The sequence below is a fragment of the Halopseudomonas oceani genome (assembly GCF_963677335.1).
GTDB classification, from domain to species: domain Bacteria; phylum Pseudomonadota; class Gammaproteobacteria; order Pseudomonadales; family Pseudomonadaceae; genus Halopseudomonas; species Halopseudomonas oceani.
This window is the reverse complement of record NZ_OY781932.1, coordinates 3,969,954-4,024,424: the sequence shown is the minus strand read 5'-3', so window position 1 is coordinate 4,024,424 and position 54,471 is coordinate 3,969,954. Positions and strand designations below refer to the sequence as shown.

Below are 54,471 nucleotides of genomic sequence, written 5' to 3'. Positions count from 1 at the left end.
TGACCTTGTTATCAAGGTTAAGGAGCCGCAGGCCGAGGAACGTCTGCGCCTGCGACCGGGGCAGACCCTGTTTACCTATCTGCATCTGGCTCCGGACCCCGCGCAAACCCATGATTTGCTTGCATCCGGGGCCACCTGCATTGCCTATGAAACCGTAACGGATGCGGCTGGGCGCTTGCCGTTGCTGGCGCCGATGTCGGAGGTCGCTGGGCGGATGGCGATTCAGGCTGGTGCCAGCTGCCTGGAAAAGGCCCATGGCGGACGCGGCGTTCTGCTGGGTGGGGTGCCTGGAGTGCCGCAAGGACGGGTGGTCATCCTTGGCGGTGGTGTGGTCGGCAGCAATGCGCTGGCGATGGCCGTCGGACTGGGGGCGCAAGTTCAGGTGCTCGACAAGAGTGCCGACGTGCTACGTCGGCTTGACGCTCAGTATGGTAATCGGATTCAAACCCTGTATGCGACTAACAGTGCCGTAGAGGACGTACTGTTGCAGGCGGACCTGGTGGTGGGAGCCGTGCTGGTGCCGGGGGCCTCCGCACCCCGCCTGATCAGTGCCGAGATGGTCAGCCGAATGCCGTCGGGTAGCGTGCTGGTGGATGTTGCCATCGATCAGGGAGGGTGCGCCGAGACCTCACATGCAACGACCCACGACGATCCAACCTATATTGTCGATGGGGTGGTGCACTACTGTGTTGCCAACATGCCGGGGGCCGTCGCCCGTACCGCGACCCAGGCGCTGAACAACGCCACCTTGCCTTTTGTGCTGGCGCTGGCGAACCAAGGAGTGGCCGCGGCCTTGCGGGCTGATCCGCATTTGGCCAACGGACTGAATGTCAGCCGGGGCGCGCTATGCAACCGTGAAGTCGGGGCGTCACTGGACTTGCCGGTGCAGTCACTCGACGAAGCGCTATCAGCGATGGCATGAATGGTCGCAGGTGCGTCGATTTAAACGCAAGTAATCTGATGGGGGCAAACTATCGTGGACAACCAGACCGCCGCAGTGAATTTACGGACCCTGTACGACGAGTATGCACAGCGTCTGGATGCGCTGGAACGTGATCTGCGCAGCAGCCATTCAGCGGACTCTGCAGAGCAGGCGCAGGAGCGTGAAAACGACGATGTGATGCGGGCGCTCAGGCTGGAAGCAGAAGCTGGACTGCGTGACGTGGAGGCGGCGCTGCAACGGCTGCGCGAAGGGCATTATGGGCGTTGCCAGCGCTGCGGTGGCGAGATAGCTCCGGCGCGCCTGCGTGCCTTACCGGCGACGCCCTGGTGCGCGGGCTGCGCAGATCAGGCCTGATTGGCCTCGTCGCGCAACTGGTCGATACGCGCATCCTTGCGCAGCCAGAGATCAGAGACCCAGCGCTGGAAGCGTTCCCGGTAGTGCGGGTCGCCAGTATAGTCGCCCTGCAATAGCGCCTCGGGCAGCTCGCATTCGTGGATGTCGACGATCACGTGTGCGACCTGACCGCTGACCAGGGCCCAGAAGCCGGGAGGGCGTGCGCCGGGATACACTATGGTGACGTCCAGAACGGTCCGCATCTGTTTGCCAAGTGCGGCAAGAACAAAGGCAATGCCGCCGGATTTAGGTTTCAGCAGGTTGCGGTAGGGGGACTGCTGCTGTGCGTGCTTGGCCGGGGTAAAACGCGTGCCTTCCAGATAGTTGACCACTGTAACCGGCAGCCCCTGGAACTTCTCGCAGGCGCGCTGGGTGATCTCCAGATCCTTGCCTTGATCTTCGGGGTGTTTTGCCAGGTGCGCCTTGCTGTAGCGTTTCATAAAGGGGTAGTCGAGCGCCCAGAAGGCGAGTCCGAGAAACGGCACCCAGATCAGCTCGCGTTTGAGGAAAAACTTGAAGTAGGGCGTCTTGCGGTTGAACGCCTTGACCAGTGCCGGGATATCGACCCAGGACTGATGGTTGCTGATGACCAGATAGGAATGTTGCTGGCTGAGGTTGGCATCACAGCGGATATCCCAGTGGGTGGGCGTCAGCAGTGCGAAGATTGCCTTGTTGCCCTCTGCCCAGGTTTCCGCGATCCACATGACGGCGGCGGAGCAGAGCCGCTGTAGCGGCGGCCATGGCAGCAACTTGACGATGCCGATTAACAGCATCGGGCCGATGCCTATCAGCGTATTAAGCAGTATCAGCAGGCAGGTCAGGATGCCTGTCACCCAGTGCGGCATAGCGATTCCTTCGCGTAAAACAGAGGCTAGCATAGCGAGTTTTTTGCCCCCGCGGCCAGTCTGTGTTCACCCGTAAGGGTGATGTGCAGCCGGGTGGGGCGCTTCTATCGTCGGGACCTGACGGGTTCGCGTTGCAGCCTTTGGAGTGGGCATGGGTTCTGCCGGCAAGCTTGATATCTGTTTCCTCTATCGTCGTGCGGCGGGTTTGCCGATAGTGCGTCGGCGGGGGCAGCAATTGCTGCTGGCGTTGCTGTCCGGTGCGCTGCTGTGCCTGCCCTGGGTCGATGGCAGCCTTTACTGGACGGCCTGGTTTGGCTGGTTGCCGCTGCTCTTCGCGCTACAGGGCGTGTCGTTGGCCAGAGCGGCGCTGCTGGGGTGGCTGGCGGGGAGCGTGTTCTATCTGGGCACAGCCTACTGGATGGTCCACTTCGCGGTGTATCTCAAGGGGTTGTCGCTACCTGTCAGCGTTCTGCTGGCAGCGTTGTTCTGGCTCTATTGTGGTGCCGCTATCGGGCTCGGCTGCCTGGTTTATCGCTGGCTGGCCCGGCGTCTTCCCCAACTGGTATTACTCAGTTTTCCGCTGTCTATCGTGGGTGTCTGTGCCTTGTTCCCCGGGCTCTTCGATATTCGTTTCAGCGAGACGCAAGTGGCCTTCCTGATCGCGATTCAGGGCGCTGATATGGTTGGCGCCAAGGGGATGGATCTGCTGATCCTGCTGGTCAACGGGTTGATTTTTCAGTTGTTGGTGGGGCTGCGCGGGCGCGTGGCGTCAGCATTGGCCGGGGCTGGTGCAGTGCTGGTGCTGGGTTGGTTCGGCTACGGCTGGCTGGCGCTGGCGCATTGGGATGCGCAGGTCGCCGACTGGCAGCATATGCGGGTTGGTCTGGTGCAGCCCAACGATGCGCCTACCCGCCGTATTCCCGCTCCGCCTGAAGGCTACTCCAGGCAGTATCCCGAAGAGATGGAGGCCACCAGCCGCCTGGCGGCAGCCGGTGCGCGTTGGGTTGCCTGGCCTGAGGCTCGTTACAAGGGCTACTTCGATCATCAGAGTGTCCGTCAGGCCTACACCGATCAGGTTCTCGCGATGGGCACCGATCTGCTGTTCCATGATGTGGAAACCCGCAATCGCCATGCCGAGCCGATCAGTTACAACACGGTAGGCTGGCTGCGCCGCGATGGCGAGCTGGCAGGACAATACCGCAAGATGCAGCGCGTACCCTTTGGTGAGTATCTGCCGGCGTTCTGGCAACTGCCCGGCATCAGTGCCCTTGCACACGCCGTGCTGGGTGACTACCTTCGGCCGGTCGGGGCAGGGGATATGCACACCAGCTTTGCCATCGACGGGATGCAGGTGGTGCCGAAAATCTGCTATGAGACCGCCTTTCCTGCGTTTATTGCCGACGCGGTCGGGGAAAACGTCAATGGCAAGGTGCTGCTGTTTGTCTCCCAGGACAACTGGTTTGGTGAGACCTCGCAGCCCTTTCAGCACCGGGCCATCTCGATCATGCGTGCGGTGGAGAATCGGGTACCGATGCTTCATCTGATCAACAACGGCCCGTCGGTTGCGGCGGCGCCGAGTGGGCGTCCGCTGGCGGGTACGCCAGCCTTTTCGCGAGCCGAGTTGCTGGTTGATTTGCCCTACTCGGTCAGTGCGCAGCCCAGTTTTTATGGCCGTCATGCCGGTCTGCTAGGCCAGCTTTGGCTGGTAATGCTGGCGGCACTGATACTGCTGGCGTTGCTGACGCCCCGTCGGCAGGTGGGGCTTACCCCGTGCAATTGCGAGTCGTCGTAATTGAAGCCAATCAACAGGTTCATCTCGCGTGCCTCGGGGTGGGCAGCGAGGTGCTCACGCAGTGCCGTTTGCAAGTCGGCAATCGAGCTGCCCGGACCGTCGGGCGGTGGCAGGAGGTTGGCGGAGATGGCCTGCAAGCCAACCATGCTGAAGTGGCTGTGCGCATCGAAGAACGCAGGCAGCAACGCATGCCCCTGCAGGTCACGCATCGTGGTATGCGCCGCACGGTGGGTGCGTTCGATCTCGGCACGCGAGCCGACACCGATGATTCTGCCCGCGGCAATGGCAACCGCCTCGGCGCGCGCTTGTTGGTCATCCATGGTCAGGATTGGGCCGCCCAGGTAAATGCTGTCGGCTATTTGCCCGGTGGCAGCGGTTGCCGGGATGCTGGCGAAAAGCACCAGGGCCAGTAGTGTGCTGCGTACAGTCATGGCGCATCTTGCTCCGTTTGGCCAGCCGCCGGAATGGGGCGAAGCCGAGGCTCCTCAGCTGGAGTGTAGACGGCACTGCAGCAACGACACGGAAACCAACCGTCTTTGCTGTTGCTCGGTAGGTATTGCCCGACTCAGGCGAACTGGCCTGCGGTGTAGCCTGATGACCAGGCCCACTGGAAGTTGAAGCCGCCGAGATGGCCGCTGACGTCTAGCACTTCGCCGATGAAGAACAGGCCGGGACACTGTTTGGCTTCCATCGTCTTGGAGCTGACGTCGTCGGTGCTGACACCTCCCAGGGTAACCTCGGCGGTGCGGTAGCCTTCTGTGCCGGAGGGCTTGAGCTGCCAGCTGTTGAGCTTCGCCCCGATCTCGCGCAGCTGTCGATCCGGCATTTCGGCCAGCGCAGTATCGTCGTCGGCTGGCCACCAGAGCGCCTGCAATTCGGCTACCAGCGACTTGGCCAGATGGATGGCCAGGCGGGTTTTCAGTCGGCTGCGCGGTTGTTGCTGTTTTTCCTCCAACAGCCATGCGGTGGCATCGAGGCCGGGGAGCAGGTCGACGCTGAGGGCGTCGCCCGCCTGCCAGTAGTTGGATATCTGCAGCATGGCCGGGCCGCTCAGGCCCCGATGGGTAAACAGCATGGCCTCACTGAAGTGCTGGCCGTTGCAGCTGACCTCCACATCCAATGCCAGTCCGGCCAGCCGCTCGCAGATTGGCTTGAGCTGGTCGCTGAAGGTGAAGGGCACCAGCCCGGCGTGTCGCGGAACCAGTTTGAGGCCGAACTGCTCGGCCAACTGATAGCCAATGCCGCTACCGCCGAGCGTCGGGATCGACAAACCGCCGGCTGCCACCACCAGCGACTGGCAATACAGCGTGCCGGGGCGGCCCTGCTGTTCGACGCTGAGGACGAAGCCACCATTATCGGTCCGGGTAACGGTGCTCAACTCACAGTGGGTACGAATTTCCACGCCGGCCTGCAGGCATTCGTTCTCCAGCATGTCGAGAATCGGCTTGGCCGAGTCACGGCAGAACAACTGCTGGTGTTTGCGCTCTTCATAGTCGATGGCGTAGCGGCCGACCATGGAGATGAAGTCCCACTGGTTGTAGCGCTTGAGAGCCGACTTGCAGAAGTGCGGGTTGGCGGAGATGAAGTTGTCTGCCTCGACGCTGTAGTTGGTGAAATTGCAGCGCCCGCCACCAGACATCAGGATTTTCTTGCCGATACGGTTGGCGCGCTCGATCACTAGTACTCGGCGTCCGCGCTGGGCTCCGGTGGCAGCGCACATCAGGCCCGAGGCGCCGGCGCCGAGTACGATCACGTCAAAGTCGGAGGCGGGCTGGGGCACGTTGAACTATCCGCGAGTGGCAGGGTGGCTGGAAACGGCGAATTCTAGCATTTTTGGGGTGTCAGCGCGGGGCTGGCGTAGAATGGTGGTTTATCCCGTTATCGAGGCTTGTCGCATGTCTTCCACCGCTCCGCCGGACCACAGTAATGCTGATCCGCTGCACGGTATCACCCTCAAGGTGCTGCTGCAGTGGCTGGTTGATCGCTATGGCTGGGACGAGTTGGGGCGGCGGGTGCCGATCAACTGCTTTTTGCACGAGCCCAGTCTCAACTCCAGCCTGAAGTTTCTGCGTCGCACACCCTGGGCGAGGGTCAAGGTGGAAGCGCTGTATATTGCTAGTTTGCCAGCCAGCCGAGGGTGACTGCTGCCAACACCAGGTAACGTCCGCCCTTGGCTATCAGCACGATCAGGGTGAAGCGCCAGAGCGGTTCGCGCATGACGCCGGCGACGATGGTTAGCGGATCGCCGATGAACGGTGTCCAGCTCAGCAGCAGTGACCAGAAACCCCAGCGGTGATAGGCCTGCTGGGTGCGGTGCAGGCGTTCGGGCGTCAGCGGGAACCAGCGCCGTTGCTGGAAGTGTTCGATATAGCGGCCCAGCCACCAGTTGATCATGGCGCCCAGCAGATTGCCGGCGGTCGCCACCAGCAGCGTCAGAGTCAGGTCGTAGCGCTCCGTCAGCAGCATGCCGACCAGCACCACCTCGGACTGCAATGGCAGCAGGGTAGCGGCACCCAGTGCAGCGAAGAACAAACCGATATATCCAGCCAGCAAGGCGCTTATCACCCGATTACGGCCCCATCGCAGGTAATTGCATGAGCGGGGATGATAGCGCGACAGGCAGTGGATATCGCCTCGGGGATGTTACTAAAGAACAAATCATTCTTAATTTCCAGAAAAGTCGAAATACCGGTTCACCCCGCAGTCCAAAGCGTGAATAATGCCCCGCTCTTTTTCTTGCTGTGCTGGAGTGTCCATGCCGGAACTGTCCGCTGATCTCACCAAACTCGCTGCTTACTCCACCGGCCGGCGCCTGTCCTGGCTGATTCTGCTGGCGTTGGCTGTTGGCGGATTTGGTATTGGTACCGGTGAGTTTGTAATCATGGGGCTGATGCCGACCATGGCCGCAGACCTCGGCGTAAGTGAGCCGCAGGTGGGGCACGTCATCAGTGCCTATGCGCTGGGTGTGGTGGTTGGCGCGCCGGTTCTGGCGGTGTTTGGCGCTCGCCTGTATCGGCGTCACCTGCTTTTGCTGTTGATGGGGTTCTTTGCCCTTGGTAATGCAGCGACTGCTTTGGCACCCGGCTACCATTCACTGATGTTGGCGCGCTTTGTAACCGGCTTACCTCATGGTGCCTACTTCGGTGTGGCTGCTCTCGTCGCCGCGTCCATGGTACCTCCTCATCGACGCGCCGCTGCCGTCAGCCAGGTGATGCTCGGACTGACCATCGCCATTCTGATTGGCAACCCGCTGGCGACGCTGGTCGGCCAGTCTATGGACTGGCGCTACGCTTTTGTTGCGGTCTCTGTCATTGCGCTTGTGACCATTGGCCTGATCGCCTGGTTTCTGCCGCTGGATCGCAGTGAGCGTCGCAGCAACCCGTTGGCGGAGCTGCAGGCGTTTCGGCGTATTCAGGTCTGGTACGCGTTGGGTATTGGGGCAATCGGCTTTGCCGGCATGTTCTGCGTGTTCAGTTATCTTGCGGTAACCCTGCTGGAGGTCACGCGGGTGTCGCCGCTGGTGGTGCCGGTGGCGGTAGCGACGTTCGGTGCTGGCACTCTGGCCGGCAACCTGCTGGGCGGCTGGCTGTTCGAGCGCCTTCAGTTTGGCGCTGTAGGCGTGGTGCTGATCTGGAGTGTGCTGGTGCTGCTGTTCTTTCCGTTCGCCGTGCAGACCTTGTGGAGTGCGCTGCTGGCGGCCTTTTTGGTCGGCACCATGGTCGCCCTGTCGCCGCCCCTGCAGACCCGCTTGATGGATGTGGCCGCCGATGCCCAGACCCTGGCTGCAGCCTCGCATCATGCGGCGTTTAATGTAGCCAATGCGCTTGGTCCCTGGCTGGGCGGACTGGCGATCAGCGCCGGTCTGGGCTGGACGGTGACCGGTTATGTCGGTGCCGCCACGGCGGCGCTGGGCATGCTGCTGTTTCTGCTTGCCTGGCAGCACCAGCGGCAGCACCCGGAGGACCTGCGTCCCGGGCGCTGAACTCAGGCCTCAGCGATGTTCGCGTCGTTGAACGCGTTGGCACGCTCTGCCGCCGGGCGTTCGAAGGCGGCGGCAATATAGTCGGCAAAGCCGGGGCGTTCGGGCACGATGCCTTCCTGCATCGCCCAGCCCAGCTGGGACGACAGGTACAGGTCGGCAGCGGTGAAGTTGTCGCCACACAGCCAGGGGCCACCGAGCATCGCCTGTTGCAGGGTATCCAGGGTTTCGTCGAAGCTGCCGAAGCCAACCATGCGCGCGCGCTCCGGAGGCACTTCCCAACCCAGTTTGCGGGCGGTAATGGCTTGCTCCAGCGGGCCCGCGGCAAAAAAGAACCAGCGCAGGTAGGCAGCGCGGCGTGGGTCGTCGACTGGCGGTGCCAGTCGATGGCGCGGAAAGCGGTCGGCAAGATAGGCGCAAATGGCCGGGCACTCGGTAATCAGCAGGTCGCCGTGCATCAGTGCCGGCACCTTGCCCATCGGGTTGATCACGCGATAGGCGTCGCTTTTCATGTCGTCGCCGTAGCGAATCCAGATGGTTTCGTAGGAAACCTGCAGCTCCTCCAGCATCCAGTGCACCATCCGGCCGCGTGATTGCGGATTGCTGTACAGGGTGAGTCCATGCATGGGTGATTCTCCATTACTGCTCATTCAGTGTTAAGCAAGCATAGTCGTTGTTTACCGGGTCACCAGTCCAGCAGCACCTTGAGCAAGCCGATACTGCTGACGCTCAGCAGGGTGATTCCGAGCACACGAAAGAAGCGGCTGCTGTCACCTGCCAGCATGCGGTTGTGGAAGCGCAGGCCAATCAAATGTCCGACGGTAACACAGGGTAGCAGCCAGAGATGATGAATCAGTTGCAGGTCCACCCCGGCCCAGACGAAGGCCGCCATCTTGATGGCAACCAGTACGAACCAGAGCACGAACAGCGTGTCGCGCAGCTTTTCCTTGGCAATATGCTGTGCGGCGACGGCAATGATCAGGGGCGCGCCGATCAGCGATGTGCCGCTGATGTAGCCGCCCAGCATGAGAAACAGGGTGTCAACCAGCCGGCTGTTGCTGCGAAACGGCCGGTTGAGAATGTAGGAGACGGCGTAGCCCGAGACGATGACGAAAATGATCATGCTCATGACGTTGGCCGGCAGGGTCAGCAGGCCGAAGACGCCGATAAGTTTGGGTACTATCATCACCGCCAGCATATGGCCGAGATAGCGCCAGTCGACCGTCCCGCCATCAGCCGGACGCGATGCCGCACGGTTGTTGAGAAAGACTGTGAGCGATGAGAACAGCAGCAGGTGGGCGGCAATTAGCGGCAGGAACACCAGCGGGTCGTCGTGCACCAGCAGCAGAAAGGGCAAGGAAAGCACCGCGCCACCGAAGCCCAGTCCGGACCGGACAAAGCCACTCCAGACGAAGATCAGGCCGATCAGCAGATACCGCGTCAGGGTCAGGTCGGTCATGGTTCGCCTCCGGGCAACGTGGGGGCGACAGTGTACTGGAGCGGTCGGGGCGCGTCAGTGCTTCAGACGCTGCGGTCCAGTGCCAGCTCGGTATGGCTATAGAGGCGGAAACTGCGGCTGGTTTCGGCGTAGTCCCAGCGTTCTACTGAACAGCTGTGAAAGGGGCCGTCGGTGCTGTGTTCGATCAGGTTGATCGAATTGGGTACCTCCCCGCGTATGCGTGATGACAGTGCGGTCCCGGCTTGGGCGGTCCAGCCCTGGCGGCTGCCGCTGCCGCTCAATGGTCGTACGTAGGGCAGATGGATGTGCCCGGCCAGCAGCAGGTCCATGCCTGCATCGATCCAGCGCGGAACGACTTGCTCGTGACCCTTTAGCAAATTGGCCTGGTCCGACGCTTCAATCGCGGCAACCGGATGGTGCTGGATGACAATGCGCAGTTGCTGGCTGCGTGCGCTGTGCAGGAGACGACTGACGCGCTCGATCTGACGCTCACCCAGTTCACCGTTCTTGTGTCGCTGGGGTCGGGTGGAGTTAACTCCGATGATTAGTAGACGACTGGTTTGGTAAAGGGGCTCCAGGTCGTTGCTGATATGGCTGCGGTAGTTGCCGTAGGGGTTGAACAGCCGGCTGAACAGGTTGAATAGCGGCAGGTCGTGATTGCCCGGGACCGACAGCACCGGTGCTGGTAGCTGATCAACAAACGCCCGGGCGCGACGGAATTGGTCTGCCCGGGCGCGCTGGGTAATGTCGCCAGTGAGGACAGCCAGGTCGGGGCGCTGCTCTGCCGCGAAGGCGAGCAGTGCAGTCATTACCTCCGGTTGCTCGGTGCCAAAGTGCGGGTCGGAAAGATGCAGCAGGCGGGTCATGCGTCGTGCTCCCGCAGACTCTCGTCACGCGGCACCAAGAGTGGCAGGCATTGATCTGCAACCTGAAACAGCAGCGGTGAGTACATCCAGCTGATTTCGCCGTCCATCGCCACCTTGACCTTGCGGCCGCTCTTGCCCAGGCGCACGCGCATGCGCTGGAAGGCAAAGCTGCTGACCTGTTCGGCGTCGCCGAGTCGGCTGAGCAGGCCACGCAGTACCAGACCATACAGCGCAAGCGTGCCCATCGGTCTGGCCGTCATGGCGACCAGTTGCTTGCTTTGCAGGGCGTCGCGCTCAGCGATACCCAGGTGTTCAAGCTGCAGGGCATTATTGCCGACCACGATGGTCTGGGTGCGCAGGTGACGCAACTGGCCGCTGGTTTCCAGTTGTACCCTGAACTGCCGGTGGGCGCGAAACAAGGTGGCCAGCGCTGACCATAAGGCGACCAGTCGGCTGCGGCCGTAGCGTTGCTTCCAGGCTTCGCGGTCCTCGAGCAGCGTCGGATACAGACCAAGACTGGCGTTGACCAGAAACACCTTGCCGTTGAGCAGGCCGACCTGAACCGGCTCGATCACCGCGTCGAGCAGGCAGCGACAGGCGTGCTCGGTATCCTGCGGAATACCGTAACTGCGGCCGAAATAGTTGAAGGTGCCTTGCGGCAGGATGCCGAAAGGAACTCCGCTACCGAGGACCAGATTGCTGACTGCGTTGAGCGTGCCGTCGCCGCCTGCCGCGATAACGGCTCCATGCTGCTGGCGGGCCTGGGCCAACGCTGCACGTGCCTGATCAGGCAGCTCGCTGCCGTTGATGGCTTCAAAGATGGTGAATCGACGACCAGCGTCGCCGAGGACGCGCTCGATAGTTTGGCGGACCTCTCCACCTTCATGCCTGCCTGAGCTCGCATTCAGCACGATGAATAGAGGTGTTTCGGCGGGCAGTGGCTGTCGGGCGCTCTGGGTCATGCGGTACCTCGCTGCTGCGTGCCTCGAGCTTGCCGGCCCGGCGCGCAGATCCTGACTGGTTTGGGGTTTAGTCAGGGGGGAACTGCGGAAGGTTCAATTTGCAGTTACCCGATGGCGCGTTGGAAGGACTGTCTTAAGGATGGATTAAGACTCAGCGCTTAAGCTCTCTCCATTATCAACCCACGCTCAGGAAGACATTGCCATGCAGGCCTCGAACGAACGTTATCACTCCCTTAATGTGACGCTGCACTGGGTCATGCTGCTGCTGATTGCGGCGGTGTATGCCTGCATCGAGTTGCGTACCAGTTTCCCCCGCGGCAGCGACCCCCGCGAGTTGCTTAAGCACTGGCACTTTGCGCTGGGTATGGCGGTGTTTGTGCTGGTCTGGTTGAGATTGATCGGGCGCCTGCTGTTTCGTGCCCCAGCCATCACGCCGCAGCCGCCAAGCTGGCAGCGTGCTGCCGCCAGTGCCATGCATCTGGCTTTGTATGGCCTGATGATCAGTTTACCGTTGCTGGGCTGGTTGATCCTTAGTGCTGGCGACAAGACGCAGATATTCAGCTGGCTGACATTGCCATCGCTGGTTGCCCCTGATCGCCAGTTGGCTGGTCAGTTGAAAGAGATTCACGAGTGGCTTGGGGTCGCCGGGTACTGGTTAATTGGCTTGCATGCTGCGGCAGGTGTCGCTCATCACTATCTGCTGCGCGACAACACCCTGACGCGGATGCTGCCCGGCCGGTCAGGCAACTGACGGACGGGCCCTGGGCTGAGCACTCCGGTTCAGTCCAGGGCCTTGCACTATCTGCTGCCGGCCTGTGCGTGAGTTATGCCGCTTGTCGGCAGCCGGGCAACTGGCTCAGCAGCAGAGGCAGGGCAAAACCGGTAACCGCACCTGCCAACACGTCGCTGGGCCAGTGCACGCCAAGCGTCATCCGGGACAGGCCGATCAGGACAACCCAGATCAGCGCCGTTGACCACCAGGCAGACTGCCACCGGGGCATGCGCCGCGTCGCAACAATAGCCAGTGCGCCCGCGCAGGCTGCGGTGCCGAGGGTGTGCCCGCTGGGGAAGCTGTAGCTGCTCAGTTCTACGGTACTCCATAGTGCTGGCCTGGGACGGGCAATCAGCGCTTTGCTGACTGTCACCAGCAGGGCGCCGCCAAGCCCGGATAGCGCCAGCAGCAGGGCGTTTGAGATGTCCCTGCGCAGCAGCAGCCAGGTCACGCTGAGGCTAATCAGCAACGTCAGGAATACCGCCGACCCGCTATGTGTGAAGCCTCCCAGCAGAGCGCTCAACAGTGCGGGGGTATGCTGGCCTATCTGGCTGAGCAGAGTGTGGTCCAATGCCTGGCTGAGGCGTGGCACTACCAGCGCCGTAAGCCCTGCTGCGAGCACCAGCAGGCACGCCGGAAGGGTGAGACGACGCGGCGCTGGCCTCTGCCCCTTGCCGGGTGTCAGTGCCGCATACAGTAGCCCCGAGGCGACTGCCGCACTTAGCAGTAACAGGGGCAGGTTCTGCATGGGGCGTAGCTCAGAAGGTGTAGGTGCCGGGTTGAGGGTCCAGCGTGGGCGGCAGTGGCGGCTTGACGGCGGGCTCTGGTGTTGGTTCCGGCGCTGCCGGGGCGGTGGGCTCCGGTTCGCTGGCGGCGACGTGCTCGGCCAGCGTGGCCTTCCAGAGGGTCTCGAACTCGCCTACGAACTGCTTGAAGCTATTGCGCTCGGCCAACTGACGCGCGTTGTCGATGGCAGCCTCGGAGTTCCACATACTGGTGCGCTGTGACTCCCGGGCACTCGATTCGGCTGCGCCGTAAATGAATCCGGTACGTACATCCACCAGTAATGCAGAGGTGGTGGCGCTGACGAAGGCTTCCTTATTGGGCAGGAAGCCCAGGGTCACGGCAGACAGCGGGCCCAGCGACGTGCTCTCGACGTTGAAGCGGGTATCCAGCGTGTAGATCAGCAACAGATCGGCTTTCAGGCGGGCAGCACCGAGGCGCAGATCCCTGATGGTGTTCAGTTCCTGCGGCAGGATCAGGCGGGTAATGGGGGCAACCGCTGCAATGTCGTCCAGTGCCGCGATGCGCTTGAAGTCGTCTTCGCTTTCGACGTCCCGGGTGGTAACCACGCTGAAGCTGCCGGTGCCGTAGCTGTCGGCGGTCAGCGAGCGGTAGCCTGCCGACTGCACGCGAACCACGGCCAGACGGGCCGGAAATTGGGCTGCGGGTTCAAGGGACATCAGTTCAACAATGTCGTCATCACCCAGCGTTGCCATGTTCACCCCGGCGGCTGGGGTGGTGTAGGTGGCGCAGCCTTGCAAAATGGCAAGGCCGAGGGCAAGCAGGGACACAAGAATACGTCGATTCATCGGCGTAGCGGTTCCTCGGGAATGGGGTGGGCGAATCCGCAAGGCTGGTAGCAACGGCGGGTTCTGCGAACGGTAAATGGTATCGCGTTGAGCGCAGGGCAACAATCTGCGACAGAATCTTTCTTGGACTCACTGTGGTGTGCTGCGCGCTACCGGATGGAACACGTACACTGTCATCTTTGCCGACATTCAGGGTGGTAGTCCGTGAGCGAACTTTTCCGAATTGAACATCGTGACCCCGAAACGTTCAGGCGTCAGACCCGGCGCAGCTCTATGATCGTCGTGGCGACCTTCGCTTTGTTTGGCATGGCTATCCCTGCCCTGCTGGTTGGCCTGTTCGGCGGTGCGGGTGAGGGCGGCAACTTTGGCTTGAACCTTGTGGGCGTGCTGCTGGCTGCAGCGATCACCGCGATCCTGGTGCGGACTGTGTTTCTCAAGCAGAGCTGGATGGACGCAGCAGCCTATGGCTGGCGGCTGAAGCGGTCGCTGATGCGGGTTACCAATCAGATGCATCAGGTTAAGGATGGAGTAAAGGCCGGTGATGAGTCTGCCATGCTGCTGCTGCGCTTTTACCATCTTGGTCTGCAGGAGATGCACCACCTTGATGGCAACACCAGCGAGATGCTGGAGTTGGTAGCCGAGCGTGAGCAATTGCGTGAGGCGCTGGCGGCGCGTGGGGTGTCGGAGGAGCAGCTGGCGCTGCGAAGCGAATGGCTGGAGCATGTGGCGGGCAGCGGAAAAAATTAGCGCCCGAGGTCGTCGGGCTACTTTTTGGCTGGCGGCATGACAACCCATTCAGGCTCGTCGAACTCGCCGACAAAGCGGATCTCACAGCAGTGCGCCGCGCCGCGAATAATCTCCTCAACGGCCGGGTTGGGCGTGTCCTCCATCGCATCCCGCGCGGCCTTGCTGTCCCAATGGGCAATCGCGATTAGTTTGTCCGGATCGCGCAGGCTGCGATGCAGCTCGGTGCCGCGTGCGCCGGGAGCCTGCTGGATCAACGTGCTGGCTCGCACCCAGGCGTCGGCATAGTCCTCTGGCTGAAAGCCCGGTTTGATCGTTACCTCGAAGATATATTTCATTGCGAACTCACTGGTTCAGCGTCGCGTGCTTTCGATATCAACCAGGCGCCCGTCGATAAAACGCAGCTCGCGGACCATGCCGTTGCTCGGGCCGTAGATCCAGTGGTCAACGGTGACGCTGCCCTCTGCCGGGTAGCCATCGGGGTCGATATGACGAGGGGTGTGCTGGCGCGAGTCAGGTTCGCCACACTGCTCAAGCACCTCCGCCATAATGGCGCCAGTCGCAATGATGCCGTGGTCACAGCGCATGGTGGCAGCCTGAACCGCGCTGCATGCCACTAGACCAATCAGTGGCAGGGTGATTCGGTAGATATGGCGCATGCAGTTGATCTCCATCTGGTCAGGGGTGGCCCCACAGTGCTTGTTGCAGTGCCAGGGCCAAGGCCGCTTTGGCACTCAGGATCTGCTCTCCGTGATACCAGAATGTGGTCAAGACCGCTACAAAGGCAACGGCCAGCAGTCCCAGACTGAGGTAGCGCTGTGACGCGGTCATTGTCTGACTTGCCTTACCGAAGCGATTTTCGGTGCGTTGTCCCGGCCAGATTAGCAGATAGACGCCGAGCACTGGCCCCAGGGGCGTCAGGCTGATCAGGCTGAGCCAGCCGCTCCGGTTGAGGTCATGCAGGCGACGAATCATCAGGCTGAGGGCCAGCCAGCAGTGGAAAAACAGGATGGAGCCAGCACTCAGTAGCAGCGAGCGCAGCTCATGGCCGAATAGATACCATGCGGCCGCATAGAGCGGCATCGGCAACAGCAAATTGAGCACCGCGTGGTAGAGCCAGTACCACGACAGCGAAAGTCGGCCGTGCATAGCGATGAAGCTGGGTTGCGCAGGGCTCTTGCTGCGACTGCTGCGGTGGGCTGCTGGGCTGACGACCCGCTGGCTCGGTTCGGCGGTTAGCGACGTGTTTCCCAGAACGGGCTCGATGCGATTCATTGCGCTTCCTGCGTAGATATTATTGTTGTGGTGACCATCATGCCGCTTACCCTGGCAGGGGCCAAGATGGCAGGCACAAAAAAGCCCGGCGCGATGGCCGGGCTTTTTGCTGGCTGCGGGTCTTACAGGCCGAACTTGGCCTTGAACTCGCGGCGACGGCGGTGCAGGACCGGCTCGGTGTAGCCGTTCGGCTGCTTGGTACCTTCAACGCACAGTTCAACGGCGGCCTGGAAGGCAACGCTGTCGTCAAAGTTCGGCGCCATCGGCTTGTAGGCCGGGTCGCTTTCGTTCTGACGGTCAACCACTGCAGCCATGCGCTTCATGGTTTCCATGACCTGCTCTTCGGTGCAGATGCCGTGGCGCAGCCAGTTGGCGATGTGCTGGCTGGAGATACGCAGGGTCGCGCGGTCTTCCATCAGGCCAACGTCGTTGATGTCCGGTACCTTGGAGCAGCCGACGCCCTGGTCGATCCAGCGCACAACGTAGCCGAGGATGCCCTGGGCGTTGTTGTCCAGTTCCTGCTGGATTTCTTCGGCAGACCAGTTGGTGTTCGGTGCCAGCGGAATGGTCAGGATGTCGTCAACGGAGGCCGGAGTGCGCTTGGCCAGTTCGTCTTGACGCTCGGCAACGTTCACCTTGTGGTAATGCAGGGCGTGCAGGGTGGCGGCGGTCGGGGACGGAACCCAGGCGGTGTTGGCACCGGCCATCGGGTGACCGATCTTCTGCTCCAGCATGGCAGCCATCAGGTCGGGCATGGCCCACATGCCTTTACCGATTTGCGCACGACCTTTCAGGCCGGTGGCCAGGCCGATGTCGACGTTGTTGTTCTCGTAGGCACCGATCCAGACTGCGCCCTTGATTTCGCCCTTGCGGATGAACGCGCCGGCTTCCATGGAGGTGTGGATCTCGTCGCCGGTACGGTCAAGGAAGCCGGTGTTGATGAACACAACGCGCTCGCTGGCGGCCTTGATGCAGGCCTTCAGGTTGACGGTAGTACGACGCTCTTCGTCCATGATGCCGACTTTCAGGGTGTTGCGCGGCAGGCCCAGCATGTCTTCAACGCGGCCGAACAGTTCAGTGGTGAACGCCACTTCTTCCGGACCGTGCATCTTCGGCTTAACGATGTAGACCGAACCGGTGCGGGTGTTCTTGCGGCTGGTGTTGCCGTTCAGGTTGTGCATGGCGATCAGGCTGGTGACCGCTGCGTCCATGATGCCTTCCGGCACTTCGTTGCCGTCCTGGTCCAGGATCGCGTCGTTGGTCATCAGGTGGCCGACGTTGCGAACGAACAGCAGGGAGCGACCGTGCAGGGTCAGAGTGGTGCCGTCGGCCTTGGTGTATTCGCGGTCCGGGTTCATGGTGCGGGTGAAGCTGCTGCCGCCCTTGTTGACGGACTCAGCCAGGTCACCTTTCATCAGGCCAAGCCAGTTGGCGTAAACCACGGTCTTGTCGTCGGCATCAACGGCTGCGACGGAGTCTTCGCAGTCCATGATGGTGGTCAGCGCGGACTCCATCAGCACGTCTTTTACGCCGGCAGCGTCGGTCTGGCCGATGTTGCTGGTCGGGTCGATCTGGATTTCAAAGTGCAGACCGTTGTGCTTGAGCAGCACGCCAGCCGGTGCCGCAGCGTCGCCCTGAAAGGCGATGAACTGGGCGGCGTCTTTCAGGCCGGTGGTGCTGCCGTCTTTCAGGGCAACGCTCAGCTGGCCGTCCTTGATGGTGTAGCTGGTGGAGTCGACGTGGGAACCATTGGCCAGCGGGGCTGCCTGATCAAGGAAGGCGCGAGCGAAAGCGATAACCTTGTTGCCACGGATTTCGTTGTAACCGGGGCCCTTGGTGGCGCCGCCTTCCTCGGAAATCGCGTCGGTGCCGTACAGGGCATCGTACAGCGAGCCCCAGCGGGCGTTGGCAGCGTTCAGGGCGAAGCGGGCGTTCATGACCGGCACAACCAGCTGAGGGCCGGCCATGGTGGCGATTTCTTCGTCAACGTTCTGGGTGGTGGCCTGGAAGTCAGCGGGTTCGGGCAACAGGTAGCCGATTTCCTGCAGGAAGGCTTTGTATTCGGCGGCGTTGTGGGCTTGACCTGCACGCGCCTGGTGCCATGCATCGATCTGAGCCTGGAAGTCGTCACGCTTGGCCAGCAGGGCCTTGTTCTTGGGTGCCAGATCCTTGATCAGGGCTTCCACACCGCTCCAGAAGCTGGCGGCATCAACGCCGGTGCCGGGGATGGCACGCTCGTTGATGAAGTCGTGGAGAACTTTGGCTACTTGCAAACTGCCAACTTGGACGCGATCTGTCATGTTACACCCTCACTGTGCTGACAACCTGCGCGCTACGCGCATCAGGACGTGGAAATTGGAGACGCGGTATGTTACACGATGATCGGTTGCAAATCATGCCTGACGGGCGTAATTCTGTCGGGCCAGCCGTGGAACAGGGAGTGACCGGCGGGTCTGTTTCTCCTTCTCTCACTGGACACCGAATGGATCACGCTTTCTTTTCTTCTCTCGCTGAACGTCTCCCCGTGCTTGCCCCGGGGCTGGCGACGGATGAGGCTGCGCGCCGTTACGCTGGCTATTACGGTATTGATTTTCGCGATCGGGCCGAACAGCATCTGGGCCGTATTGAGGTCGATGGTTTCAGCGTCGCCACGCAGATCTGGAAACCGCCGGTGGCGCGCGGCACCTTGCTGATCCTGCACGGCTACTACGATCACATGGGGCTTTACCGCCACCTGATTCAGTGGGCGTTGGAGCAGCATTACGCGGTGCTGGCGTTTGATTTGCCCGGGCATGGCCTGTCCAGCGGCGAGCGGGCCAGCATTGACTGTTTTTTGCGTTACCAGAAAGTGCTTGATGGCGTACTGGAGCAGGCGCTGCGCTGGCAGCTGCCGGCCCCGTGGCACATGCTCGGGCAAAGTACCGGTGGGGCGATTCTGATCGACCGTCTGTTGCATGGCCCGTTGCCGGCGGAACTGGGGCAGACCGTGCTGATGGCGCCGCTGGTGCGGCCTAAACAGTGGGTCTTCTCGCAGATGGGGCTAAAGCTGCTGGGTGGCTTTGTTCAGCAGCTCAGCCGCCGGTTTACCGATAACTCCACTGATCAGGCGTTTCTCGACTTTATCCGCAGTCAGGATCCGCTGCAGCCGCAGGTGCTGCCGGTTGCCTGGGTACAGGCTTTGGAGCGCTGGATTCCGCGCATCGAGTCGGCCGCAGCAGTGGCGCATCGGCCGCTGATCATTCAGGGGCAGGAGGACGGTACCGTCGACTGGCAGCACAACATTCAGGTGCTTGAGAGCAAATTTTCCGGGCTCGACACCTTCTACCTGCCAACCGCCCGTCACCACCTTGCCAATGAGCACCAGACGCTGCGTCAGCAGTATCTCGACTGGCTTGCGCCGCGGTTGTTGTCCTGATTTTTGGGCGCGCTGGTCAACGCTGTCAGCGCGCTTGACCAGCCTGGCCTTATCGCGTGGAAGGCAGGCTGAGACGCAGGGTGCTGGGGTGTTCTGCGTCGAAGCAGACACTGCCGCCGAGGTTTTCCACTACCCGACGCACAATGGGCAACCCTAGACCGGTACCGGTGCTGTCCTGTCGTCCCTTGCGAAAGCGCTCGAACATCGCCTCCTGTTGGGCCTTGGGGACACCCTGGCCAGCATCGGCAATGCTGACTTCCACCATCTGCGCGCCGCGCCAGGCGCGCAGATGTACCGGACCCCGGCCGTGTAGCAGCGCATTCTCCAGCAGGTTGACCAGTGCCAAGCGCAGCTCCTCAGCCTGTCCCATGCTTTCCAGCCCATCCTCCACCTGTATCTCCAGTCGCCGCTGCTGTGCTTCGAACAGCGGCAGCAATGAGGCCGCCACTTCGCGCACTAGCCGTGACAGTGCCGTGCTGCTGCGCGGAGCGGCGACGCGCTGTCCATCCTCCTGACGCGCCAGCGCCAGCAGCTGTTCTGCCAGCCGGGTGAGCTGGCGCATTTCCTGTTCCAGTGCCACCCAATCCGGCTTGCCGCTGCGGCGAGCGTCCTGCAGTCGCAGGTCCAGCACCGTCAGCGGCGTACGCAGCTCGTGCGCGGCATCAGCGATGAAGCGCTGCGAGGCATCGTAAGCCCCGGCCAGTCGGTCCAGCGCCTGGTTTGCTGCATTGGCCAGCGGCTGCACTTCTTGCGGAAGGTCGGCCAGCGGAATCCGTTGGTCCGGCGCCTGGGGGCCAATATTGGCGGCCAGCGCGGTCGCGCGGCGTACCGGGCGCAGAGTCCAGTGCAGCAGGGCGAGGATAAGCGCGGTGCTCAGCAGGCCGAGGGGCACGATAAACAGCAGGCTGTGACGCAGCCGATCAAGCAGCAACTGGTTGAGCATGTCGCGCTCTGCCGCATCGTTGCGCGAGACCATCAGCACGGAGCCATCGGGCAGTGCAATGGGCACATTGATCACCTGCCCACCAAAGGGGCTCCAGTGCCACCAGCTGTCGTGATCATCCGGCGTGGGCAGACGCAGGCGACGCGGGCGCGGCATGTAATCGGCGAAGCTGTGAAGGCTGCCGTCTGGATTGTAGAGGGTGTACTCCATTTCGCTGCCGGCGTGGTAGCGCGGCAGTGTGCTGATGGGCTGATCAGCGCTGTAGTGCTCACTGACGGTACGGGCCTGTAGCTGCAGGATGCTGCGCCTCAGGTCGTCCCGCGTTCCATAGGTGAGCACGGCCGACAGGCTGGCGCCGAGGACAAATACCAGTAGCAGTGCAATCAGGATTCGCAGGCGCAGGCTGCGCCGCGATCTCGTCAGCTTGCCGTCAGCAAGCGCTGGCATAGTGTCGCTCGCTAATAATATTGAGAATATTTATCATTTGCATTAATGGTTTCAGGGGAGTCAGCACGCATGCCAGCACAAACCAAACATCTGCACAAGCGATTCAGTCCGGCGCTATTGGCGCTGTCCGTGGCGGCCTCGCCAGCGCTTGCTGAGGACGACGTCAACGGTGATGTTGTCGAACTCAAGGAAATTGTGGTGACGGCGGCCGGTTACGAGCAACAACTGATCGATGCCCCAGCCTCGATCACCGTGATCACTCAGGACGATCTGGAGGGCAAGTATTATCGTGATGTCACTGACGCCCTGCAGGATATTCCGGGTGTATCCATCGAAGGCGGTGCTGGCGGCAAGCTGGAAAGCACCAGCATCAATATTCGTGGCCTGGGTGAGAGCTACACCCTGTTTCTGATCAACGGCAAGCCGTTGGGCGCATCGACCGAGGCCTATTACAACGGCTTCGGCAGTGCCACGCAGGTAGGGTGGTTGCCACCGCTCAACGCCATTGAGCGGATCGAGGTAATTCGCGGCCCGATGTCGTCGCTCTACGGCTCCAGTGCGCTGGCGGGGGTAATCAATATCATCACCAAGGAAGTGGCGGACGAATGGGGTGGGCGCGTCAGCTACGATTACCTGCTGCAACAGGATAGCGATGCTGGTGCCGCGCGCCAGGCCAATTTCTATGTCAGTGGTCCACTGGTGGCTGATCGCCTTGGGCTGACTCTTTACGGCTCCAGCTACCAGCGTGACGAGGATGACATTCAGGGCGGTTACGCTGACAAGGAGCGGACGGACGGCACCGCGACGCTGAACCTGAAAATCAACGATGCCAACAGCCTCGAGCTGGAGGGGGGGCGGGCCGAGCACGACAATGAGCGAACCGGCAGGTCTGGCTCGCAGAGAGAGATGAACAATGTCCGCACGCATTATGGCCTGACCCACACGCTGCGTTGGGGCGAGCGCTTCGAGACCCGCAGTTTCCTGATCGATGAGAAAGTCGAAATCGAGAACGGCAGTGTCGAATCGGCCTACGCCAGCACGCTGGCCAACACCAAGACGGTGCTGCCGCTGGAAAACCAGACCCTGACCCTGGGCGCTGAGTACAAGTGGGAAACCACCGATCATGACGGCAGTCGCTTCTATGGTCGGGCCAACAACCTGTCGCTCGAACGTTGGCAGCGAGCGCTGTTTATCGAAGATGAATACTACCTGACCGAAGATCTGTCACTAACCGGAGGCCTGCGTTACGACGAGAATGAGCACTATGGTGAAGAGCTGATCCCGCGCTTGTATGCCGTTTATCGGATGACTGACGAGTGGGTGCTCAAAGGGGGCGTGAGCGGTGGCTACAAGGCACCAACGCTGAAACAGGCGGACCCGAACATTGTTGAGAACGCGGCGCGTAGCCGCGCCTTCGACATGGGTAACGCAGACCTCAAGCCGGAAAGCAGCGTCAACTATGAAGCCGGCGTGATGTGGGACGCGGCCAACGGTATCAACGCCGGCGCCACGGTCTACTACACCGAGTTTGAAGACCAGATTGGCCGCAAGGTGATCTGCGATACCCGCGACGGCTCGGATCCGATCTGCGAGGTTAACGGGGTGACGCGTGAATACATCAATCAGTACACCAACCACGACTCGGCCGAGCTGCGTGGCGTGGAACTGTTCTTCAATGTGCCGCTTGGTCCGGTTGACCTGAAGACCAACTACACCTACTCCGACAGCGAGATTACCGAGTCCAAGGACTCGCCGGAAAGTGTTGGTCAGCCGTTCAACAACCTGCCCAAGCATATGCTCAATCTGGGCGTGGACTGGGCGGCAACCGAGGCGCTGGGCGTCTGGGCCAAGGCTCGCTACAAGAGCAGCACAGTGGAAGACTCCTCCAGCCAGCTGCCGTCCTACACCCTGGTTGATGTCGGTGCGCTGTATCACCTGAGCGATAACTTTGATGTCTACGGCGGGCTCTACAACCTGTTCGACAAGGAAGTGACCGCTGAGGACTACGGCAAGAGGCTGGATGGTCGTCGCCTGAACCTGGGGCTGGCATTTAACTTCTAGTCCCTGTCGAGCGGGGGCTTCTGATCAGCGGCTCAGGCCGAAGCCTGGGTGAGCCGGTAGCCCAACCCACGCAGGGTTTCGATACTGGCGTCGGCACCCGCCGTCGCCAGCTTGCGACGCAGGCGTGACACCGCGGCTTCAATGGCGTTGGGCGTGACGGCCTCGTCCAGTGCGTACAGGCGCTCTTCCAGATGATCCTTGACGACCACCCGTGGCGCGCTACGCAGCAGCTCCTCGAGCAGGGCCAGCTCACGCTTGGGCAGTAGCAGCGGCCGGGCGTCGACCTCGACGTCGCGATGCTGTTCACAAAAGCTCAGGTTGCCCATTTGCAGGCGACTGCTCTGGCGAGGGCCGCAGCGGCGCAGTACGGCGCGCAGACGGGCCTCCAGTTCAGCCATGTCGAATGGCTTGAGCAGGTAGTCGTCGGCACCGGCATCGAGCCCGGCAATGCGGCTTTGTACGGCATCGCGGGCGGTCAGGATCAGGCAGGGCAATTGCGGGTTGCGGCTGCGGCTACGTTGGGTCAGCAGTTGCAGCCCATCCATATCGGGCAAACCCAGATCAAGGAGCATCGCGTCGTACTGGCTAAGGTCGAGCATGGCCAGAGCGGCCTGACCGTTCTGCGCGAGGTCAACCACAAACCCGCTGCGGCGCAGGTGTTTGCCCAGCAGTTCGCCTAGCGAGGGGTGATCTTCGACGATGAGTAGTTTCATGGCGCGGATGTCCTGCCGGTTGTCAGCATCTGGTCAGCCAAAATTGCGATAGTGATATGCATTCTTATTCAGCGCCTGTGCAGGGCGCAAGTCAGGGACCTTCCCAATGAGCAATCTTTCTCCGCCGACGCTCTGGCTGTCGGCATTGGCGCTGCGGCGCTTGGATGTAACTGTGCGCTGCCTTCTGGCCGTGCTGGGCGGTTATCTGTTGGCCGCGCTCTATACCGCCAGCCTGGCACGCCTGCTGCCCGGTGAGGCGGCACAGGCGGTGCTGGCGGCAACCCAGTTGTCCTTTCTGATCTACTGCGTGCTGGTGATCTGGGCGTTTTGCGCGAGCAGTGCTCTGCGTGCCTGGCTGGTCACTGTGTTGTTCTGCCTGCCACCGCTGGCACATCTGTTATGGGTGGGGGTGTTATGAACGGCATGGGCTTTCGGCAGAGCAACGCCTGGCTGCACACCTGGGTGGGGTTGCTGCTTGGCTGGTTGCTGTATGCGGTGTTTTTGACCGGGACTTTGAGCTTTTTCCAGGATGAGATCAGCTACTGGATGAAACCTGAGCTGCACGCCGCCACTCCGGGGCCGCAGAGCACCCAGTTGGCGCTGCAGCAGTTGCAACGCCGTGCGCCGGATGCGCAGCTCTGGCAGATCGATCTGCCGGACGAGCGCGATCCTGAGTTGCAGATTCAGTGGTTTGCGCCGGGTGAGCATATCGGCAAAAGGGGAGGCGAGCGGCTGACGTTGGACGCGGCAAGCGGTGAGCCTCTGCAGGTGCGTGAAACGCGGGGCGGGGGCTTTCTCTATCGCTTTCACTTTGAGTTGTACGCCATGCCGCGCCAGGCCGCGCGCTGGATCGTCGGCATTGCGACCTTTGTAATGCTGGTGGCCATCGTCAGCGGAGTGGTGACGCACAAGAAGATCTTCAAGGATTTCTTCACCTTCCGCCCGGCCAAGGGGCAGCGTTCCTGGCTGGACGCCCACAACGCCACTGCCGTGCTGGCATTGCCGTTTCACTTCATGATCACCTACAGCGGCTTGCTGCTGTTGATGTTCATGCTGATGCCATGGGGTGTGCAGAGCCAGTATCAGGGCAATATGCAGGCGTTCTTTGGCGAGCTGCGGAGTCGGGGTGAACCCGTGGCCGAGGTGGCTTCTGAGCCCGCTGCGCTGACCCCGTTGGCGCCACTGCTGGCTGAAGCCAATGCGCGCTGGGAGCGGGGTGTGGCAAGCATCCGCATTACTCGACCCAATACCACTGCAGCGCAGGTGGAGCTGCGCGAGCAGGGCGGCGACAGCTTGCTCCAGCGCGGTGGCGCCGAGCGGTTGCTGTTTGATGGCGTCAGCGGCGAGGCGCTGACACAGCCGGTGGAGCAGACACCAGCGGTGGCCAGCGCGGTTTATAACGTGTTTTCCAGTCTGCACCTGATTCGCTTTGCTGGCCCGCCGCTGCGCTGGTTGTTCTTTGTCAGCGGCCTGCTGGGTACCGCGATGATCGCTACCGGGCTGGTGCTCTGGGTGGTCAAGCGACTGCCGCAGCGTATCAAGGCGGGGCGCACGCCGCTTGGTCATCGGCTGGTTGAGGTGCTGAATGTCGGTACCATTGCCGGCTTGCCCTGCGCCATCGCCGCCTATTTTCTGGCCAACCGGCTGTTGCCGGCCCAGATGCCGGGCCGTCTGGACTGGGAAATCAACGTGTTCTTTCTGGTCTGGGCGCTCTGCCTGCTGCATCCGTTGTTGCGTACGGCGCGCCAAGCCTGGCTGGAGCAGCTGGCGCTGGGTGCGCTGCTGTTCGCCAGCCTGCCGTTGATCGGTCTGCTGTCGGCCCACAGTGGCCTGTTCAGCAGTCTGGGACGGGCTGACTGGCTGCTGGCGGGCATGGATCTGACCCTGCTGGCAACGGCAGCTGCACTGGCCTTCGCTGCCTGGAAGCTCGCCCGCCATCAGCCGCCGGTACGCGCTGCCCGCCCTCGGTCGGCGCCGCGTCGTCAGGAGGTCGCCCTGTGATTACGCTGACGCTGTTGCTGTGCCTGCTGGGCATGGTTTGTCTGTGCCTGGCGATGCCCAAACACTCTGAGGCCGCCGCTGGGCACAAGCCCTCCGCTGGTCAGGGGCGCGCCCTGCAGCTGATTGGTTGGGCGTTGTTACTACTGGCGCTGTGGCCGGCGGTGCGCACGGCGGGTCCGTCGGTGGGGCTCGCGCTGTGGGCCGCCGCACTGACGCCGGCAGCCGTGCTCAGTCTGTTGCTATTGAGCTATCGACCGCGCTGGCTGTCACCGGTGCTGTCGTTGGTCAGAGCGATCAGCCCGTCGACCAGAGCATCGCGCCAGCGTGGGTAGCCTTTGCTCTGCCGCACCTGATCCAGCGCGGGCTGCAGAGCATGCCGTCGGTGTTACCAGGGCACTACGGGTTGAGCGCGTCGCGTGCGGCGGCGCTGGCGGCCTGGAAGAAGGCGCGGCCGGTGTCGGACTCGCTCCAGTCGGCGTAGTCGCTCAGTTGCTGGTCGCTGAGGTCCCGGTAGACGTAGGCCAGGGTTTGCGGCAGGTTGGGCTCCATCTGCGCGCGCAGCGTTCCGCGGCCCTGTCCTGCCAGACCGTCCGGGATGGTCAGCAGTCCGCCCAGCATGTCATTCGCGCTCTGGGTCGCCAGACTCGCCAACGCCAGCGATACCTCTTCACCCATGTCCAGAGCCGGGAGTTGCTTGCCGAGGCGGCTCAATAGCGCTGTCCGCGCGGCGCTGGTGTTCTGTGCCGGTACCCCGTCCTGCATGCGGCTGACCTCGGCGGGCGAGGTGGCGCGGGTTTCGGCGGCGATGATCTGTTGGCCCAGGGTGCTGCGATAGAACTGCAGGGCGTCATTCAGTTGCTGGTCCGACAGGTTGATAGAGAGGCTGGCCATGGCGCGGGCTTCCATGCGATCCGGGGCGAAACGTTCGCTACTCTTGCGCATCAGGCTGTCGGCCAGTGCGGCCGGTAGCTGAGCGGCATAGCGGCTGCTTGCCTTGCTCAAGGCTTGCTGGAAGTGCTGTTGATGTGTCTGCATTCCGGAGGCCTGGTAGAGCTGGTGGGTATCGGCCTGAACGGCCAGGCCAAAGCTGACAAGACCGGCGAAGACTGTGCCTTGGGCGGCGCGGAGCAATGTCTGTGACATGATTCTCTCTGAATGTGGCAGTGCGGAAAATTGCTTGCCTGTTGGGGGCGATCACCTAAAATGAGGCATTCGTCGCTGCGCACGGTAGCAGATGTTCTTCTGTTGCTGTGCTCCAGCCCTCCGCCAGCAGCGATGAGTAGACGTCCTTCCCTTTGAGTAGTGTCATTATGTCCGAGTTCCCATTGGTACCGGCCAGCCGTTATGCGTGCGTGGTTGATGAGTTGGCCGAGCGCGGCTGGTCGGTGCAGGAGCAGTTTCTGCCCGAGGTGCTGGCGCAGGCGCTGGAGCGAGACTGCCGCAGCCTGTGGCAGCAGGACGATCTGACGCCCGCAGCGATTGGTCGTGGCGAGGGGCCGCTGGTGGTGCCGGAGATTCGCGGCGACTACACCCGCTGGTTGGACGAGTGCCCGCCGACTGCGGCCGGGAGAGCCTACATGACACTGATGGATGGCTTGCGTGAGGCGCTCAACCGCAGCCTGTTTCTTGGGCTCGACACCTTTGAAACCCACTACGCGCTGTATCCGCCCGGTGCCGGCTATCAGCGTCACCTGGACCGCTTTCAGGACAGCCCGCTGCGCACTATTTCGGTGGTAGCCTATTTGAACTCGGTCTGGCAGCCGGGCGACGGCGGCGAGCTGCGACTGTTTCTGCCGGGCGGTGAACGCGATGTCGCCCCGCGCGCGGGAACCGTGGTGATCTTTACCAGCGCTGATGTCGAGCATGAAGTGCTGGCTTCGCGCTTCGAGCGCGCCAGCCTGACTGGCTGGTTCCGCCGCCGGCCGGATAATCCTCTGCTGCGCTAAGCCCTCCACTGCGTAGCCATTTCAGGAGTGCGAATGGAGAAGATTTTGGTCAGCGCCTGCCTGCTTGGGCAGCGCGTTCGTTATGACGGTGGCGGCTTTGATCCGCTGCAGCAATTGCTCGACTGGCAGGCGCAGGGGCGTCTGGTGATCGTCTGTCCTGAAGTGGCGGGTGGATTGCCGACGCCGCGCGCGCCAGCGGAAATTCCGGGCGGTCAAGGTGCGCAGGTGCTGGCCGGACAGCTGCCGGTGCATACCGATCAGGGCGAAGATGTCACTGCGCCCTTTGTTCGTGGCGCCGAGCACGCGCTGGCGCTGGTACGCCAGCACAATATCCACTACGCGCTGTTTAAGGCGCGCAGCCCGTCCTGTGGCAATGTCGAAAATTACGATGGTAGCTTTTCTGGTGTGCGGGTCAGCGGCGAAGGGGTTACCGCTGCTGCGCTGCGGCAGGAGGGGGTGCGGGTTTTCAATGAAGAGCAGCTGGACGAGTTGAGTGCGTTGTTGGGAGGCTAGGTTTTAGGTTCGTTACAGCGAAACTATTTTTGGGCTCAATTTGGTTTGTTTTTCGCCTTCACTGCGAGCCACGGGGAGCTGCTTGCCCAGCACCTTTAGCGATCCCCCAGTGCACACTCCGTCGCCAAAATATCCGTGAACCTTCTTGGCGTATGCTGGAGTCGAGCTACCCAGAATGTCGCGATGAGACAAAAAAAGGGGCGCAACCATGGTGGTTGCGCCCCTTTTTGTATTGCGGCGAGCTGCTTAGAACAGCACGCGAACGCGGATGGTGCCTTTGACCTGCTGGATCTTCTCAAGAGCCAGATCGGAATACTCGGCGTCGACGTCGATGACGACGTAGCCGACTTTCTCGTTGGTCTGCAGGAACTGGCCGCAGATGTTGATGCCGTTGGCAGCAAACACCTGGTTGATCTCGCTCATGACACCAGGCACGTTCTCGTGAATGTGCAGCAGGCGGTGCTTGCCCGGGTGCGACGGCAGAGCGACTTCCGGGAAGTTGACCGAGGTGATGGAGGTGCCGTTGTCGCTGTAGCGAACCAGCTTCTCGGCGACTTCCAGACCGATGTTGGCTTGTGCTTCCATAGTCGAACCGCCGATGTGCGGCGTCAGGATGCAGTTCTGGAACTCGCGCAGCGGGCTGACGAACTCTTCACCGTTGGCGCGTGGCTCAACCGGGAACACGTCAATGGCGGCGCCGTTCAGGTGCTTGTCGCCCAGGGCAGCGGCCAGCGCGTCGATATCGACCACGGTGCCACGAGCGGCGTTGATCAGGATGCCGCCTTTCTTCATGGTGCGGATTTCCTTCTCGCCGATCATCCACTTGGTGGCGGCGGTTTCCGGCACGTGCAGGGTGACGATGTCGGCTTCGGCCAGCAGGTCGTTCAGCGAACCCACCTGAGTGGCGTTGCCCAGCGGCAGCTTGGTCACGACGTCATAGAACAGCACTTGCATGCCCAGGCTTTCGGCCAACACAGACAGCTGGGTGCCGATCGAGCCGTAGCCGATGATGCCGAGCTTCTTGCCGCGGATTTCAAAGGACCCGGTGGCGCTCTTGCTCCAGCCACCTTCGTGGCAGGATGCGTTCTTTTCCGGAATGCCGCGTAGCAGCAGGATAGCTTCAGCCAGCACCAGTTCGGCAACCGAGCGGGTGTTGGAGTAGGGCGCGTTGAATACCGCTACGCCCAGACGCATGGCGGCGTCGAGGTCGACCTGGTTGGTGCCGATGCAGAAGCAGCCGACCGCGACCAGCTTGTTGGCGTGACTGAAGACGTCTTCGGTCAGCTGGGTGCGTGAGCGGATGCCGATGAAATGCGCATCGGCGATGGATTCCTTGAGCTGCTCTTCCGGCAGGGAACCTGTGTGGTACTCGATGTTGGTGTAGCCAGCGGCGTTCAAAGTATCGACCGCAGTCTGGTGTACGCCCTCGAGGAGCAGAAACTTGATCTTGCTTTTGTCCAGCGAGGTTTTGGCCATGGTCATGGTGCAGTTACCCAAATGCTGATGTAAGGAAGGCCGACCGACCCGTCTGGCGCGGAATGCGACGGAGGGGTCCTGTTTCGGAAGTCGCGTATGCTAGCATAATCTGCCTTTTTTGATGCCCGTGAACGCATGAAATGTGTTCAGGCACTGCATGAATTCCCTTTGAGAGCTCGCCATGACCCCAGATGCTGTGATTGCAACCCTCAAGACGCTGGTTGACCCGGACAAGGTGCGGACTGACGCTGAATCCCTCGACAACTGGGGTAAGGACTGGACCAAACACTTTGCACCGGCGCCGTTGGCGATTGTGTTTCCGAAGACGGTCGAACAGGTGCAGGCGATTGTGCGTTTTGCCAACGAACAGAAGCTGGCGCTGGTGCCCTCCGGCGGGCGCACGGGGCTGTCCGCTGCCGCAGTGGCTGCCAATGGCGAGATTGTGGTGTCGTTTGACTATATGAATCAGATTGGCGAGTTCAACGCCTACGACCGTACTGTGGTGTGCCAGCCGGGCGTGGTGACGGCGCAGCTGCAGCAGTTCGCCGAGGAACAGGGACTGTATTACCCGGTGGACTTCGCTTCTGCCGGTTCCAGCCAAATTGGCGGCAATATCGGCACCAATGCCGGCGGCATCAAGGTGATTCGCTACGGCATGACCCGCAACTGGGTGGCCGGTCTGAAGGTGGTCACCGGCACCGGCGAGCTGTTGGAGCTGAACCGTGATCTGATCAAGAACGCCACTGGGTACGATTTACGTCAGTTGTTTATCGGCGCAGAAGGCACGCTGGGCTTCGTCGTCGAGGCGACCATGCGGCTTGAACGCGCACCGAAGAACCTGACCGCAATGGTACTGGGTACGCCGGATTTCGACTCGATCATGCCGGTACTGCATGCGTTTCAGGACAAGCTGGACCTGACCGCGTTCGAGTTCTTCTCCGACAAGGCTATGGCCAAGATCATGGGCCGTGGCGACGTGCCGGCGCCGTTCGAAACCGAATGCCCGTTCTACGCGCTGCTGGAGTTTGAAGCGGTCAGCGAGGACATTGCCAACGATGCTCTGGCGACCTTCGAACACTGCGTTGAACAGGGCTGGGTGCTGGACGGGGTGATGAGTCAGAGCCAGCAACAGCTGGAGAATCTGTGGAAGCTGCGCGAGTTCATCTCCGAGACCATCTCCCACTGGACGCCTTACAAGAACGACATTTCGGTCACCGTCGGCAAGGTGCCGGCTTTCTTGCACGATATCGACAGTATCGTTGGTGAGCACTATCCCGATTTCGAGATCGTCTGGTTCGGTCACATCGGCGACGGCAATCTGCATCTGAACATTCTCAAGCCTGAGAACCTGTCCAAGGATGACTTCTTTGCCAAGTGCGCCACCGTCAACAAGTGGGTGTTCGAGATCGTTGAGAAGTACAACGGTTCGATTTCCGCCGAGCACGGCGTCGGCATGACCAAGCGCGACTACCTGACTTACAGTCGTAGCCCGGAAGAAATCGCAGTGATGAAAGCGATCAAGGCTGTGTTTGATCCCAACGGCGTCATGAATCCCGGCAAGATATTTAACTGACAGCTTCAAGCTTCAAGCTTCAAGCTTCAAGCGGCAAGCAAAGGCAAAAGCGGGAGCAGGGTATATGACCTACCAGCATCAGTATGTGGACGGCAGTGTGATCGATCTGCCAATGGGCAAGGTGGTGTGTGTTGGCCGTAATTACGCCGAGCACGCCCGTGAGCTGAACAACCCGGTACCGACCGAGCCGTTGCTGTTTATCAAGCCGGCGACCTCGGTTGTGCCGATGACGCCGCCTATCGAGCTGGTTCAGGGCCGCGGTCCGGTGCATTACGAGACGGAGATTGCGTTGCTGATCGGTGCGCCGCTGACCGGCATGGTCAGCGAGGAGGACGCCGAAGCGGCGATTATCGGTGTCGGACTGGCGCTGGACCTGACCCTGCGTGAGCTGCAGGATCAGCTAAAGGCCAAGAGCCATCCGTGGGAGCGCGCCAAGGCGTTTGACGGCGCCTGCCCGCTGTCGCCCTTCGTGCCGAAGGCTGAGGCGGGTGATCTGCACGCGCTGGCGCTGCAGCTTGGCATCAATGGCGAGCGCCGGCAGCAGGGTAGCGCAGCGGAAATGATCACGCCGATTGTGGCGCTGGTGCGGCATATCGCGACCCAGTTCAGCCTGCAACCGGGCGACGTGGTGATCACCGGCACGCCGGCTGGCGTTGGTGTGCTCAACGCGGGTGACCAACTGAGTCTGTCCATTCCGGGCAAGCTGCAGGTGGAAACGCGCATCGCGGAGTGAACCTCAACTTCCGGCAGCGGTCTGAAGGGCTCTGCCCGGCTGCCGGAAGCCCCCATGAAGAAGTTGCTGCTAGCCGTCGTCCTGTTGCTGCTGGGTGCAGCCGCAGTGCTGCATTACCTGCATCTTGATGCCATCTGGTGGTACACCTGGCGCATGCATCAGGCGCCGCTCCACCACGACTCCCTTGCCCTCGATCATTACCGCGCTGACATCCAGGCGCAGCCCATCGATGGGTTGGACGACGACGTCTCTGCCCTGACATTCAACGCTGAAACCGGAACGCTGTTTGCGGTGCTCAATGGTGAGCCGTTGCTGGTCGAGCTGTCGGTCGACGGTAAGTTGTTGCGCAAGGTGCGGGTCAAGGGCGTGCAGGATATGGAAGGGCTGACCCATGTGGCCGGCCGCCGCTATGTGATTGCCGAGGAGCGTTCCCAGCGCCTGATTGAGGTTGAGGTGCCCGATGGTGCTGCGGAAGTCGATGTGGCGGGTGCGCCCAGCCTGACGATCGGTCTGGATCTGAACGGCAACAAGGGGTTCGAGGGGCTGTCCTGGGATGCGCGTCAGCGTCGCTTGCTGGTAGTCAAGGAGCGCGACCCCCTGCGGGTGCTTGCTGTCAGCGGCTTTGTCGGTGCGCAGCCCGACTCGCCGCTGGCGTTGCATATCCAAGAGCTGAAAACGCCGGATTCACCGTGGCTGTTCATGCGCGATCTGTCGTCGCTGAGTTTGCATGATGAGACCGGTCACCTGCTGCTGCTCAGTGATCAGTCCAACATGCTGGTGGAGTACGATGAGGACGGGCATCCGCGCAGTTTGCTTGGCCTTTGGCGCGGAATGGGCGGCTTGCAGCGAACGGTGCCGCAGGCCGAGGGGTTGGCGATGGATGGTCAGCGGCGGCTGTATCTGGTCAGTGAGCCAAATCTGTTCTATCGCTTTGTACCGGGCGAGTAGCGCAGCAGGTCAGCTGCGCTCGATGGTGCGTACGCCTTGCGGAGTGCCCAGCAGCAGCACATCGGCTGGGCGAGCGGCGAACAGGCCGTTGCAGACTACGCCGACGATGGCGTTAAGGTCCGCTTCCAGCTGCTTCGGATTGACGATCGACATGTTGTAGACATCGAGGATGACGTTGCCGTTGTCGGTCACGCAACTTTCGCGGTAGACCGGGTCGCCGCCGAGTTTGACAATTTCGCGGGCCACGTGGCTGCGCGCCATCGGGATGACTTCAACCGGCAGCGGAAAATCGCCTAGCACCGGTACCAGCTTGCTTTCGTCGGCAATGCAGATGAAGGTCCGGGCAACGGCGGCAACAATCTTCTCGCGGGTCAGGGCGGCACCACCACCTTTGATCAGTTCCAGGTTTTCATTGCTCTCGTCTGCGCCGTCAACGTAGAAGTCGAGTTGCGGTACGCTATTGAGGTCGTACACGGCAATGCCGTGGCTCTTGAGACGCTCGGCGGTGGCTTCGGAGCTGGCGACGGCGCCGTCAAAGGCCAGCTTGTGCTTGGCCAGCGCGTCGATGAAGCAGTTGGCGGTGGAGCCGGTACCCACTCCGACGATGCTGTTGGCATCCAGATGCGGCAGCAGGCGCTCAACGGCGGCTTGCCCTACCGCCTGTTTCATTTCGTCCTGGGTCATCTCGGCTCCTCGTTACGGACTGTAAAAAGCGCGATTATACGGTGCGACAGGGGGCGCGTGTAGTCGCGCGGGCTGTGATTCGCTAGACTGGCGCCTTTCTCATCTCCTGCGATCAGTTGACCTCACCCATGCTGGAAACCTACGTCAAGAAGATCCTCTGCTCCCCGGTTTACGATGTGGCGGTGGAAACCCCGGTGCATGCGGCACCCTTTCTCTCCGAGCGACTGGGTAATACCGTGCTGCTCAAGCGTGAAGACCTGCAGCCGGTGTTCTCGTTCAAGATTCGCGGCGCTTACAACAAGCTGGCCCAACTGACCGATGAGCAACGCGCCTGTGGCGTGGTGGCGGCTTCCGCCGGTAACCATGCTCAGGGTCTGGCGTATGCTGCACGCCACATGGGGGTGAAGGCGACCATCGTGATGCCGCGTACCACCCCCGAGATCAAGGTCAAGGCGGTGCGTGCACGCGGTGGCAAGGTAGTTTTGCACGGCGATGCCTTTGATGAGGCGCTGGCCTACTCGCAAAAACTGGTGAAGGAAAAAGGATTCGTCTATATCCACCCCTACGATGATCCGGACACCATTGCCGGTCAGGGCACGGTGGCGATGGAAATTTTGCGTCAGGTGCAGGGGCCGTTGAACGCGGTCTTTGTGCCGGTTGGAGGGGGTGGCCTGATTGCCGGTATCGCGGCCTACGTCAAATACCTGCGACCGGACATCAAGGTCATTGGCGTCGAACCGCAGGATTCAGCTTGTCTGCAGGCTGCCTTGGCGGCTGATGAGCGGGTGGTGCTCGGCCAGGTTGGGCTGTTTGCCGACGGCGTGGCGGTGGCGCAGATCGGTGAACACACCTTTGAGGTGTGTCGGCAGTATGTCGATGAGGTCATTACCGTCACCACCGACGAGATGTGTGCAGCGATTAAGGATATCTACGACGACACCCGCTCTATCTGCGAACCCGCAGGGTGTCTGGGCGTTGCCGGGATCAAGAAGTACGTCGAGCGCGAAGGGTGCAGCGGCCAGGTGCTGGTTGCCATCGACTCGGGAGCCAACATCAATTTCGACCGCCTGCGCCACGTTGCCGAGCGAGCGGAAATCGGCGAGAAGCGCGAAGCGCTGCTCGCGGTGACCATTCCGGAGAAGCCCGGCAGCTTCAAGCAGTTCTGCGAAGCCATCGGCAAGCGGGCAATCACCGAGTTCAACTACCGCTACCACACCGGTAGTGAGGCGCACATCTTCGTCGGGGTGCAGACCCATCCGGAATTGGACCCACGCGACAAGCTGGTCAGTCAGTTGGCTGCTGACGGCTTTCCAGTGCTGGATCTGACCGACAACGAGCTGGCCAAGCTGCATGTGCGTCATATGGTCGGCGGTCATGCCGGTCACGTGACCGATGAGCAGGTATTCCGCTTCGAGTTTCCGGAACGCCCGGGCGCGCTGTTCAACTTCCTCAACAAGTTGGGCGGGCGCTGGAATATTTCAATGTTCCATTACCGCAACCACGGCGCAGCCTATGGCCGCGTGGTTGCCGGCTTGCAGGTGCCCGAGCATGAACGGCATCTGCTGCCCGAAGCGCTGGATGGTATCGGGTACCCTTATTGGGATGAGACCGAAAACCCGGCCTATCGACTCTATCTCGGCTGAACCGCCGACAGTGCTACATGGTGGTGTTCGCGTCACCCAGCTTGGAGCGGTTGCGGCCTTCGGTTTTGGCTCGGTAAAGGGCGAGGTCTGCCTGGCGTATCAGGTCATGGGGGCTCCATTCCGGAGCGGGAACCAGGCTTGCTGCGCCGATACTGACCGTGAACAGGCCTGATTCAACGGATGTGTGCGGGTGGCGAATGCCCAGCTTGGCCACCGCATCGTGCACCCGGCGCGCGGCCTGCAGGCAGCGGTCTCCGTCAGCACCGGGCAGGATCACAGCAAACTCCTCGCCGCCATAACGACATACACAATCCCCTTCGCGCATCAGACAGCTGTTTAGTGCGGTTGCCAGTTGCTGCAAGGCGTCGTCGCCCGCCTGGTGTCCTAGCTCATCGTTGAAGCGCTTGAAGTAGTCAACGTCCAGCATCAGCAGGCCGAGCGGGATCTGCTCGCGGCGCAGGCGGCGCCACTCGCTGATCAGCGTCTTGTCGAAGTAGCGCCGGTTGAACAGCCCGGTCAGGCCGTCCTGATGGGACAGCTGCTGCAGGTGCGCTGCCATCTGCAACTGTGCGCTGTTATTGCGGCCAACGCAGATAAGGTAATCCCGGCCCATGCGTCGTAGGTGGCGAACGCTGACTTCCAGCGGCACGGTGTGCCCGTCATGATGGACAACCCGCTTCTGGAAAATGGCGTTACCCTGCTGGTGAAGCATGCTCCGCAGTTCGATCAGCCACTTGATGGCATCAGGCATGACCTCGCTCGGTGCAACCTGAATCAGTGCGCGCAGTTCTTGTTCGCTGTAGCCCAGCCCTTGCCAGCAAGTGCGATTGAGGTACACCACTTCCATAGGACGCAGGCCGATGATGAACAGGGCATCATGACTGTGATCCGTCATGTCGTTGATCAGCTTGAGGCGTGCCTGATTGTGTTTCAGGGTTTCTTCGGTTTCCTGACGTCGGCTGATTTCGGCGTGCAGCTGACGGTTGCTGTAGCTCAGTTGCCTGCTGCGCTGGGCGCCGCGAAAGGCCAGCCAGAGTGATGAGCACAGCAGCAGGGCGATCAGCGAACCAGCGGTGGTTACTACCATGGGAAGCTGGGTGGTCGCGTCATTGAGCAGGTGCCGAGTGGGGTAGATAGTGAGCCGGAAGTTGCTGTTGCCGCCCAGACTGACTTGACTGCTCACGCTCCAGTCGGCGGCCTGCAGCTCGGCCGCGCCTGCGCTGAACAGCACCTGGTTGTTTTCCATAAAGCGCAGGTTCAGATGGTTTGAGGGCAGGATATTGATCAGGTCGTTGAGCAGCACCTCGACCCGGAAGATGCCGAGCAGAAAACCGTCAAACTCGCCGTTTGCTAGGTACTGGGGGATGTAGTACACCAGACCCAGGCCGCCCTGTGCCAGTTGAAATGAGTTGCTCAGATGGGGCTGGCCGCTGGCTTTGGCCTCCAGGATGACCGGGTAATTCGGGTGGCTGGGCTGGTAGATGAACCCGGCCACTGCCTCGTTGCCTTTGAAGGGTTCGATCCATTGCATGCGGTAATGGCGATCAAGCCACTCTATCGCCTGAAAACTGTTGTAGTCGCGCAACAGCTGCTCTGTGTCGCTGTTCCACAGGTCGCGCTGCGCGTGGTGCAGCGGCCAGCGTCGGGCCAGTCGGATCAGGCTGTCGGTCTGGTGCTTGAAGTGGGTTTCAATCTGCTGAGCGAGGGCGTTGGACTCAAGCTGGAGTCGAGCGCGTGCCTGCTGTTGTTCAGCAAGATGAAGGGCGCGCCAGGTAGTGAAAAGCGCGATCGCCAGGGCGCAACAAAGAACGACGATCAGCGCGGGAAGCTTCTTTACGTAGCGTTCTATAGCGGGTGCTGGCATGGAGTTCCCCGAAGCATATGATAACTGATAGCACAATGCCGGCTGGCAGGCCAGCGGGGGATAGTTACATTGCCGCCAGTATTATTTGCCATTGCTGTGTGGTCACCGGCATCACCGACAGGCGGCTGCCACGTTGCAGTAATGCCAGTGCTTCCAGGCCGTTGAGTGACCGTAGGTCGGCCAGTGTCAGCAGGTGCGGGAACTTTCTTTGAAAGGCCACGTCCACTGCCGTCCATGGCAGTCTTTCAATACTGGCTTTTGGGTCGTGGTAGTGGCTATCGGGGTCGATGGCGGTGCGATCCGGATACGGCTCGCTGACAACGTGTCCGATTCCGGCCACGCCAGGCGGTTGGCAGCTGGAGTGATAGAACAGAAATTCGTCCCCCGGTTGCATCTCGCGCATGAAGTTGCGTGCTTGGTAGTTGCGTACGCCGTCCCAGGGTGCCTGGCCCAGGCGCTCCAGGTCAGAAATTGAAAAGGTATCGGGCTCGGATTTCATCAGCCAGTAGGCCATGACACTCTCCAGGATGAGTTGACACAATTTTTGCATAGGTGTAAGTAAACGTGTGGTACACGGGTACGGTCTGTCTCATCGGGGGATGGGAGAGGTGGATGCCCGGCTCACACACACTATTAGATTGCCGTATTAATAAGGAGGCAACGCGTGAGACGCAAACCGGATTTGCTGTGGGTGCTGGTTATTGTGTTTGGTCTGGGGGTGGTTACCACGGGGTATACCCAGAGTTACCTTGATCGCAATGCAGATCCTGCGGTTCAGCAGGAGCCTTGATCAGTAGCACCCGCGGTCTGTAATCACGCCGTCTAGCGGGACATCCCACCCTGCAAATGGCAGCTGCGGTACCTGTTGGCATTGGTGTGCCAGCCCTAGCAGGCGAGGGCGTACGGTGTGCCGCTGGCGGCGGCGATAGGCAAAGGCTCGATCGTAGAAGCCACCGCCCATGCCCAGACGATTGCCAGCAGAATCAAACCCGACCAGCGGCAGCAGTACCAACTGCAGACGCCAAGCCTTGACCTGGCGTCTGCGATCTGTGCGTGGCTCGCAAATGCCGAACCGATTGCGCTGCCAGCGCTGTCCCTTTATTAGTCTCTGAAACGCCATTCCGGTTGCCGGCCAGCGCTGAAGTACCGGCAGATAGCAGTGCTTGCGATAGCGGTTAGCCAACTGCAGTAGTCGTGCCGGGTCTATTTCACCGTCATTGGCCAGGTAGAACGCGATGTGGCGTGCACGCAGGAAGCGAATATCCTGCGCCAGCTGGCGCTTCAGTCGCTCTGCCGCTTTGTGCTGCTGAGCACGACTAAGTGCACGCCGCGCCTGGCGAAGCTGCTTGCGGAGGGCTGGGCGTGATGCGCTGGATGTCATGTAAGAGAGGGTCCCCAGAGTGCCGCTGCCGGGTTAGCCCTTGAACCCGAAAGTTCAAGGCGGAGATTACGGCGATACCTCAGGCTTTCCGTCATGCGGACATGCACACTGGTATCAGCGCGTAGCCTCCTGGTACAGGAGTATCGGCTCAGGGACATCTCCGGCTGGCCAACACCCCAGGGATGAGACTCACTATACAGAAAGTCGGTGTGAACTTCGATGCCTGAATGCACGGGATAGGAGGTTCAGGCCTTGTGGCTTTCCAGTGCCTGGTCGAGGCGTTTGACCAGTTCACTGATTTGCGCTTGCTGTGCACTCAGTGCGCTGTCCTGCTGGTGGCTGCCGGTCAGCATGTCGTGGGTGATGTTCAGCGCAGCCATGACAGCAATGCGTTCGACGCCAATGACTTTGCCGCTGTTGCGGATGTCGCGCATGGTGCTGTCGAGGTGACGGGCCGCCTGTTCGAGGTTGCTGCGTTCCTCTGGTGGGCAGGCGACACGGTATTCCTTGTCGAGGATGTGCAGAGTGACGGTCAGGGGTTGGCTCATGAGTCGTGCTCCAGAGATTTGAGTCGCAGAATCATGGCTTCGACCTTCTGACGGGCCAAATCGTTCTTTTCAATTAATTGAACACGTTCATCGCGCCACAGGCGTTCCTGTGCCTGGAGGTGCTGGTTCTGCAATTTCAGCTGGTCGCACAGGTCAATCAGCTGGCTGATGCGCTGGGTCAGTGCGTTGATATCGGATTGGTCCATTGCCGCCATTCTGTCGTCCCGAGGGGTTGAGCCACTATAGAGGCGGCCTGCAGGGCGGTCAAACTCGCGCGAATGGCCGGTCGAGCTGGCCGATTGCCGGTTCGGGCGCGGCCTCGGCGGTAGATTTAACCGGGCCCGGGCAGGCACAATAGTGCTCGTTGGGTTTACCCGCTGCGCAGGTCGCGTAGCCGGTGCAAGGATACCGGTATTTACGCCTTTGCGGCAGCTTTGTCAGACGTCTGGAGTGTGTTCATGGCCTTGATGCAGGCAGTGTTTGATTTTGATCGATATGCGCAGATCTGCAGCGATGTGGCTGCGGTGGGTCAACCGGCCGAGCTGCATGGTCACCTGGTCGGCCGGCTTAGCGCCGGTGCGCGGCTGGATCACACCACTTGGTTGAGTGTTGCCACCGAGTTGCTTGACGGCCGTGGCAGTCTCACCGAGGCGGGCAAGGTGGCGCTGATCCAGTTGTACGATGCCAGCCTCGCAGAACTGTCTGGTAGTGGCTTCGATTTGACGCTGGTACTGCCGGATGACAACGCCGCGATTGACCACCGGACCGCTGCTCTGGGGCAATGGTGTGAGGGTTTTCTGGCCGGCTTCGGTATGGTTGAGCGCAGTGCCCAGCTCAGTGAAGAGGCCGATGGGGTGCTGCGAGACTTCGCTGCCATCTCGCAGGTTCAGACCGACCTCGATGAATCCGAGGCCAACGAAGTGGATTTCATGGAAGTGATGGAATACGTGCGTATGGCAACGCTGATGCTGTTCAGCGAATGTCAGACCGCCGACCCGAAACAGGACACGCCCCCCGCCGCTCTGCATTGATGAGGTAAGCATGCGTATCACCAAGGCTGAATATGCCCGTCGCCGCAAGGCGCTTATGAGTCAGATGGAGCCGAACAGCATCGCCATTCTGCCGGCGGCGCAGGTTTTTATCCGTAATCGTGATGTTGAGCACAATTATCGCCAGGACAGCGATTTTCAATACCTGACCGGTTTCCCCGAGCCAGAGGCGGTTGCGGTGCTGGTGCCGGGACGCGAGCACGGCGAGTACGTGCTGTTCTGCCGTGAGCGCGACAAGGAACGCGAGCTGTGGGACGGCTATCGCGCCGGACAGGAAGGTGCGGTGGTCGAGTATGGTGCCAACGATGCCTTTCCGATCAATGATATCGACGACATCCTGCCGGGTCTGATTGAAGGGCGTGAGCGGGTGTACTACGCGATGGGCGCCAACGCCGACTTTGACCGTCGGCTGACCAACTGGATCAACCTGATTCGTAGCAAGGCCCGCCTCGGCGCCCAGCCGCCGAAGGAATTCCTGGCGCTCGATCATCTGTTGCACGATATGCGCCTGTACAAAAGTGCGGGCGAGCTGAAAGTCATGCAGGCAGCCGCCGATATTTCCTGTCAGGCCCATGTGCGTGCGATGCAGTTCTGCCGTCCCGGCGTCTACGAGTATCAGATTGAAGCCGAGCTGCAGCATTGTTTCATGCGCCATGGCAGCCGCTCGCCGGCTTACTCGTCGATCGTCGCGGCAGGCGTCAATGGCTGCATCCTGCATTACACCGAGAATACTGCTCAGGTCCGCGACGGTGACCTGGTGCTGATTGACGCCGGCTGCGAGCTGGACTGCTACGCCAGCGACATTACTCGCACCTTCCCGGCCAGCGGCAAGTTCAGCGCGGAACAGCGGGCGATTTACGACATCGTGTTGGCCGCGCAAGAAGCGGCGATGGCCGTTATCGGGCCGGGTTACAGCTGGAACGAGTCCCACGATGCCAGCGTTCGAGCGATTACCAGCGGCCTGGTCGAACTGGGACTGCTCAAGGGCGATGTGGATGAGCTGATTGCCAGCGAAGCCTATCGCCGCTTTTACATGCACCGGCTTGGTCACTGGCTGGGCATGGATGTGCACGATGTGGGCGAGTATCGCGTGGGTGGTGTCTGGCGTGAGCTGGAGCCGGGCATGGTGATGACCGTCGAGCCCGGTATCTATATTGCGCCGGATGACGACACCGTGCCACGTAAATGGCGCGGTATTGGCATCCGCATTGAGGACGATGTGGTCGTTACCAAGACCGGCTATCAGGTGCTGACCGGCAAGGTGCCGAAAGACCCGGACGAAATTGAGGCGCTGATGCAAGCCGCCCAGCGGGCCGAGGCAGAGCCAGCGTGAGCCGGCAGATCAGCATTGTCGGTGGCGGCATGGTCGGCGCCAGTCTGGCGCTGGCGTTGCAACCGCACGCGGCACGCTGCGGCTGGCGCATCAATTTGATCGAGGCGCAGCCGCCCGCCGACGGACATGCGCAGCCGAGCTTTGATGCCCGCTCGACCGCGTTGTCGCATGGCAGCCGGCTGCTGTTCGAGCAACTCGGTATCTGGCATGAGCTGGCCGGGCGGGTTGAGCCCATCCGTCAGATTCATGTGTCTGATCGCGGCCTCCCCGGGGTTACCCGGCTGTCCGCAGAGAAGGAGCGGGTGCCGGCGCTTGGCTATGTGGTCGAGAACGCGGTGCTTGGACAGGTGCTGCTGGCTGCGCTGGATCCGGCTGTGGTGCGCTGGCAGGCGCCGGCCCGGGTTGTCCGCGCTGAACCCGCTCGTAGCGGCTGGTTGATGCAGGTCGAGGAACACGGTCAGGTGCACGAGCAGGCCACGGACCTTTTGGTGGTAGCCGATGGCGGTCGCTCGGGTCTGCTTGAGCAGTTGGGTATTCATCGCCAGGTTCGACCCTATGGTCAGACGGCGATCATCGCCAATATCACCAGCTCGCAAGGTCATGACGGCGTTGCCTATGAACGCTTCACCCGCCGCGGGCCGCTGGCGTTGCTGCCGATGTCAGGTGGGCGCAGCGCGCTGGTCTGGACACAACCAGAGGCGCAGGCTGATGAGGTTATGGCCTGCTCTGACGCGGCCTTCCTTGAGGCGCTGCAGGATGCCTTTGGCTTTCGTATGGGCGCGCTCAAGCGCGTGGGTCAGCGCCACGCTTATCCGCTCAGCCTGATTGAAGCGGAAGAGCAGGTCCGCAGCGGTCTGGTGGTGCTCGGCAACGCCGCCCACAGCCTGCATCCGATTGCCGGGCAGGGTTTTAACCTGAGCCTGCGCGACGCCGTGGCGCTGGCCGACACGCTGATCGGCGCCGACGCGAATCAGTCCCCCGGCGACCTTGCCCTGCTGAACCGTTACTTCAGCAACCAGCGTCGGGACCAGCAGCAGACCATCGCGTTCAGCGACTGGCTGACCCGGTTGTTCAGCAACCGTCGTCCGGTACTGGCCGCAGGCCGCAACCTTGGGCTGCTCGGGATGGATATTGTTGCCCCGCTGAAGTCGGTTTTTGCCCGTCACGCGATGGGGTTGAAAGGATGATTCTGGAGCGTGCACATGCAGCAGCGTTATGACCTGATTGTGGTGGGGGCCGGCATGGTCGGCTCGGCGCTGGCTTGCGCGCTCGCTGATAGCGGGCTGCGTCTGGCGCTGTTGGATGCGCAGCCATTGCAGCCGCTGCCGGAGCCTGCGAGTGGCTCCGGTTACGATCCGCGCGTCAGTGCGCTGAGCGCGGCATCAGAGCAGATTTTGCGCGCACTGGGTGCCTGGCAACTGATTCCTGCTGCGCGCCGCTGCGCCTATCGTCATATGTGCGTCTGGGATGCCGAGGGCACTGGCGAGGTCCAATTTGATGCTCACGCATTGAGTGAGCCGCGACTCGGTCATATTGTTGAGAACTGGCAGGTGCAGAACGCGTTGTTGTCGGTGCTGCAAGGCAGTTCGATCGAGCTGCTGGGTGCAAGTCGCGTGCGCGGCCTGGTGCGAGAGGAGGATGGCTGGCGCCTCAATCTGGAGGACGGCCGCCAGTTGCATGCGCCGCTGGTGCTGGGGGCGGATGGTGCCCGTTCGCAGTTGCGTGAGCTGGCAGGTTTTACCATGCGCGAGTGGGATTACCTGCATCATGCGGTGGTCACCACGGTCGAACTGTCCGAGCCGCACCAGGATACCGCCTGGCAACGTTTTTTGCCCTCCGGCCCGCTGGCCTTTCTGCCATTGCCGTCGCGTGACGGCAAGCACTACTGTTCGATTGTCTGGTCGTTGCTGCCCGAAGCTGCGGAGCAGGTCATGGCGCTGGATGACAAGGCGTTCTGCACCGCGCTTGGCGAAGCGCTGGAATGCCGTCTGGGGCCGGTGCTGGCGGCGGACCGACGGGTCTGCATTCCGCTGCGCCAGCGCCACGCCAAGCGCTACGTGATGCCAGGGCTGGCGTTGCTGGGCGATGCCGCCCACAGTATTCATCCGCTGGCGGGGCAGGGCGTGAACCTTGGGTTCCTCGATGCGGCGCAATTGGCAGAGGTGCTGCTGGCGGCGCGCGAGCGCGGGGAGAATATCGCTGACCTCGCCGTGCTGGAGCGCTATGAGCGCGCGCGGATGGGGAACAACTTGGCGGTGATGGCGGCGATGGAAGGGTTTGAGCGGTTGTTCCATGCCGACGCCTTGCCGCTGCGCTGGTTACGCAACACCGGCATGCAGCTGTTTGAGCATGCGCCGCGGCTCAAGGCGGGCGTGATGCGCCAGGCCATGGGGTTGGGGGGCGAGCTGCCAAGCCTGGCGCGCAGCTGATTTGCAACATCTAGCTACGGAGTGGGGCAGCCGGTCGCATTGCCAGTGCAATGGGGAATGATTATCATCTCCTCTCATTTTTTCAACGGAGAGGCGTTTCCATGTCTGTGATCCGCAAACTGGCAGTCTTCGGTCTGGCCTTCAGTACCCTGAGCGGTGTTGCTCAGGCCAAGGAACTGGTTGTTTACTCGGCGCGTCAGGATCACCTGATCAAGCCGGTATTTGACCTCTACACCGAGAAGACCGGTACTACCTTCCAGTTCATCACCGACAGCGAAGCGCCGCTGCTGGCGCGCCTGAAAGCCGAAGGCGCCAACACCCCGGCCGACCTGTTGATCACTGTCGATGCCGGCAACCTCTGGCAGGCTGAGCAGCAGGGTGTGTTGCGCCCGGTCGAGTCCGAGGTCATCAGTGCCAATATTCCGGCCAAGTACCGTTCTGCCAACGGTTACTGGACTGGGCTGTCGCTGCGCGCCCGCACCATTGCCTACTCCACCGAGCGGGTTGATCCGGCCGAATTGAGCACCTATGAAGCGCTGGCGGATGAAGCCTGGGCCGGCCGCCTGTGTCTGCGCACTGCGAAGAAGGTGTACAACCAGTCGCTGACCGCCACCATGATGGAAACTATCGCTGTCGAGCGCACCACTGAAGTTCTGCAGGGCTGGGTCAACAACCTGGCGACACCGGTGTTCCCGGATGATACCGCGCTGCTGAACGCCATCGAGGCCGGGCAGTGCGATGTCGGTATCGTCAACAGCTACTACTTCGGTCGCCTGGAAGCCGCCAATCCTGACCTGCCGATCAAGCTGTTCTGGCCGAACCAATATGACCGTGGCGTTCACGTCAACATCTCTGGTGCCGGTGTTACCCACTACGCCAAGCATCGCCGCGGTGCGATTGCCTTCCTCGAGTGGCTGACCACTGAAGAAGCCCAGCGCGTGTTCGCTGATGTTAACCAGGAGTTTCCGGCTAACGAGTCGGTCGCGCCGTCCGAAGAAGTGGCCTCCTGGGGCTCATTCAAGCGTGATGACGTCAATGTGGAAGTAGCAGGACGCCGTCAGGCTGAAGCCATCATGTTGATGGATCGTGTTGGCTGGCACTGATCCAGCGCGATTTTGCCGATATACTGCACGCCCGGCCTCGCCGGGCGTTGTTGTTTTCGCTGGTTGAACTCGCAGGAGTCTGAGTGCCGTTTCCGTCCGTTGTTTCCAAGCCCCATTGGCGCGCCGTAGCCTACGTAGGCGCCGCGCTGGTTTTGATGCCGCTGCTGGTGTTGGCACTGAGCTGGAACAGCCTGGACACGACCATCTGGAACCACCTGCTGGAAACCCAGATGATGCGCTTGCTTGGCAACACTCTGGTGCTGACAGTCGGTGTTGCCTCAGGTGTGGTGCTGCTGGGCGTCAGTCTGGCCTGGCTGACCAGCCTGTGCGAGTTTCCGGGGCGACGTTGGCTCGATTGGGCATTGATGCTGCCGTTTGCGGTACCAGCCTATGTGTTGGCCTTCGTCATGATCGGTCTACTGGACTTTGCCGGCCCCCTGCAAACCTTCCTGCGCAGCTGGCTGGGCAACGACTTTCGGATGTTCTCTATCCGGTCCACCGGCGGTGTGATCTTTGTGCTGGTGCTGGTGTTCTATCCGTATGTTTATATGCTGGCTCGCGGCGCGTTTCTGGCACAGGGGCGCGGCTTGATGGAGGCAGCGCGTATTCTCGGTCACAGCCCCTGGGCGGCCTTCTGGCGGGTGGCGCTGCCGATGGCGCGTCCGGCGATTGGCGCTGGCGCGGCGCTGGCGGTGATGGAAACCCTGGCAGACTTCGGGGCGGTTTCGGTATTCAACTACGACACCTTTACTACTGCCATTTATAAGACCTGGTACGGCTTCTACAGCCTGCAGACCGCCACCCAGCTCGCCAGCCTGTTGCTGCTATTCGTGCTGCTGGCTCTCTACACCGAGCGCCGAGCACAGGGCAGCAGGCGCTTTCCCGGTGTCGACAAGCCGCGCCAGGGTGCACTGTTCCGCTTGCGGGGCGCGCGCGGCTGGCTGGCTACCGGTTATTGTCTGCTGGTCCTGGCGACGGCCTTTATCATTCCGCTGTTGCAGTTGTTCTACTGGCTGCTGACCAGCGATCGCAACGACTTTGATGACCGCTATTGGTCGCTGATTCGCAATACTCTCGCGCTCGGCGGAATCGCTGCGCTGATGACGGTTGGCGCCGCGCTGATGCTGGTGCTGGCGCGGCGGATGCAGCCTGTTCGACGTATCCGTTCGGCAGTGGCGCTGGCCAATCTGGGCTACGCGCTACCGGGCTCGGTGCTGGCGGTGGGCATCATGTTTGCGTTCAGCTTTGCCGATAATCAGCTGCTGGTGCCGCTGCAGGCCTGGCTTGGGCTCGAAGAACCAAGGCCCTGGTTGCTGGGTAGCCTGTTTGCGTTGCTGCTGGCGTATCTGATTCGCTTTATGGCGGTTGCCAGCGGACCGGTAGACACCTCGCTGGCACGGATTCGGCCCGCTCTGCCTGAGGCGGCGCACAGCCTCGGACATTCCGGTTTCAGCGTGTTCTGGCGCGTCTATTTGCCGCTGCTGGTGCCCGGGTTGCTCAGCGCCAGCCTGCTGGTGTTCGTTGATGTGCTCAAGGAAATGCCGGCAACGCTGCTGATGCGGCCCTTTGGCTGGGATACCCTGGCGGTGCGCATCCACAGCCTGACAGCCGAAGGCGACTGGCCCAGAGCCGCGTTACCGGCCATTACCCTGGTCGCGACCGGGCTTCTGCCGGTCATTGTATTGATCCGCCGCTCTGCCCAGTCGATTAGTCGCAGCAAGGTGCGCTGATCGACGGACTGCACAGAGGACGGGTTTGCGGCTACAATTCGGCCTTTGCAACCCCCGGACTGAAGGACGGCGCAATGGCCTTGCGGACCCCCCTGTATGATCAGCACCTTGCTGCTGGTGCCAAGATGGTCGATTTTGGCGGCTGGGATATGCCGATCAATTACGGCTCTCAACTCGAAGAACATCATCAGGTACGCCGCGCCGTCGGCATGTTTGATGTGTCCCACATGACTGTCGTCGATGTGGCTGGCAGCGAGGCCCAGGCCTACCTGCAATATCTCCTGGCCAACGACGTTGCCCGCCTGAAGGCGCCTGGCAAGGCGCTCTACAGCGGCATGCTGAACGAGCAGGGCGGCGTGATTGACGATCTGATCGTCTACCTGGCAAGCGACGGTTACCGGGTGGTGGTCAACGCCGCGACGCGCGAGAAAGACCTGGCCTGGATGAACCTGCAGGCCGAATCCTTTGCCGTCAAGCTGACTGAGCGTGCCGAACTGGCAATGATCGCGGTACAGGGCCCGCAGGCGCTGGAGCTGGTCAAATCGGTGGTCAACGATGACCGCGCAGCGCTGATCAGTGACCTGAAGCCCTTTCAGGGCCTGGCGTCTGGCGACTGGTTTATCGGTCGTACCGGTTACACCGGTGAAGACGGTCTGGAAATCATGCTGCCTGCCGAGCAGTCTGCCGATTTCTGGCAAACGCTGCTGGCCGCTGGCTGCAAGCCGTGTGGTCTGGGTGCGCGCGACACCCTGCGTCTGGAGGCCGGTATGAACCTGTACGGCGCCGACATGGACGAGAGTATTTCGCCACTGGCCGCCAATATGGCCTGGACCATTGCCTGGGAACCAGCCGAGCGCGATTTTATCGGCCGTCAGGCACTGGAAGCCCAGAAAGCCGCCGGCGACCAGCCCAAGCTGGTGGGCCTGGTGCTGGAGGAGCGCGCTGTGCTGCGTGGCCACCAGAAGGTCATCGTCGACGGTGTTGGCGAAGGCGAAATCACCAGCGGTACCTTTTCCCCGACCCTGGGTTACTCCATCGCGCTGGCCCGTGTGCCCCGTGCGACCGGCAGCCGCGCCAAGGTCGAAATTCGCGGCAAGCTGCTGGACGTGCGCGTGGTCAAGCCCTGCTTCGTACGCAACGGCCAGTCGGTCATCGAATAAGTATCACGTTAAACCCCCGAGGATATTCCCATGAGCAACATTCCCGCCGATCTGCGTTACGCCGCCAGCCACGAGTGGACCCGTCTGGAAGCCGATGGCACCGTGACCGTTGGTATCACCGACCATGCGCAGGACCTGCTGGGCGACGTGGTTTTTGTCGAGTGCCCCGAGGTAGGTCGTGAAGTCGCTGCCGGTGAAGAGTGCGCGGTGGTCGAGTCGGTCAAGGCCGCTTCCGACATCTACGCGCCGATCAGTGGCGAAATCATCGCCGTCAATGACGCCCTGGCCGACTCCCCCGAGCTGGTCAACAGCGCACCGTACGGTGAGGCCTGGTTCTTCAAGATCAAGCCGAGCGACAGTGCCGAACTGGACAAGCTGATGGACGCCGCAGCCTACGGCGCCTCCATCTGACCGGTTGTTTTTGCTGTAGTGCTGAAGCCCTGATTCGCGTCGGGGCTTTTTGCTTTCACACTTTGCACAGGTACACCCCATGAGCCACACCCCGAGCCTCGTCGAGCTGGAACAGACCGACGCTTTTATTCGTCGCCATATCGGCCCGGACGCCGCCGAACAGCAGGCCATGCTGTCGACCCTGGGCGCCGCGTCGCTGGAAACGCTGGTTGCCGAGACCGTGCCGCAGAGCATTCTGCGTACCGATCTGCTGGCGCTGGATGGTCCGCGCAGCGAGGCCGAGGTGCTGGACTATCTGAAGCAGGTTGCCGGCCGCAACCAGATCTTCACCTCCTGCATCGGCATGGGCTACCACGGCACGCTGACGCCGACCGTGATCCTGCGTAACGTGCTGGAAAACCCGGGCTGGTACACCGCTTACACCCCGTATCAGCCGGAGATTGCTCAGGGTCGCCTGGAGTCGCTGCTGAACTTCCAGCAGTTGACCATCGACCTGACCGGCATGGAGCTGGCCAGCGCCTCGCTGCTGGACGAAGCCACTGCCGCAGCCGAAGCCATGGCCCTGGCCAAGCGGGTTGCCAAGAGCAAGAGCAACCTGTTCTTCGTTGACCAGGATTGCCATCCGCAGACCATCTCTGTTGTGCTGACCCGCGCCGAGGCCTTTGGCTTCGATGTGGTAGTCGACGACGTCAGCACGCTGGGCGACTACGAGGTGTTCGGTGCGCTGTTCCAGTATCCGACCACCTGGGGTGAAATCCGCGACCTCAAGCCGCTGATCGAACAGGTTCAGGCGCAGAAAGGTCTGGCCTGCGTGGGCGCCGATCTGCTCGGGCTGACCCTGCTGACCCCGCCGGGTGAACTGGGCGCCGACGTGGTCTTCGGCTCGGCTCAGCGCTTCGGTGTGCCGATGGGCTACGGCGGGCCGCACGCGGCGTTCTTTGCCACCCGTGACGCTTACAAGCGCGCCATGCCGGGCCGCATCATCGGCGTGTCCGTTGATGCCCGCGGCAACCGCGCCCTGCGTATGGCGCTGCAGACCCGCGAGCAGCACATTCGCCGCGAGAAGGCCAACTCCAACATCTGTACCGCGCAGGTGCTACTGGCCAACATCGCCAGCTTCTACGCGGTCTACCACGGCCCGCAAGGCCTCAAGCAGATCGCCGAGCGGGTGCAGCGCTTTACCGCGATTCTGGCTGAAGGCCTGAGTGCGCAGGGTATCGAGCGTCGCAACGCGACCTTCTTCGACACTCTGACCCTGAAGGTGCCGGGCAAGGCCCGCGAGATTCTTGAACGCGCCCGCGCCGCACGTATCAACTTGCGGGTAATTGATGCCGATCACCTGGGCGTGAGCCTGGATGAAACCACTACACGCGCGACCATCGATCAGTTGCTGGCCGCCTTCGCCGGTGCCGCGCACGGTCAGGATGTCGCCACGCTGGATGCCAAGGTCAGCGCCACCGACATGGGCATTCCGGCGGCTCTGCGTCGCACGTCCGACTATCTGACCCATCCGGTGTTTAACAGCTACCACTCGGAAACCGAGATGCTGCGCTACATCAAGTCGCTGGAAAACAAGGATCTGGCGCTCAACCACTCGATGATCCCGCTCGGCTCGTGCACCATGAAGCTGAACGCCACCACCGAGATGATCCCGATCACCTGGCCGGAATTCGGTCAGCTGCACCCGTTTGCTCCGCTGGCGCAGGCCGAAGGCTACAAGCAGATGATCGACGAGCTGGAGGCCATGCTGCGCACCATCACCGGTTTCGACGCTATCTGCATGCAGCCGAACTCCGGCGCGCAGGGCGAGTACGCCGGTCTGCTGGCGATCCGCAAGTTCCATGAAAGCAACGACGAAGGTCACCGCAACGTTTGTCTGATCCCGACTTCGGCGCACGGTACTAACCCGGCCTCGGCGATGATGGCGAGCATGCGGGTGGTACTGGTCAACTGCGACGAGCAGGGCAACGTTGACGTAGCTGATCTGCGCCAAAAGGCCGCCGACAACGCCGACAACCTGTCCTGTCTGATGATCACCTACCCGTCGACCCACGGTGTCTATGAGGAAGGTATCCGCGAGATCTGCGAGATTATTCACCAGCACGGTGGTCAGGTGTACATGGATGGCGCCAACCTCAATGCGCAGGTAGGTCTGACCCGTCCGGCCGACATCGGTGCCGACGTGTCGCACATGAACCTGCACAAGACCTTCTGCATTCCGCACGGCGGCGGTGGCCCGGGCATGGGCCCGATCGGCGTCAAGGCGCACCTGGCGCCCTTCGTTGCCAACCACCCGGTGGTACCGCTGGATGGCCCGAATCCGGAAAACGGCGCGGTTAGTGCGGCGCCGTGGGGCAGCGCGAGCATCCTGCCGATCAGCTGGACCTACATCGCTCTGATGGGTGCCGTCGGTCTGCGTCAGGCCACCTCGGTTGCGATCCTCAACGCCAACTATCTGGCCAAGCGTCTGGGTGATGCCTATCCGGTGCTATATAGCGGCCGTAACGGCCGGGTGGCGCACGAGTGCATCATCGACATCCGTCCGCTCAAGGCTGCCTCGGGTATCAGTGAAGAGGATGTGGCCAAGCGTCTGATGGACTTCGGCTTCCACGCGCCGACCATGTCCTTCCCGGTAGCCGGAACCCTGATGATCGAGCCGACCGAAAGTGAGTCCAAGGCTGAGCTGGATCGCTTTATTGATGCGATGCTGACCATCCGTGCCGAGATCCACAAGGTCGAGCAGGGCGAGTGGACGGCAGAGGACAACCCGCTGCACAACGCGCCGCACACCTTGGCTGACATCACCGGCGACTGGCAGCGTGCCTACAGCCGCGAGGAAGCCGTGTTCCCGCAGCCCTGGGTCGCGGCCAACAAGTTCTGGCCGAGCGTCAACCGGATCGACAACGTGTACGGTGATCGCAACCTGTTCTGCGCCTGCCCGCCGATCGAAGCCTACGAAGGCTAAGATCGACCCCGTCAGGAGAGAGAGGTGCTGCCCTCTCTCTCCTGGTGGGTTCTGCTAAGCGTCAATTCCACTTCTACGCCGCCTTCCGCGCGGTTGTTCAGGCTCACCTGGCCGTGATGCAGTCTGGCGATTTCCCTGACAAAACTCAGCCCCAGACCGGTGCTCTTGCGCTGGCCGTCCGGCCGCGGCAGGGAATAGAAACGCTCAAACACCCGATCCAGGGCGTAGTCCGGCACCGCCGGGCCGTCGTTGCGCACGCGCAGGCTCAGCGCCGCCCCGCTGTTGCTGATCTGCAGGGCAACGGCGCCATCGGGCAAGCTGAACTCGATAGCGTTGTCGAGCAGATTGCTGATCGCCTGTTCAAGCAGGAAGCGATCCCCCATCAGTGTGCTGTCAGCGTCGCATTCCTGCGTGAGTGTCAGGCCTTTGCGCTCAGCCAGTGGACGTTTGGCTTCCAATTCGAGCGCGGCAATTTCTGCCAGATCAACTCGCTCGGTTTGCTCCAGCTGTTGACGCTTTTCGACGCCGGCCAGTGACAGCAGACGATCGACCAGCCGCTGCAGACGCAGCGACTCGCCGTCGATATTGGCCAAAAAGCGCGCGCGCATCGGCTCGGGGACATTCGCCTCCTGCAGCAGCTCGGCGGCGCCGCGGATGGCCGACAGCGGTGACTTCATCTCGTGGGTCAGGGTATGCACGTACTGCTCGACATAGGCCTTGCCGTCGATTTCGCGGCGCATCGCTTCGGTAGCGGCGGCCAGCCGGGCCAGCTCTTTGTCCGCCAGCTGCGGCGGGCTGACTCGCTCGCCGTGGCGCACTTGCTCGACATAGTCCACCAGCCGCCTGACCGAGCGATTCAGCCAGAACGCCATGCCGGCGCCAAGCAGCAGGGCGCCAAACAGAATCAGGCCGCCGCGCTGCCAGAAATAGCCGTGGGCTAGGGTGATGAACGGATGCAGACTGGCGTTGGGCTTACCGAGGGTGAGCACGCCGACGAGCTGACCGCCTTGATAGACCGGCGCGGCGATGTACATCAGGCTGCTGGTGTCGTCCTCGGGGTCGATCCGCGTGGTGCGCGCACCGTATTTCCCTTGCAGGGTCAGCGACACGTCCCGCCACAGTGAATAGTCTTCACCAACCTGCTGTGGGTCGGTGTGGTAGAGCACTGTGCCGTTAAAGTCGGTCAGGTAGATCACCAGTTCGGTGCCGGTCTTGTGCCGTGACCAGATCTGCGCATCCAGCTGGCGGGCCAGATAACGATTGATGGCGGTAGCAAACGGGCTGTCTGCAGCAAAGCCCTCTTGCCAGTGCTGCTCGGCGATCTCGGCCAGCAGATTGGCGCTGTCGACCATGACCTCTTCGCTGGCCTGGCGTACGGACGAGGGCACCTGATTGAGGATGCTGTTGAGAAACAGCACCGTGGCCAGTCCGGCGATAACAAACCATCCGAGCAACAGGCGGGTGCTGAGGCTCATGCGTCTGCACCTGGCAACTGCGGGTTAATGCTGTAGCCCAGTCCCCGGTGGGTAACGATGGGGTCGTGGCTGGGTAGGATGCGTTTGAGCTTGGTGCGGATGCCCTTGATGTGGGTGTCGATCACCCGGTCGAGACTGGCACCAGGATCGGCCCAGACGGCTTCCATCAACTGGTCACGGCTGAGAACGTGCTCGGGACGGCGCAGCAGGGTGCTGAGAATCAGATACTCGTAGCGGGTCAGTTCCAGCCACTGCTGGTGGTAGCGAATCCGTCGCCGCTCAGCATCGTGCAGAAATAGCTCGGCCGGCGCTGACTGCTCGCTGGCGACAGGCTCGGCCCGGGTGCGACGAAGAATCGCGCGCACCCGGGCGGAAATCTCCCGCGGGCTGAACGGTTTGACTACGTAGTCGTCGGCACCAATCTCCAGCCCGACGATGCGGTCGACTTCTTCCTTGCGCGCAGTCAGGAACATAATCGGCAGGGCGGAGAACTGGCGAATACGGCGACACAGCTCAAAGCCGCTTTCATCGGGCAGGCCAACGTCCAGCACCAGCAGGTCGACCGGGTTGTCGCGCAGCCATTGCATGCCCTCGCCCGCCAGGCCGCACCAGTGCACGTCGAAGCCTTCGGTGCTCAGGGCATACACCAGCGCATCGGCGATCGCGGGCTCGTCCTCGATAATTAGAATCCTGTCCGGCATGGTCTGCTCTGTCCGTGAATCGTCCGCCGATTGTCGCGGTTTCTCCGCAGCGAGCGCAATCACGAGGCGGGTTCCTCCAGCCAGGCGGTGACCACGTAGCGTAGCGGCCCGCCGCTGGTCAGGGCGCGGAACGGGTAGCAGGTGACCAGCCGCAGCTCCGCGCGTTCGTATTGCAGGATCATTGGCTCATTGCGACTGTCGACGATGCGCTGGGTCGCCACGCGGTAGCGGTACTCTTGGCCATTGGCAGCCTGCAGGGTGAGAACCTGCCCGGTTTTCAACTGCTCGACAAAGGCAAAGTGGCTGTCCTGGTGGCCGGCCAGCAGCAGGGTGCCGGTCTGCCCTGGCGCCACACCGTTGTCCAGTTGCCCCGGGCCGAAGGCCAGGGCCTGACCGCTGACGCTGTCGAGCACGTAGCGGGCCTCGCCGTCGGGCGTGGTCAGTTTGGCAACCGGCCAGGTATCGGCCCAGGGCCAGGGCTTGCTCGGCGTGCCCGCCTGCAGTTGCTCGGCCCAGGCGTCGGCAATCAACCATTGGGCAAGCCACGCCTTGGCTTGCAGCCAGCTGCCCTGGGCTGCGACAGCCACGGCACCCAGTAGCAGTACGATGGCAATCAGCTTACGCATGGCGCGGTTTCCAGTTCAGGACCAGCAGACCGGCCAGCAACAGCGCGAGTGCCAGCGCCCAAAGGCCATTGAGGCCGAGCGAGGTCTGCGGGTACAGGCGATGGTCGACCGGGTTCAGGTTTGGCACCAGTTGGCTGTCGAGCGGTTCGTCAGCGGCGCGTACCGGTTGCTCCTCGACGGCGACGAAGCTGGTGAAGCGGCTCATCAACTGGTGCTCCAGCGCCACCGGCAGGACCAGATCGCGCACTTCGTCCTCACCAGCACCCTCGTTCAGACGGTCCATGGCGGCTTCGATCTTGCGTCGTGCCCAGATTCTGGCAATGCCATTGCCTTGCTGCGGCTCGGGGATCTGCAGGTGCTGCTCCCACAGCTCCGGTTGACGGCCGTGCAGGGCCACTTTCTCTGGCAGTTGGTTCAGTTTCATGGCGATCAGCAATGGCTGGTCCGAGTACAGGTCGGGCAGCTTTTGCGGCCAGATTTCGGCATCGATGCCTTCCGGCAGTTCCAGCTGCAGGTGGGTCAGTACCGGTGACTCCAGTTTCTCGAACAGCCGCTCCATGGATTGTTCAATGCCGCTGCGATCATCAATCGAGGTGAACTGGCCGCGGCCGACTTCGGCTGCCTTGCGCAGCAAGAAACTGTTGGGCGAAGCGCCAATACCGACGGTGAAGATCCGCGCCTGACGAAGGCGCTGCTGGATCATTTTCAGCACTTCCCGTTCGTTGCTGACCGAACCGTCGGTGATGAAGATCAGCTGGCGCAGGTAGCCTGCCTCATTCGGTTGGGTCAGCGCTGCGCGCAGCACCGGCAGCATTTCGGTGCCGCCACCGGCTGGTAGCCCGGCTACCCAGCTGCGGGCCTCACTCAGGTTCTCTTCGTTGGCCGCGACCGGTTCACGGTAGAGCATGCTGTACTCGCTGTTGAATTCGAGCACATTGAAACGGTCTTCGGGCTGCAGGCGGCCCAGCGCGTGAATCA

The 54,471-nt window shown here is 61.7% G+C and carries 56 protein-coding genes and 1 other RNA gene (2 of these 57 running past the window's edge); 28 read left to right on the top strand and 29 right to left on the bottom strand.

Annotated features, from left to right (window positions below; all coding sequences use genetic code 11):
* Both ald and ACKPCU_RS18640 read left to right on the top strand, forming a co-directional pair.
* Positions 1-922, top strand: the 3' portion of a protein-coding gene (ald, locus tag ACKPCU_RS18645; protein ID WP_104738749.1) for an alanine dehydrogenase. 200 nt of this gene lie to the left of the window's left edge; the window shows 922 of its 1,122 coding nt (coding positions 201-1,122); the start codon falls outside the window, past its left edge; it ends in the stop codon at positions 920-922.
* Positions 923-976: 54 nt separating this feature from the next.
* A complete protein-coding gene (locus tag ACKPCU_RS18640) occupies positions 977-1,297 on the top strand; it encodes a TraR/DksA family transcriptional regulator (protein WP_104738750.1) in 321 nt (106 codons plus the stop codon).
* Here the strand turns inward: ACKPCU_RS18640 and ACKPCU_RS18635 are convergent.
* Positions 1,288-2,181 (bottom strand): acyltransferase, encoded by an 894-nt coding sequence (locus ACKPCU_RS18635; protein WP_104738751.1) that lies wholly within the window; start codon positions 2,179-2,181, stop codon positions 1,288-1,290. The two genes, ACKPCU_RS18640 and ACKPCU_RS18635, sit on opposite strands and share 10 nt — an antisense overlap.
* Before the next feature lie 151 nt (positions 2,182-2,332).
* Here ACKPCU_RS18635 and lnt point away from each other — a divergent pair, with 151 nt between their 5' ends.
* Positions 2,333-3,973, top strand: coding sequence for an apolipoprotein N-acyltransferase (gene lnt, locus ACKPCU_RS18630; RefSeq protein WP_321349006.1), 1,641 nt, complete (start codon positions 2,333-2,335; stop codon positions 3,971-3,973).
* Here lnt and ACKPCU_RS18625 read toward each other — a convergent pair.
* Positions 3,856-4,404: an amidohydrolase family protein gene (locus tag ACKPCU_RS18625; protein WP_321349004.1), complete on the bottom strand. Its 549-nt coding sequence runs from the start codon at positions 4,402-4,404 to the stop codon at positions 3,856-3,858. The genes lnt and ACKPCU_RS18625 overlap by 118 nt on opposite strands.
* A 134-nt stretch (positions 4,405-4,538) precedes the next feature.
* Positions 4,539-5,753 carry a BaiN/RdsA family NAD(P)/FAD-dependent oxidoreductase gene (locus tag ACKPCU_RS18620; RefSeq protein ID WP_321349002.1) on the bottom strand — a complete coding sequence of 405 codons (1,215 nt, stop codon included), beginning with the start codon at positions 5,751-5,753 and terminating at the stop codon, positions 4,539-4,541.
* Positions 5,754-5,868: 115 nt separating this feature from the next.
* On the opposite strand from ACKPCU_RS18620, the gene ACKPCU_RS18615 reads away from it, so the two are divergent.
* Positions 5,869-6,114 carry a VF530 family protein gene (locus ACKPCU_RS18615; RefSeq protein WP_321348999.1) on the top strand — a complete coding sequence of 82 codons (246 nt, stop codon included), beginning with the start codon at positions 5,869-5,871 and terminating at the stop codon, positions 6,112-6,114.
* On the opposite strand, the gene ACKPCU_RS18610 is transcribed toward ACKPCU_RS18615, so the two are convergent.
* On the bottom strand, positions 6,089-6,526 hold the full coding sequence (locus tag ACKPCU_RS18610) for a YqaA family protein (protein WP_321348996.1): 438 nt from the start codon (positions 6,524-6,526) through the stop codon (positions 6,089-6,091). The genes ACKPCU_RS18615 and ACKPCU_RS18610 overlap by 26 nt on opposite strands.
* Positions 6,527-6,728: 202 nt before the next feature.
* Between ACKPCU_RS18610 and ACKPCU_RS18605 the strand changes: the two genes are divergently transcribed.
* Positions 6,729-7,955, top strand: a complete 1,227-nt coding sequence (locus ACKPCU_RS18605; RefSeq protein WP_321348994.1) for an MFS transporter — start codon at positions 6,729-6,731, stop codon at positions 7,953-7,955.
* Between the two features lie 2 nt (positions 7,956-7,957).
* Here ACKPCU_RS18605 and ACKPCU_RS18600 read toward each other — a convergent pair whose 3' ends face one another.
* From ACKPCU_RS18600 to ACKPCU_RS18585, 4 genes are all read right to left on the bottom strand, one after another.
* Complete coding sequence (locus ACKPCU_RS18600) at positions 7,958-8,578, bottom strand: glutathione S-transferase family protein (protein WP_321348992.1); 621 nt, start codon at positions 8,576-8,578, stop codon at positions 7,958-7,960.
* Positions 8,579-8,637: 59 nt separating this feature from the next.
* The gene (locus tag ACKPCU_RS18595) at positions 8,638-9,411 is read right to left on the bottom strand and encodes a sulfite exporter TauE/SafE family protein (protein WP_321348990.1); all 774 of its coding nucleotides are present in this window, start codon (positions 9,409-9,411) and stop codon (positions 8,638-8,640) included.
* Positions 9,412-9,473: 62 nt separating this feature from the next.
* Positions 9,474-10,277, bottom strand: coding sequence for a metallophosphoesterase family protein (locus ACKPCU_RS18590; protein ID WP_321348988.1), 804 nt, complete (start codon positions 10,275-10,277; stop codon positions 9,474-9,476).
* A complete protein-coding gene (locus ACKPCU_RS18585) occupies positions 10,274-11,239 on the bottom strand; it encodes a diacylglycerol/lipid kinase family protein (protein WP_104738760.1) in 966 nt (321 codons plus the stop codon). Before ACKPCU_RS18585 ends, ACKPCU_RS18590 begins: the two co-directional genes overlap by 4 nt.
* A gap of 202 nt (positions 11,240-11,441) precedes the next feature.
* On the opposite strand from ACKPCU_RS18585, the gene ACKPCU_RS18580 reads away from it, so the two are divergent.
* Positions 11,442-11,990, top strand: a complete 549-nt coding sequence (locus ACKPCU_RS18580; RefSeq protein ID WP_321348983.1) for a cytochrome b — start codon at positions 11,442-11,444, stop codon at positions 11,988-11,990.
* Positions 11,991-12,063: 73 nt separating this feature from the next.
* On the opposite strand, the gene ACKPCU_RS18575 is transcribed toward ACKPCU_RS18580, so the two are convergent.
* Together ACKPCU_RS18575 and ACKPCU_RS18570 are read right to left on the bottom strand one after the other, a co-directional pair.
* On the bottom strand, positions 12,064-12,759 hold the full coding sequence (locus tag ACKPCU_RS18575) for a phosphatase PAP2 family protein (protein WP_321348981.1): 696 nt from the start codon (positions 12,757-12,759) through the stop codon (positions 12,064-12,066).
* Positions 12,760-12,769: 10 nt separating this feature from the next.
* On the bottom strand, positions 12,770-13,603 hold the full coding sequence (locus ACKPCU_RS18570) for a hypothetical protein (protein WP_321348979.1): 834 nt from the start codon (positions 13,601-13,603) through the stop codon (positions 12,770-12,772).
* 273 nt (positions 13,604-13,876) lie between these two features.
* On the opposite strand from ACKPCU_RS18570, the gene ACKPCU_RS18565 reads away from it, so the two are divergent.
* Positions 13,877-14,350: a DUF3087 family protein gene (locus ACKPCU_RS18565; protein ID WP_229744444.1), complete on the top strand. Its 474-nt coding sequence runs from the start codon at positions 13,877-13,879 to the stop codon at positions 14,348-14,350.
* Between the two features lie 17 nt (positions 14,351-14,367).
* Here ACKPCU_RS18565 and ACKPCU_RS18560 read toward each other — a convergent pair whose 3' ends face one another.
* From ACKPCU_RS18560 to ACKPCU_RS18545, 4 genes are all read right to left on the bottom strand, one after another.
* Entirely contained in the window at positions 14,368-14,685 is a 318-nt protein-coding gene (locus tag ACKPCU_RS18560; RefSeq protein ID WP_104738765.1) for an antibiotic biosynthesis monooxygenase family protein, read from the bottom strand.
* A 15-nt stretch (positions 14,686-14,700) separates the two neighbouring features.
* The gene (locus tag ACKPCU_RS18555) at positions 14,701-15,006 is read right to left on the bottom strand and encodes a DUF2845 domain-containing protein (RefSeq protein WP_321348976.1); all 306 of its coding nucleotides are present in this window, start codon (positions 15,004-15,006) and stop codon (positions 14,701-14,703) included.
* A gap of 19 nt (positions 15,007-15,025) precedes the next feature.
* On the bottom strand, positions 15,026-15,622 hold the full coding sequence (locus ACKPCU_RS18550) for a DUF805 domain-containing protein (RefSeq protein ID WP_321348974.1): 597 nt from the start codon (positions 15,620-15,622) through the stop codon (positions 15,026-15,028).
* Between the two features lie 122 nt (positions 15,623-15,744).
* Positions 15,745-17,922: a malate synthase G gene (locus ACKPCU_RS18545; protein ID WP_321348972.1), complete on the bottom strand. Its 2,178-nt coding sequence runs from the start codon at positions 17,920-17,922 to the stop codon at positions 15,745-15,747.
* 182 nt (positions 17,923-18,104) lie between these two features.
* On the opposite strand from ACKPCU_RS18545, the gene bipL reads away from it, so the two are divergent.
* A complete protein-coding gene (gene bipL / locus ACKPCU_RS18540; protein WP_321348970.1) occupies positions 18,105-19,037 on the top strand; it encodes a phospholipase BipL in 933 nt (310 codons plus the stop codon).
* Positions 19,038-19,086: 49 nt separating this feature from the next.
* On the opposite strand, the gene ACKPCU_RS18535 is transcribed toward bipL, so the two are convergent.
* Positions 19,087-20,427, bottom strand: a complete 1,341-nt coding sequence (locus ACKPCU_RS18535) for a sensor histidine kinase (protein WP_321348968.1) — start codon at positions 20,425-20,427, stop codon at positions 19,087-19,089.
* Between the two features lie 69 nt (positions 20,428-20,496).
* Between ACKPCU_RS18535 and ACKPCU_RS18530 the strand changes: the two genes are divergently transcribed.
* Positions 20,497-22,488, top strand: a complete 1,992-nt coding sequence (locus ACKPCU_RS18530) for a TonB-dependent receptor domain-containing protein (RefSeq protein ID WP_321348965.1) — start codon at positions 20,497-20,499, stop codon at positions 22,486-22,488.
* 32 nt (positions 22,489-22,520) lie between these two features.
* Here the strand turns inward: ACKPCU_RS18530 and ACKPCU_RS18525 are convergent, their stop codons facing one another.
* Positions 22,521-23,201, bottom strand: a complete 681-nt coding sequence (locus ACKPCU_RS18525; RefSeq protein WP_321348964.1) for a response regulator transcription factor — start codon at positions 23,199-23,201, stop codon at positions 22,521-22,523.
* Between the two features lie 106 nt (positions 23,202-23,307).
* On the opposite strand from ACKPCU_RS18525, the gene ACKPCU_RS18520 reads away from it, so the two are divergent.
* The 3 genes from ACKPCU_RS18520 to ACKPCU_RS18510 are packed head-to-tail and all read left to right on the top strand — an operon-like array spanning position 23,308 to position 25,534.
* A complete protein-coding gene (locus ACKPCU_RS18520; protein ID WP_321348961.1) occupies positions 23,308-23,619 on the top strand; it encodes a hypothetical protein in 312 nt (103 codons plus the stop codon).
* Positions 23,616-25,202 carry a PepSY-associated TM helix domain-containing protein gene (locus ACKPCU_RS18515; RefSeq protein WP_407651866.1) on the top strand — a complete coding sequence of 529 codons (1,587 nt, stop codon included), beginning with the start codon at positions 23,616-23,618 and terminating at the stop codon, positions 25,200-25,202. The genes ACKPCU_RS18520 and ACKPCU_RS18515 overlap by 4 nt, the downstream gene beginning before the upstream one ends.
* A complete protein-coding gene (locus ACKPCU_RS18510) occupies positions 25,199-25,534 on the top strand; it encodes a DUF3325 domain-containing protein (RefSeq protein WP_321348956.1) in 336 nt (111 codons plus the stop codon). The genes ACKPCU_RS18515 and ACKPCU_RS18510 overlap by 4 nt, the downstream gene beginning before the upstream one ends.
* Before the next feature lie 64 nt (positions 25,535-25,598).
* Here ACKPCU_RS18510 and ACKPCU_RS18505 read toward each other — a convergent pair whose 3' ends face one another.
* Positions 25,599-26,345 (bottom strand): DUF2059 domain-containing protein, encoded by a 747-nt coding sequence (locus ACKPCU_RS18505; protein ID WP_321348954.1) that lies wholly within the window; start codon positions 26,343-26,345, stop codon positions 25,599-25,601.
* 167 nt (positions 26,346-26,512) lie between these two features.
* On the opposite strand from ACKPCU_RS18505, the gene ACKPCU_RS18500 reads away from it, so the two are divergent.
* Together ACKPCU_RS18500 and ACKPCU_RS18495 are read left to right on the top strand one after the other, a co-directional pair.
* Complete coding sequence (locus ACKPCU_RS18500; protein WP_321348952.1) at positions 26,513-27,148, top strand: 2OG-Fe(II) oxygenase; 636 nt, start codon at positions 26,513-26,515, stop codon at positions 27,146-27,148.
* A 33-nt stretch (positions 27,149-27,181) separates the two neighbouring features.
* On the top strand, positions 27,182-27,661 hold the full coding sequence (locus ACKPCU_RS18495; RefSeq protein ID WP_321348950.1) for a 2-thiouracil desulfurase family protein: 480 nt from the start codon (positions 27,182-27,184) through the stop codon (positions 27,659-27,661).
* A gap of 246 nt (positions 27,662-27,907) precedes the next feature.
* Here ACKPCU_RS18495 and serA read toward each other — a convergent pair whose 3' ends face one another.
* Complete coding sequence (gene serA, locus ACKPCU_RS18490; RefSeq protein WP_321351894.1) at positions 27,908-29,137, bottom strand: phosphoglycerate dehydrogenase; 1,230 nt, start codon at positions 29,135-29,137, stop codon at positions 27,908-27,910.
* Between the two features lie 181 nt (positions 29,138-29,318).
* Here serA and ACKPCU_RS18485 point away from each other — a divergent pair, with 181 nt between their 5' ends.
* The 3 genes from ACKPCU_RS18485 (at position 29,319) to ACKPCU_RS18475 (ending at position 32,391) form a co-directional block, all read left to right on the top strand.
* Positions 29,319-30,710: an FAD-binding oxidoreductase gene (locus tag ACKPCU_RS18485; RefSeq protein ID WP_321348948.1), complete on the top strand. Its 1,392-nt coding sequence runs from the start codon at positions 29,319-29,321 to the stop codon at positions 30,708-30,710.
* Between the two features lie 64 nt (positions 30,711-30,774).
* The gene (locus tag ACKPCU_RS18480; protein ID WP_321348946.1) at positions 30,775-31,443 is read left to right on the top strand and encodes a fumarylacetoacetate hydrolase family protein; all 669 of its coding nucleotides are present in this window, start codon (positions 30,775-30,777) and stop codon (positions 31,441-31,443) included.
* Between the two features lie 54 nt (positions 31,444-31,497).
* Positions 31,498-32,391 (top strand): SdiA-regulated domain-containing protein, encoded by an 894-nt coding sequence (locus ACKPCU_RS18475; protein ID WP_321348945.1) that lies wholly within the window; start codon positions 31,498-31,500, stop codon positions 32,389-32,391.
* Between the two features lie 9 nt (positions 32,392-32,400).
* On the opposite strand, the gene rpiA is transcribed toward ACKPCU_RS18475, so the two are convergent.
* Positions 32,401-33,075 (bottom strand): ribose-5-phosphate isomerase RpiA, encoded by a 675-nt coding sequence (gene rpiA, locus ACKPCU_RS18470; RefSeq protein WP_321348943.1) that lies wholly within the window; start codon positions 33,073-33,075, stop codon positions 32,401-32,403.
* A 128-nt stretch (positions 33,076-33,203) separates the two neighbouring features.
* Here rpiA and ilvA point away from each other — a divergent pair, with 128 nt between their 5' ends.
* Positions 33,204-34,718, top strand: a complete 1,515-nt coding sequence (ilvA, locus tag ACKPCU_RS18465; protein ID WP_321348941.1) for a threonine ammonia-lyase, biosynthetic — start codon at positions 33,204-33,206, stop codon at positions 34,716-34,718.
* A gap of 13 nt (positions 34,719-34,731) precedes the next feature.
* On the opposite strand, the gene ACKPCU_RS18460 is transcribed toward ilvA, so the two are convergent.
* Positions 34,732-36,582, bottom strand: a complete 1,851-nt coding sequence (locus ACKPCU_RS18460) for a sensor domain-containing diguanylate cyclase (protein WP_321348939.1) — start codon at positions 36,580-36,582, stop codon at positions 34,732-34,734.
* A gap of 64 nt (positions 36,583-36,646) precedes the next feature.
* Positions 36,647-37,096 carry an EVE domain-containing protein gene (locus tag ACKPCU_RS18455; RefSeq protein ID WP_321348936.1) on the bottom strand — a complete coding sequence of 150 codons (450 nt, stop codon included), beginning with the start codon at positions 37,094-37,096 and terminating at the stop codon, positions 36,647-36,649.
* A gap of 150 nt (positions 37,097-37,246) precedes the next feature.
* Here ACKPCU_RS18455 and ACKPCU_RS18450 point away from each other — a divergent pair, with 150 nt between their 5' ends.
* A complete protein-coding gene (locus ACKPCU_RS18450; protein WP_268236201.1) occupies positions 37,247-37,372 on the top strand; it encodes a hypothetical protein in 126 nt (41 codons plus the stop codon).
* On the opposite strand, the gene ACKPCU_RS18445 is transcribed toward ACKPCU_RS18450, so the two are convergent.
* The 4 genes from ACKPCU_RS18445 to ACKPCU_RS18430 all read right to left on the bottom strand — a co-directional run bounded on the left by ACKPCU_RS18445 (position 37,373) and on the right by ACKPCU_RS18430 (position 38,717).
* Positions 37,373-37,963: a 5-formyltetrahydrofolate cyclo-ligase gene (locus tag ACKPCU_RS18445; RefSeq protein WP_321348933.1), complete on the bottom strand. Its 591-nt coding sequence runs from the start codon at positions 37,961-37,963 to the stop codon at positions 37,373-37,375. It lies immediately after the preceding gene.
* Positions 37,964-37,970: 7 nt separating this feature from the next.
* Positions 37,971-38,149: non-coding RNA, 6S RNA (gene ssrS, locus ACKPCU_RS18440), on the bottom strand.
* Positions 38,150-38,208: 59 nt separating this feature from the next.
* On the bottom strand, positions 38,209-38,511 hold the full coding sequence (locus tag ACKPCU_RS18435; RefSeq protein WP_104738787.1) for a cell division protein ZapA: 303 nt from the start codon (positions 38,509-38,511) through the stop codon (positions 38,209-38,211).
* Complete coding sequence (locus tag ACKPCU_RS18430) at positions 38,508-38,717, bottom strand: TIGR02449 family protein (protein WP_088274507.1); 210 nt, start codon at positions 38,715-38,717, stop codon at positions 38,508-38,510. The genes ACKPCU_RS18435 and ACKPCU_RS18430 overlap by 4 nt, the downstream gene beginning before the upstream one ends.
* A gap of 252 nt (positions 38,718-38,969) precedes the next feature.
* Between ACKPCU_RS18430 and ACKPCU_RS18425 the strand changes: the two genes are divergently transcribed.
* The 9 genes from ACKPCU_RS18425 (at position 38,970) to gcvP (ending at position 50,691) form a co-directional block, all read left to right on the top strand.
* A complete protein-coding gene (locus tag ACKPCU_RS18425) occupies positions 38,970-39,542 on the top strand; it encodes a UPF0149 family protein (protein ID WP_321348930.1) in 573 nt (190 codons plus the stop codon).
* Positions 39,543-39,552: 10 nt separating this feature from the next.
* Positions 39,553-40,893 (top strand): Xaa-Pro aminopeptidase, encoded by a 1,341-nt coding sequence (pepP, locus tag ACKPCU_RS18420; protein ID WP_104738788.1) that lies wholly within the window; start codon positions 39,553-39,555, stop codon positions 40,891-40,893.
* Positions 40,890-42,080 carry a 2-octaprenyl-6-methoxyphenyl hydroxylase gene (ubiH, locus tag ACKPCU_RS18415; protein WP_321348928.1) on the top strand — a complete coding sequence of 397 codons (1,191 nt, stop codon included), beginning with the start codon at positions 40,890-40,892 and terminating at the stop codon, positions 42,078-42,080. Before pepP ends, ubiH begins: the two co-directional genes overlap by 4 nt.
* A gap of 15 nt (positions 42,081-42,095) precedes the next feature.
* Positions 42,096-43,322 (top strand): FAD-dependent monooxygenase, encoded by a 1,227-nt coding sequence (locus tag ACKPCU_RS18410; RefSeq protein ID WP_321348926.1) that lies wholly within the window; start codon positions 42,096-42,098, stop codon positions 43,320-43,322.
* Between the two features lie 101 nt (positions 43,323-43,423).
* A complete protein-coding gene (locus tag ACKPCU_RS18405) occupies positions 43,424-44,425 on the top strand; it encodes an extracellular solute-binding protein (protein WP_321348925.1) in 1,002 nt (333 codons plus the stop codon).
* A gap of 155 nt (positions 44,426-44,580) precedes the next feature.
* On the top strand, positions 44,581-46,155 hold the full coding sequence (locus ACKPCU_RS18400; protein ID WP_407651865.1) for an ABC transporter permease: 1,575 nt from the start codon (positions 44,581-44,583) through the stop codon (positions 46,153-46,155).
* Positions 46,156-46,229: 74 nt separating this feature from the next.
* Positions 46,230-47,315, top strand: a complete 1,086-nt coding sequence (gene gcvT, locus ACKPCU_RS18395) for a glycine cleavage system aminomethyltransferase GcvT (RefSeq protein WP_321348921.1) — start codon at positions 46,230-46,232, stop codon at positions 47,313-47,315.
* A 30-nt stretch (positions 47,316-47,345) separates the two neighbouring features.
* Positions 47,346-47,726, top strand: coding sequence for a glycine cleavage system protein GcvH (gene gcvH, locus ACKPCU_RS18390; protein ID WP_104738793.1), 381 nt, complete (start codon positions 47,346-47,348; stop codon positions 47,724-47,726).
* Between the two features lie 79 nt (positions 47,727-47,805).
* Positions 47,806-50,691, top strand: a complete 2,886-nt coding sequence (gcvP, locus tag ACKPCU_RS18385) for an aminomethyl-transferring glycine dehydrogenase (RefSeq protein ID WP_321348920.1) — start codon at positions 47,806-47,808, stop codon at positions 50,689-50,691.
* 11 nt (positions 50,692-50,702) lie between these two features.
* On the opposite strand, the gene creC is transcribed toward gcvP, so the two are convergent.
* The 4 genes in view from creC to ACKPCU_RS18365 are tightly spaced (at most 59 nt apart) and all read right to left on the bottom strand, a layout consistent with a single transcriptional unit that may run on beyond the window.
* Complete coding sequence (gene creC / locus ACKPCU_RS18380) at positions 50,703-52,166, bottom strand: two-component system sensor histidine kinase CreC (RefSeq protein ID WP_321348919.1); 1,464 nt, start codon at positions 52,164-52,166, stop codon at positions 50,703-50,705.
* Positions 52,163-52,867, bottom strand: coding sequence for a two-component system response regulator CreB (gene creB / locus ACKPCU_RS18375; protein ID WP_104738845.1), 705 nt, complete (start codon positions 52,865-52,867; stop codon positions 52,163-52,165). The genes creC and creB overlap by 4 nt, the downstream gene beginning before the upstream one ends.
* 59 nt (positions 52,868-52,926) lie before the next feature.
* A complete protein-coding gene (locus ACKPCU_RS18370) occupies positions 52,927-53,493 on the bottom strand; it encodes a class GN sortase (protein ID WP_321348917.1) in 567 nt (188 codons plus the stop codon).
* A protein-coding gene (locus ACKPCU_RS18365; protein WP_321348916.1) for a marine proteobacterial sortase target protein crosses the window boundary here: on the bottom strand, positions 53,486-54,471 show its 3' portion. It continues 991 nt past the right edge of the window; the window shows 986 of its 1,977 coding nt (coding positions 992-1,977); its start codon lies off the right edge, out of view; its stop codon occupies positions 53,486-53,488. Before ACKPCU_RS18365 ends, ACKPCU_RS18370 begins: the two co-directional genes overlap by 8 nt.

Coding starts and splice junctions, on each gene's coding strand:
- ACKPCU_RS18635 (WP_104738751.1), bottom strand. CDS start 2,181: ATGCCGCACTGGGTGACAGGCATCCTGACCTGCCTGCTGATACTGCTT.
- lnt (WP_321349006.1), top strand. CDS start 2,333: ATGGGTTCTGCCGGCAAGCTTGATATCTGTTTCCTCTATCGTCGTGCG.
- ACKPCU_RS18625 (WP_321349004.1), bottom strand. CDS start 4,404: ATGACTGTACGCAGCACACTACTGGCCCTGGTGCTTTTCGCCAGCATC.
- ACKPCU_RS18615 (WP_321348999.1), top strand. CDS start 5,869: ATGTCTTCCACCGCTCCGCCGGACCACAGTAATGCTGATCCGCTGCAC.
- ACKPCU_RS18605 (WP_321348994.1), top strand. CDS start 6,729: ATGCCGGAACTGTCCGCTGATCTCACCAAACTCGCTGCTTACTCCACC.
- ACKPCU_RS18600 (WP_321348992.1), bottom strand. CDS start 8,578: ATGCATGGACTCACCCTGTACAGCAATCCGCAATCACGCGGCCGGATG.
- ACKPCU_RS18595 (WP_321348990.1), bottom strand. CDS start 9,411: ATGACCGACCTGACCCTGACGCGGTATCTGCTGATCGGCCTGATCTTC.
- ACKPCU_RS18590 (WP_321348988.1), bottom strand. CDS start 10,277: ATGACCCGCCTGCTGCATCTTTCCGACCCGCACTTTGGCACCGAGCAA.
- ACKPCU_RS18585 (WP_104738760.1), bottom strand. CDS start 11,239: ATGACCCAGAGCGCCCGACAGCCACTGCCCGCCGAAACACCTCTATTC.
- ACKPCU_RS18580 (WP_321348983.1), top strand. CDS start 11,442: ATGCAGGCCTCGAACGAACGTTATCACTCCCTTAATGTGACGCTGCAC.
- ACKPCU_RS18575 (WP_321348981.1), bottom strand. CDS start 12,759: ATGCAGAACCTGCCCCTGTTACTGCTAAGTGCGGCAGTCGCCTCGGGG.
- ACKPCU_RS18570 (WP_321348979.1), bottom strand. CDS start 13,603: ATGAATCGACGTATTCTTGTGTCCCTGCTTGCCCTCGGCCTTGCCATT.
- ACKPCU_RS18565 (WP_229744444.1), top strand. CDS start 13,877: ATGATCGTCGTGGCGACCTTCGCTTTGTTTGGCATGGCTATCCCTGCC.
- ACKPCU_RS18560 (WP_104738765.1), bottom strand. CDS start 14,685: ATGAAATATATCTTCGAGGTAACGATCAAACCGGGCTTTCAGCCAGAG.
- ACKPCU_RS18555 (WP_321348976.1), bottom strand. CDS start 15,006: ATGCGCCATATCTACCGAATCACCCTGCCACTGATTGGTCTAGTGGCA.
- ACKPCU_RS18550 (WP_321348974.1), bottom strand. CDS start 15,622: ATGAATCGCATCGAGCCCGTTCTGGGAAACACGTCGCTAACCGCCGAA.
- ACKPCU_RS18545 (WP_321348972.1), bottom strand. CDS start 17,922: ATGACAGATCGCGTCCAAGTTGGCAGTTTGCAAGTAGCCAAAGTTCTC.
- bipL (WP_321348970.1), top strand. CDS start 18,105: ATGGATCACGCTTTCTTTTCTTCTCTCGCTGAACGTCTCCCCGTGCTT.
- ACKPCU_RS18535 (WP_321348968.1), bottom strand. CDS start 20,427: ATGCCAGCGCTTGCTGACGGCAAGCTGACGAGATCGCGGCGCAGCCTG.
- ACKPCU_RS18530 (WP_321348965.1), top strand. CDS start 20,497: ATGCCAGCACAAACCAAACATCTGCACAAGCGATTCAGTCCGGCGCTA.
- ACKPCU_RS18525 (WP_321348964.1), bottom strand. CDS start 23,201: ATGAAACTACTCATCGTCGAAGATCACCCCTCGCTAGGCGAACTGCTG.
- ACKPCU_RS18520 (WP_321348961.1), top strand. CDS start 23,308: ATGAGCAATCTTTCTCCGCCGACGCTCTGGCTGTCGGCATTGGCGCTG.
- ACKPCU_RS18515 (WP_407651866.1), top strand. CDS start 23,616: ATGAACGGCATGGGCTTTCGGCAGAGCAACGCCTGGCTGCACACCTGG.
- ACKPCU_RS18505 (WP_321348954.1), bottom strand. CDS start 26,345: ATGTCACAGACATTGCTCCGCGCCGCCCAAGGCACAGTCTTCGCCGGT.
- ACKPCU_RS18500 (WP_321348952.1), top strand. CDS start 26,513: ATGTCCGAGTTCCCATTGGTACCGGCCAGCCGTTATGCGTGCGTGGTT.
- ACKPCU_RS18495 (WP_321348950.1), top strand. CDS start 27,182: ATGGAGAAGATTTTGGTCAGCGCCTGCCTGCTTGGGCAGCGCGTTCGT.
- serA (WP_321351894.1), bottom strand. CDS start 29,137: ATGGCCAAAACCTCGCTGGACAAAAGCAAGATCAAGTTTCTGCTCCTC.
- ACKPCU_RS18485 (WP_321348948.1), top strand. CDS start 29,319: ATGACCCCAGATGCTGTGATTGCAACCCTCAAGACGCTGGTTGACCCG.
- ACKPCU_RS18480 (WP_321348946.1), top strand. CDS start 30,775: ATGACCTACCAGCATCAGTATGTGGACGGCAGTGTGATCGATCTGCCA.
- ACKPCU_RS18475 (WP_321348945.1), top strand. CDS start 31,498: ATGAAGAAGTTGCTGCTAGCCGTCGTCCTGTTGCTGCTGGGTGCAGCC.
- rpiA (WP_321348943.1), bottom strand. CDS start 33,075: ATGACCCAGGACGAAATGAAACAGGCGGTAGGGCAAGCCGCCGTTGAG.
- ilvA (WP_321348941.1), top strand. CDS start 33,204: ATGCTGGAAACCTACGTCAAGAAGATCCTCTGCTCCCCGGTTTACGAT.
- ACKPCU_RS18460 (WP_321348939.1), bottom strand. CDS start 36,582: ATGCCAGCACCCGCTATAGAACGCTACGTAAAGAAGCTTCCCGCGCTG.
- ACKPCU_RS18455 (WP_321348936.1), bottom strand. CDS start 37,096: ATGGCCTACTGGCTGATGAAATCCGAGCCCGATACCTTTTCAATTTCT.
- ACKPCU_RS18445 (WP_321348933.1), bottom strand. CDS start 37,963: ATGACATCCAGCGCATCACGCCCAGCCCTCCGCAAGCAGCTTCGCCAG.
- ACKPCU_RS18435 (WP_104738787.1), bottom strand. CDS start 38,511: ATGAGCCAACCCCTGACCGTCACTCTGCACATCCTCGACAAGGAATAC.
- ACKPCU_RS18430 (WP_088274507.1), bottom strand. CDS start 38,717: ATGGACCAATCCGATATCAACGCACTGACCCAGCGCATCAGCCAGCTG.
- ACKPCU_RS18425 (WP_321348930.1), top strand. CDS start 38,970: ATGGCCTTGATGCAGGCAGTGTTTGATTTTGATCGATATGCGCAGATC.
- pepP (WP_104738788.1), top strand. CDS start 39,553: ATGCGTATCACCAAGGCTGAATATGCCCGTCGCCGCAAGGCGCTTATG.
- ACKPCU_RS18410 (WP_321348926.1), top strand. CDS start 42,096: ATGCAGCAGCGTTATGACCTGATTGTGGTGGGGGCCGGCATGGTCGGC.
- ACKPCU_RS18405 (WP_321348925.1), top strand. CDS start 43,424: ATGTCTGTGATCCGCAAACTGGCAGTCTTCGGTCTGGCCTTCAGTACC.
- ACKPCU_RS18400 (WP_407651865.1), top strand. CDS start 44,581: ATGCCGCTGCTGGTGTTGGCACTGAGCTGGAACAGCCTGGACACGACC.
- gcvT (WP_321348921.1), top strand. CDS start 46,230: ATGGCCTTGCGGACCCCCCTGTATGATCAGCACCTTGCTGCTGGTGCC.
- gcvH (WP_104738793.1), top strand. CDS start 47,346: ATGAGCAACATTCCCGCCGATCTGCGTTACGCCGCCAGCCACGAGTGG.
- gcvP (WP_321348920.1), top strand. CDS start 47,806: ATGAGCCACACCCCGAGCCTCGTCGAGCTGGAACAGACCGACGCTTTT.
- creC (WP_321348919.1), bottom strand. CDS start 52,166: ATGAGCCTCAGCACCCGCCTGTTGCTCGGATGGTTTGTTATCGCCGGA.
- creB (WP_104738845.1), bottom strand. CDS start 52,867: ATGCCGGACAGGATTCTAATTATCGAGGACGAGCCCGCGATCGCCGAT.
- ACKPCU_RS18370 (WP_321348917.1), bottom strand. CDS start 53,493: ATGCGTAAGCTGATTGCCATCGTACTGCTACTGGGTGCCGTGGCTGTC.